The following is a 57,671-nucleotide window of genomic DNA, read 5'->3' on the forward strand; positions in this document are numbered from 1 at the left end:
GGCACCGGCCTGCCCACGCAGGGCAACGTGCACGAGATCGCGCGGGAGGAGCGGCCCGGCGCGCGGGTCGCGTACGTCGACAACGATCCGATGGTGACGGTGCACGCGCGGGCGCTGGTCGCCACGGACGAGCTGACCACGATCGTCCAGGCCGACATGCGCGAACCGGACACGGTGCTGGACGATCCGCAGGTGCACGCGCTGCTCGACTTCCGGCGTCCGGTGTGCGTGCTGTTCGTCGCCGTCCTGCACTTCCTCCACGACGAGGAGGATCCTGCGGCGCTCGTCCGGCGCTTCACCGGCGCCCTCCCCGCGGGCAGCCACGTGATCCTTTCGCACGCGGCGCTGGAGGAGCAGCGCAACGTGCGGGTCGGGGAGACGTACCGGTCGCAGGCGGCGAGCGCGAGCCTGGTGGCCCGGACGCGTGACCAGGTGGCGGCCCTGCTCGACGGCCTCACCATCGTCGACCCGGGCGTCGTCCGCCTGCACGAATGGCGCCCCTACGGCGGCGAGTACATCACCGACGCCGGCTGGACGGCCGTGGCCCGCAAGGACGGCTAGCTAGCCGTCGCCCGTGCTCGCGGCGGTGAGGTCGGCCTCGATCCCGTAATGGTCGGACAGGACCGTCGAACGCCCGCCGGGGAGCCGGACCCTCTCCTTGAAGACCAGGCGCGCCGTCGCCTCAAGGCCCGGCCCGACCAGGAGCTGGTCGATGGCACCGATATTGGCGTATTCGGGACGGAACGTCGGTTCCGTGTCGCCGCCGAAAACGTCCCGCAAGCCGGTACTCGAAACGAACTCCGCAAGGTACGGGGAGTCGCGGGGGACGTTGAAATCGCCCATCGCCACCAGCGGTTCCGTTTTCGGGATCTGGTTGACGGCCGCCGCCAGCCGATGCAGTTCGGCCTTCTCGACCTGCGCGTAGACGTTGGACGGGGACCAGTCCATGTCCAGGTTCGCCGAGAGGTGGGTGTTGACGACGGTCAGGTGGCCGCCGGGGAGGCGGATCCGGGTGAACAGGGCGCCCTTGCCCAGCAGCCACTCGGGACGCACCGGCCGGGCGGGGGCGTACGCCCGGAAACGGCGGCGGGTCACCGGATGGCGGGAAAGGGTCACCAGTCCGCCGCGCACGAGCGGGAACATCGGCATGTAGGCGACGTGGGGATACGAGGTCGCGACGCGGCGCAGCAGGCCCAGGATCCGCCAGGAGACGACTTCCTGAAGGCAGACGACGTCGTAGTCCGACCGCTCGATCGTCTCGGCCAGGACGCTCATGCGGGCCCGGGCCTCTCCCTTGAAAAGCGTGTTGAGCGTGAGGACGCGCGCCTGCATGGCGGCCACTCTATGTCCCACGTTGCCCATCGTGGTGACGCCTTCCGATACTGGGCCCAACGACCGGACCGGCGATATCGGACGCGCTGGACAGGAAAGGTTCTGCATGGGATTCCAACTCGGCCTGTTCTCCCCCAACACCGAATCGGGGCTGGCCATCACCACCGCACCGGAGCGATGGCACGCCACCTGGGACGACAACCTCCGGCTCGCCCGGATCGCGGACGAGGTCGGCATCGACTTCCTCCTGCCGGTCGCGCGCTGGACGGACTGGGGGCCGGACACCGACTTCCACCGCAGCGCCCTCGATCCGCTGGTGTGGGCGTCCGGGCTGCTCGCCCAGACGAGCCGGCTCCGCGTGTTCACCACCGTCCACACCGCGTTCCACCATCCCGTCGTCGCGGCCAAGCAGCTCGCGACCGCCGACCACCTCAGCAAGGGGCGGGTCGGGCTGAACATCGTGGCCGGGTGGCACGCCCCCGAATACGAGATGTTCGGCCTCTCGCTGCCCGGCGACCACGACACGCGGTACGACCTGGCGCAGGAATGGTGGGACGTCGTCAGGCGCGTCTGGTCGTCCGACGAGCCGTTCGACCACGAGGGGCGGTTCTTCCAGCTCAAGCACGTCGTGGGCCGGCCCAAGCCGCACAACGGGCACAGCCTGCCCGTCATCAACGCGGGGTCGTCCAAGCAGGGACGCTCGTTCGCCGCGCGCAACGCCGACCGGGCGTTCACCGTCGTCGGCGGCCCGCAGGACGGGGCCGAGATCGTGAAGGCCGTCCGCGCCGAGGCCGCCTCCCACGGCCGGACGGTGGGCGTCTTCACGCTCGGCCACGTGGTGTGCCGGCCGACGAGGAAGGAGGCGGAGGACTTCCTGCACTACTACGCCGACGAGCGCGCCGACTGGCCCGCCGTCGACGAGGTGATGCGGCTGCAGGGGCTGCACGCGCAGTCGTTCACGCCGGAGATGCTCCAGATGTACCGCGGCAGGTTCGCGGCCGGCCACGGCAGCTGCCCGCTGGTCGGCGACCCCGACGACGTCGCGGACGGCCTGGCGGATTTCGCTCATGCGGGATTCGACGGTATCGCTCTGTCGTTCCTCAATTACGCTGACGAGTTGGGCTACTTCGCCGCCGAGGTCATGCCGCGGCTGCGCGCCCGAGGTGTTCTGTCCGTCGACCTTGAGGAAACGGCTCTCCCGCCAGGACGATGACTTCTTCCGAGACCAGGCCGCCCCTGTCCGCCCACCGTCGCGTCCTCAGCAAGGACATGGGAGTCCTGCACGACACGGTCGAGCCGTTCGCCGTCGGCCACGACCTCCAGGCGCTCGAACCGGGCGTGCCGATGGACGGCCTGGTCAACGCCCTCGGCGTGGGCTCGGTCAACCTCGTCTGGGTGCGGTACGGGGGCGGCGGCGTCATCGTGGACACGCCGCCCACGGAAGGACATTTCGCCATGTGCGCCCCGATGGCGCCCATGGGCGTGGAGTACCGGACCTCCAAGCGCCGGACGACCGGTGGGGGAAGCCTCGTCCTGTCGCACGACGAGGCGATGCGGATGACGCCGCATCCGACGGAGGGCTGCCTGGTCATCGCGACGAGCACCGGGCGGCTCGCCGACCATCTCGGCGCCCATCTCGGGCGCGACCACGTCACGCCGCTGCGTTTCCACGACGTCGGGGAGGAGGGCCTCGTGCCGTCCTCGATCGTCGAGCGCACCTGGCGCTACGTGTGCGACGTCCTCGACGACGCGGCGGCGCAGGGCGGCCTCCACCCGCTGGCGGAGCGCAGCCTGGAGGAGTCGCTGCTGACGGCGATCCTCCTCGGCCTGCCCCACACGGGCACGCCGAGCCTCGCCGAGCCCGCCGACCGGGTGCCCCACCATCTGAGCGGGATCATCCGGGAGTGGGTCGAGGCGCACCACCAGCGCCCGATCGGGGTCACCGACATCGCGGCGGCGGTGGGGCTCGGCGTGCGGCAGCTCCAGGTCGTCTGCCAGACCGAGTGGGGCATGACGCCCACGCAGCTCCTGCGCGGCGTGCGGCTCGACCGCGCCCGCGCCGCGCTCACCGTCGCCCGGCCCGGCCCCGGCGCGATCACCGACGTCGCCGGGGCGGCCGGGTACTTCCACATGAGCCGTTTCGCCGCCCACTACCGGCAGCGCTTCGGCGAGACGCCCTCGCAGACCCTGATGCGGGCCTGAGTCAGCCCCGCGGCCGCTCCATGCCCGACCGGAGGCGGTCCCCGGCGCGGCGCCCGACGCGGGCCAGGGCCCTGTTCGCGGTGGGCGACACGCGCGACAGCGCGCGGCCGAAGCGCGCCTCGGCGGTGACGAGCACCACCGGCCTGTCCTGCCGGACGGCCCGCAAGATGGCCCGCGCGACCTTCTCCGGGGAGAACCCCCGGCGCTCGGACGCCTGCGCTATCCGCCGCCGCAGCTCGGTCTCCGCGCCGGGCGGCAGGCCGACGAATCGGGTGCTGCCGGCGATGGGAGTGTCGATCACCCCCGGGCAGACGGCGGAGACACCGATCCCGTAGCGGTCGAGGTCGAGACGGAGGCTCTCGGTCATCTGCAGCACGGCGGCCTTGGTGGCGCCGTACGCGGGCATCTCCGCGCTGGGCAGGTAGGCGGCCATCGACGAGAGGTTGACGATGTGGCCCCACTCGCCGCGTTCCACCATCTGGCGTCCGAACAGGCGCGAACCGCGGTACATCCCGTCCAGGTTGATGGAGCGGATGCGGTTCCACTCCTCCTCGGACGTCTCAAGCAGCGACCCCGCGACGGCGATGCCCGCGTTGTTCACGACGACGTCGGGGACGCCGAACGTGTCGCGGACGTCGTCGGCGAACCGCTCCATCGCCTCGGCGTCGGCCACGTCCACCCCGTAGACGTGGGCTTCGCCGTCGGCCGCCTGTATCTCATCCACCGTGCGTTTGGCGGCGGCCTCGTCGATGTCGGCCACGACGACGCGGGCCCCCGCGGCGGCGAAGGCATGGGCGGTGGCGCGTCCGATGCCGCTGCCCGCCCCGGTGATGACGACGAGGTCGCCCCCGAAGTCCTTGCCGGGAAGTCCTGCCGCGCGCGCGTGGGCGATCGCGGGCGTCTCCGGCCCGCCCTCGACGTGCTCCACGAACTCGCTGATCCAGCGGGCGACGAGGTCGGGGTGGCTACGCGCCACCCAGTGCCCCGCCGGTGCGCGCCGCACGTACAGGCGCTCCACGGGTCCGCGCGCGGACAGCAGAAGCGACTGCGAGCCGTAGCGGTCCTTGACGGGGACGATGAGCTGGACGGGGACGTCCGTCCGTCCGTCGCCGAGCGTGCCCGCGCCCCGGTCCGCGCCGGCAGGGCGGCCCATGTCGGCACGGCCGCCCATATTGGCGCGGCGGCCCAGGTTGGCGCGGCGGCCCAGGTTGGCGCGGTACAGGCCGAGCCCGTGGCGGGCGTCCGCGGGCAGCGTGTCGGCCGGGTGCCCGGAGCGCGGGCCGGCCCCCTCGCGCAGCCGCATCACCCGTCCGAACCCGGCGGCGAGCACGCGCGCCGCGGCCTCGCCGGCCCAGGGCGTCAACAGGACCGGCATGTAGACGCTGCGCCGCGCCTGCCCGAGCACCTCCGCGACGCCCCGCGGCCCGGACCGGACGGCGTCGCGCGCCCAGCGGGCCATGTGCCGCCGGTCCGGTCCGGAGATCGAGGTGAACGAGGCGAAGCGGCCGCGCAGCCGTCCCCCGGTGACGGCCTCCCAGCCCTGCACCGAGCCCCAGTCGTGCCCCACCAGGTGGACGGGCTCGTCGGCGCCCACACCGTCCAGGACGGCCTCCAGGTCGCCCATGAGCGCGTCCAGCCGGTAGTCCAGCGGGTCGGCCGGGACACCGGACGCCCCGGCCCCGCGCACGTCGTAGACGACGACGCGGAACCGCTCGGCGAGCCGTCCGGCGACCTCGTCCCACATCGCGCCCGTGTCGGGGTAGCCGTGGACGAGAACGACCGTCGGCCGCCTGTCCACGCCCCGCACCCGCACGGCCAGCTCGATCTCGCCCGACCTCACCCACTGGTCACGCATCGGCACGCCCGCCTGTCCCTAGGAGCTCGTTTCCCGTGAAACTACGCCTCTGGGGCGGCGTGTCCACAGTTCCCCAACGGATCGGCTGACGAAGGATCGTGCGTATTCTGGCCGGGTCCTCCTCCCGGGGATCGGACAGGTAGACCTCGTGGTGCAGGCCGTTCGACACGAGGCCTTCGACCCTCATCAGCGACGCCGTGCGCGCGAGGGACGCGGGCACGTCGGAGCACGGCCCGCGGTGCAACACCGGCACGCACCTGCCCAACGGGCGTGTGCCCGTAGTAGCCGGACCACGCGAGCACGCTCAGGACGGGCGCGCGCTCAGACCGGTGCACGAACGCAGGCCGTTCCACCGCTTGACCTCCGCCTTGGCGGCCGCGCCCTTCATCGGCACGGGGATGCCGCCGGAGATGAGCGCGGGGTTCCACTTGTCCTTGGTGACCTTGCCGTTCTCCACCTTGAGGAAGAGCACGCCGGACTTCGCCGTCTGGCCTTGCGCGGAGGAGAACACGAAGTTGCCCATGCCGTAGTGGACGTACGCGCCGTTCATGTAGCCGCCGCCCAGCGGGATGTGCGCGTGCCCACCGACCACGACATCGGCGCCCGCCGCGACGAGCGCCTTGGCGAGTTCCTGCTGCCGGGGCAGCGGGCACCCCTTCAGCTCCGCGCCCCAGTGCAGGTGCACGATGACGACGTCCGAGCCCTGGCGCGCCTCCTTCACCGCCTGCACCATGCGCGGGATGTCCTTGGCCGACGCGAGACCGCCCTTGGAGTCGGTGGCCGTCCACGCCTGGATCAGGTGGTCGTCCAGCACCTGCGTGGCGCCGACGATGGCGATCTTGTTGCCCTTCACCGTGACGCGGTAGGGGCGGTAGGCGGCGTCCGCGTTCTTGCCGATGCCGACCACCGGGAACCCGCTGCGCTTGATGGCGGCCAGGGAGTCGCGCAGGCCGCCTTCCATGTAGTCCATGCCGTGGTTGTTGGCCATGGAGGTCACGTCGACGCCCGCCGCCTTCAGCGCCGTGAAGGCGGTCGCCGGGGCACGGAAGGTGAACTGCTTGCCGGGCGCGGGCGTCCCCCCGGTCGTGATGGCCGTCTCCAGGTTCACCATGGCGAGGTCCGCGGCGCGCAACTGCTTGGCGACCGGGCCCAGCGCCGTGGACGGTTGGGCCAGCCGCCCGCGCAGCGACCCCTCGAAGTGCGTGTCGCCGCCGAAGGCGAGCAGGATCGGCTGCTTGGCGGCCTTCGTCGGCCGCGTCCCGCCCTGCTGCCCGCCGGACGGCGACGCCGGGGGCGTCGCGCCCTCCGCCTCCGGCTTGTCCGAGCCGCCGCACGCCGCCGCGGCAAGCGCCACCCCGGCCATGACCAGGGCCGTCACCCCCCGCACGCCCGTCTTCCCCCGCATGGCCATCGCCTCGCCTCCGTCCGGCCCCCCATGGACCTCTGGGTCGGATCGGCCCAGCATGCCACGAGCGCGCCGCACCCCGACAAAGACGCACGACTCTTTCTCTTGAGCCGTTCTTGTTCACGGGGATGGGTTGCCCCGCATGACCGCACCCCGGGCGCCGGGGCCACGCACCCGATGACGGTGGCGAGCCCCGCCCGGGAGCGGCCCGGCGACCTCCTGCCCGGCCGCTCCTCCTCCGTCCCGTTTCGTGCGTTAACGTGCACCTTCATGTCCCTGCGTTTCGACCAGACCGGCTGGCAGCAGCTCCAACCCGGCGCCTTCCGCAACGCCGACGGCGACACCGTCGCCCTCTACGGCTTCGACCTCCCGCCCGACCTGCCGGCCCCTCTGGAGCAGCTCGACCACCTCCGCCGCGGCACCGCCGCCAAGACCGCCGAATCCGGCGGCGGGCTGATCGAACTGGACGTGCTCACGCTGGACGGGCTCCCGGCCGTCCGGCAGATCGTCAAGCTGCCGCTGCCCGACCGTCCGTCCGGCGTGGCCTACATCGCCTCCTTCACCGTGCCGCGCGCGGACCGCAGCCTCGTCCTGAAGATCCAGTGCCTGGAGCAGGGCGTCACGGGGATGCGCGACAGCACCGCGCTCAACCACTACCTGACCGAGTACGGGCAGGGCCGCGACCTCCAGGACATGATGCGCTGGTGGGCGCAGCACGCCTACGCCCCGGAGATCCAGGGCGGCCTGCCCCGCAACCTCTCCGAGGACCCCGGCTGGGACCCGCACTTCCCCCAGCACCCCCTGTCCCGCGCCCGCCGCATCCTCACCGCCCTGGCCCCCGGCATCGAACTCCACCCCACCTTCAGAACCGCCCCGCCCTTCGCCGCCTGACACGCCCACCCGCGGACGGGAACGCCGATGCGGCGTGCTGAATGTGGCTTTGTGGCGACGTGACTCCGAAGTGCCTTTTTGGGCCATGCCCCGGCCATGGCGCCGTCAGGGGCGGGCGGCCATGATAGAGAGACGGTCCCGTTCACAAGGAGTGTCTCGATGGGCGACCGCACGGCCTTCCGTACCTGCCCCCTCTGCGAAGCCCTGTGCGGGCTCGAACTGACCCTCGACGAGGCCGGGGCGGTCACGCGCGTCCGCGGCGACGAGAAGGACCCGTTCAGCAAGGGCTACATCTGCCCCAAGGGCGCGACGCTCGGGAGCCTCGACGGCGACCCCGACCGGCTGGCGGAGCCGCTCGTGGCGGGCGAGGTCTCCGGCTGGGACGAGGCGTTCGAGACGGTGGGCCGGAGGCTGGCGGAGGTCGTCGCGCGGCACGGGCGCGACGCCGTCGCCGTCTACATCGGCAACCCGACGGCCCACTCGATCGCCGGACCGCTGTACGGGTCCGCGATCGTCAAGGCCCTCGGCACCCGCAACCTCTACACGGCGAGCACCGCCGACCAGATGCCGAAGCACGTGGCGTGCGGGCACATGTTCGGCGACCCCCTGGCGATCCCCGTGCCCGACCTCGACCGGACCGGGCACCTGCTCATGCTCGGGGCGAACCCGCTGGAGTCCAACGGCAGCCTCGCGTCCGCGCCCGACTTCCCGGGACGGCTCAAGGCGATCCGGGCGCGCGGCGGGAAGATCACGGTCGTCGACCCGCGCCGCACGCGGACGGCCGCCCTCGCCGACGAGCACCTGTTCATCCGTCCGGGGACGGACGCGTTCTTCCTGATGGCGCTCGTCCACACCCTGTTCGCCGAGGACCTGGTCACCTCCGCCGAGCACCTGGCCGGCCGCGTCAACGGCCTGGACGACCTGCGCGCCCTCGCCGTCGACTTCGCCCCCGAGGACGTCGCGTCCGTCACCGGCGTCGGGGCCGCGACGATCCGCAGGACCGCGCGCGAGCTGGCCGCCGCCGAGCGCGCCGCCGTCTACGGCCGGATCGGGACGTGCACGCAGGCCTACGGGACGCTGAACAGCTGGCTCGTGGACGTCCTGAACACCCTCACCGGGAACCTCGACCGCGCGGGCGGGGCGATGTTCCCGCGGCCCGCCCACGCCCCGGTGTACCGGCGCAAGAGGCCGTTCACGACCGGGCGGTGGCGCAGCCGCGTCCGCGGGCTGCCCGAGGTCAACGGCGAGCTGCCCGTCGCGACGCTCGCCGACGAGATCGAGACGCCCGGGGAGGGCCGGGTCAGGGCGCTGATCACGATCGGCGGGAACCCGGCCCTGTCGGCGCCGAACGCCGCCCGGCTCGACCGCGCGCTCGCCGGCCTGGAGTTCATGGTCAGCGTCGACCCCTACCTGAACGAGACGACCCGGCACGCGCACGTGGTCCTGCCGCCGCCGCGCCCCGCGCAGACCCCGCACTACGACATCGCGCTGACCGGGCTCGCCGTCCGCGACTACGCGCGCTACTCGCCGCCGGCCGTCCCGCTGCCGGAGGGGCGGCCCAGCGAGGCCGACATCCTCGCGCGGCTCGCCGTGACCGCCTCCGGGACCGGCGCCGACCCCGCCCGGCTCGACGAGATGATCATCAGGGCGACGCTGGAGAAGGCCGTCGCGCTCCCCGGTTCCCCGGTGCTCGGCCGCGAGCCCGACGAGCTGCGCAAGATGCTCGACACCGGCACCCTCACCGAGCAGCGGCTCGACATGATGCTCCGCCTCGGCCCCTACGGCGACGCCTTCGGCGGCGAGCCCGCCCTCCGCGAGGAGCCCGGCGGCGCCTCGGGCGTCACCGGTCTCACGCTGACGCGGCTGCGCACCGAGTATCCGCACGGGCTCGATCTCGGCGCCCTCAAGCCGCGGCTGGACGAGGTCCTGTGCACCACGTCCGGCCGGATCGAGCTGTGCCCGTCCACGTGCGCCGCCGACGTCGACCGGCTGCGCTCGGCCCTGCGCGATCCGGGGACGTCCGGCGGCATGGTGCTGATCGGGCGCCGCCACCTCCGGTCCAACAACAGCTGGCTGCACAACGTCCCCGAGCTGGTGCGCGGCTCGAACACCTGCACCCTCCAGCTCAACCCGGCCGACGCCGACCGCCTCGGCGTCGCGGCGGGCGACACCGTCCGCGTCACATCCCGGGCGGGCGCTCTGGAGGCCGTCGCCGAGCCCACCGACACGATCATGGCCGGGGTGGTCAGCCTGCCGCACGGCTGGGGCCACGACCGCCCCGGGACCAGGACGCGGGTCGCCAGCCGGCACGCCGGAGTGAACGCCAACGCGGTCACCGACGAGCAGGAGATCGACCCGCTTTCGGGCAACGCCGTCCTCAACGGGGTCCCCGTCACCCTGGAGGCGGCGCGCTGACCCGTTGTTTAGCCCCTCCCGGCACCAGGTAGGTATGACTGGCCGCGGGCGAACGCGGGAGACTAGGGTCGCAACAGGCGTCCCATAGGACCGCGGAGGAGGGGCATGAACCGACGGGTCAACATCTTCCGGCGCGGGGAGAGCCCCCAGGCGACCGCGCGACTGGCCGACGCGACCGAGGGGCTGGAGCACGCCAGCGGCCTGGACCGTCCCATCAGGGTGCTGTCCGGGGCCGTCCGGCGGGTGCTGCGTCCAGGGCCGGTCAAGGACGCCCTGCACGGCGTCCCGGTCGGCCATCCGGCCCACCCGCCGCTCACCGACCTGCCCATCGGCCTGTGGATGTCGGCCGCCGTCCTGGACCTCGTCCCCGGCACGCGCCGCGCCTCGCAGGTCCTGGTCGCCGCCGGGCTCGCCGGCGCCGTCCCGACCGTCCTCACCGGCATCGCCGACTGGTCGGCCCTGCACCGCGAGCAGCAGCGCGTCGGGCTCGTCCACGCCGCCGGGACGGCCACCGCGAGCATGCTGTACTCGGCGTCCTTCGTGGCCCGCCACCAGGGCCGCGACGCCGCAGGGCGCGCGTTCGGCTTCGCGGGCCTCAGCGCGCTCGTCGCGGGCGCCTACCTCGGCGGGCACCTGGCGTTCCGGCAGGCCGCCGGCGCCAGCCACGCCGACCAGCTCGCCCACCTGGTCCCGCTCGGCTGGCACGACCTGTGCTCCGTCGAGGACCTCCCGGACGGCTGGCCCGTCTCACGGCGCCTCGGCTACATCGACCTGTTCGTCCTGCGGCAGGGCGAGGAGGTGCACGTCCTCGCCGACCGCTGCAGCCACCTCGCCGGACCGCTCCACCAGGGCCGCGTCCTGACCGACGACGGCGCCGACACCTGCGTCGTCTGCCCCTGGCACGGCAGCACGTTCCGCGTCGCCGACGGCTCCGTCGTCCACGGCCCGGCCACGGCCCGCCAGCCGTCCTTCGAGACCCGTGTGACCGAGGAGGGCACCCTCCAGGTCCGCCCGGTCTGATGTCTCCGGTCTGATGTCTCCGGTCTGAGGGCTCCGTTCCGAGGGCTCCGTTCTGAGGCGCTCGCGCATCCGCGCGGGCGCCTTCCCGCATGCCGCCGTCCTTCGTGATGGCGCCGGTATGGCCCGGAGACCGGGGAGATCTTCGGGTTTTCACTTATTGACCCCTTTTAAAGGGGGCTGGATGTCCATTATGGGCCTTTCGTCGGCGGTATGGAGATTGCCATTGGCCGATTCACGACAAAGCCTTCACGGTGCACACTGATCACTATTCCCAATGTTTGCGACCTGGACGACATGCGCGGAATTCCCCACGGGAAGCGTGATCAAGGAAACGATGCCGGACACCTCCGGCATCGAAGATCATTTCGTTGGGGGAAGTATGAGGACAAGCGCGCGAACCGGCATGGCACTCGCCGTGGCCGGTGCGGCGGGCGGGCTGTCGCTGCTGTCCGGCGGCGCCGTCGCCGTGGCGGCGACCGGCGCGGACCACGCCGAGGCGGCGACCACCGCCCGCCAGGCGGCGGTCTGCCGGTACGAGGTCACCGCACGGTCCGGCCTGGCGGTCCGCACGGGTCCCGGCGTCCGGTTCAGGCGGATCGGCACGCTGCCGTACCGCAAGCACATCAGCGCCGACTGCAAGAACAGCGGCTGGACCCAGCTGCGCGGCAGCGTCCCGGCGGCCTGGATCGGCAAGTGGGTCTCGCGGACCTACCTCAAGCCGATCACGCCCATCCGCGTCTGCCGGTACGAGGTCACCGCACGGTCCGGCCTGGCGGTCCGCAACGGTCCCGGCACCAGGTTCAAGCAGGTCGGCACGCTGCCCCACGGCAAGCACATCGGCGCCGACTGCAAGAACAGCGGCTGGACCCAGCTGCGCCAGAGCGTCCCGCAGGCATGGATCGGCAAGTGGGTCTTCCGGACCTACCTCAAGCCGATCCGGCCGAGCGGGGGCGTCAGCGCCGGTGGCGGCGGCACCTCGATGTCGAGCTTCCCGATGCTGGCCGGCGCCGGTCTCGGGGTTCTCGCCCTGGGCGGCGGCATCGCCGTCGTGGCCCGTCGCCGTCAGGTGAAGGGCGTTTCCTGAGCCCATGGACAGGAGAAGGCGCGGCGGCCGGTCAAGCCGTTTCTGGTATCGGCCGGCCGCCGCGCTCATCGCGACGGGGACCGCGATGTTCGTCGTCGGACTGGTGCGCGACCACACCGATCCGCCGCCGCAACCGCCGTCCTCGGACCTCGTGCGACCGGCTCCCAGAAGTGCGGAGCCCCGACCGGACAACGCACTCCGGCCCTCCGTTCCCGAACGCGTCAGAATACCGTCCATCAAGGTCGACGCTCCGATCCGTCGCGTCACCACGGAACGGGACGGGACGCTCGGCGTCCCGCCGCTCACCCGGGTCCGGGAGGTCGGCTGGTGGGAGGACGGCCCGACGCCGGGCGAGAACGGCGGCAGCGTGCTCGTCGGCCACGTCGACTCCACGTCGGGCCCCGGCGCCTTCTACCGGCTCGGCGCGCTCCGTCCGGGCCGCCGGATCGAGGTCGTCCGCGCGGACGGCACGGTGCCGGCCTTCCGCATCGACCGGATCAAGCGCGTCGCCAAGGACGAGTTCCCGACCGACAGCGTCTACGGGCAGCCGGGCCGGCCGGAACTGCGCCTGGTCACCTGCGGCGGCAGATTCGACCGAAAGCGAGGGCACTACGTGGACAACGTCATCGTCTACGCGTCCCTGATCTCCGAGGCCCGGAACGCCGCTCCGGGGACCCACCGCAAGTCCTGACCGCCGGACGGGCCGGGCCGGACGGGCCGGGCCGGGCCCGCCGGGACCGTCTCGCGGCGCTCAGCCGGGCGGTTCGTGGCCGTCGGAGGCCACAGGGTGCTCCACCAGCGCCAGGACACGGCTCGCCATGAAGCGGGCCGTGCGGACGGGCGTGCCCGTCCGGGTGACCTCGCTGACCTCCACGACGCCGCGCCGCGTCGCGATCTCCACGCGGCGGCCCGCCCGGCTCGCCGCGACCTCGTACGTCCGCGTCCCCTCGCCCCCGGCGTCGATCACGATCTCGACCCTGTCGCCCTTCATCCGCGCGAACCTCCGGTAGTCGAACGTATATTCGACTCATACCCCGAACGTCCGGCTCGCAATCCTCCCAAAAGGTGCGAAAGCCCTGGTCAGGCCAGAAGATTGACGATCGCGACGACGCCCACGACGACGATGACGGCGCGCAGCGCCAGCGGCGGGATCCGGCGGCCGACCTTGGCGCCGATCGCGCCCCCGCAGGTGGAGCCCGCGGCGATGAGCAGCACGACCCACCAGTCGATCTCGGCGTCGGCGAACAGCCACATGAGCGTGAACAGGATCGCGGCGGTGCCGTTCACGACGGCCGACAGGACGTTCTTGCCCGCGTTCAGGCGCTGCAGGTCGTCGTCCAGCATGATGCCGAGCAGGGCGATGAGGATGATGCCCTGGGCGGCGCCGAAGTAGCCGCCGTACATGCCCGCGAGCAGCACCCCGACCCACAGCGCCGGGCCGCCGTGCTGCGGGCGGTGCTCGCCCTCCCGGCGGCGCAGCATCCACTTCTGCAGGCGGGGCTGCACGATCACGAGGACCAGCGCGATGATGATCAGCGCGACGACGATGACGTCGAACGCCTCGGCGGGCAGGCCGAGCAACAGCAGGCCGCCGATCACGGCCCCGACGAAGGAGCCGGAGGCCAGCCGCGTCAGCCGGCCGCGCTGCCCCTTCAGCTCGTGGCGGTAGCCGTAGGCGCCCGTCACGCCGCCCGGGACGAGCCCGATGTTGTTGGAGATGTTCGCGACCACGGGCGGGTAGCCGAGCGCCACCAGGGTCGGGAAGGTGATCAGGGAGCCGGACCCGACGACGGTGTTGATGCCTCCGGCGGCCACCCCGGCCGCGAAGACGGCGGCCGCCTCCAGCAGATTCACGTCCGTCCCATCCCTGCGCTAGACGTTCCCGACGGCGCACACATCGTAGGGACCCCGCCGCGCGCCCCCGTCGCGCGGGGTCGCTTTGTGGCGTCCCGCCCGGTTCAGCGGGCGGAGCGGGCGTACCAGCGGCCGTTCTGGCGGTCGATCGCCAGCGGGAGCCCGAACGCCTCCGACAGGTGCTCCCGGGTGAAGACCTCGTCCACCTTGCCCTGGGCGACGACCCCCCCGCCGCGCAGCAGCAGTGCGTGGGTGAAGCCCTCCGGGACCTCCTCCACGTGGTGGCTGACCATCGCGATCGCGGGCGCGGCCGGGTCGTCGGCGAGTGCGGCGAGGCGGGCGAGCAGGTCTTCGCGCCCGCCGAGGTCGAGACCGGCGGCGGGCTCGTCGAGCAGCAGCAGCTCGGGGTCGGGCATCAGGGCGCGGGCGATCTGGACGCGCTTGCGCTCGCCCTCCGACAGGGTGCTGAACGTCCGGCGGATCAGGTCGGCGGCGCCGAGGGCCTCCAGCAGCGCGACGGCGCGGTCGAGGTCGGTCGAGTCGTACTCCTCCTGCCAGCGCCCGAGGATCGCGTACGAGGCGGTCAGCACCAGGTCGATGACCGTCTCACCGGACGGGACCTTCTCCGCGACGGACGAGCTCGCGAGCCCGATCCGCGGCCGGAGCTCGAACACGTCGGTACGGCCGAGCTCCTCCTCCAGGATCTCGACGCTGCCCTCGGTCGGATGCAGCATGGCGGCGGCGATCTGCAGCAACGTGGTCTTGCCCGCGCCGTTCGGGCCGACGATGACCCACCGGTCGCCCTCGTTCACCGTCCATGTGACGTCGCGCAGCAGGGTGGCCCCGCCGCGCCTGACCCCGACTCCGCGGAGTTGAAGCACCTCGCCTGCCATCGCGCGCCTTCGTCCCCAATCCGGTGGTCCGTGCTCCCGCTTGCAGGAAAGAACCTATGCGATCCGGGGCGGCCGTGGCCCCCCGGGATCGCACCTGGGGAACGGCCGGGAACGCTTCCGCGCCGCGAGAGGTGCCTTACGTCCGGTGGCACCGGCGATCGGAGCGCTTATCGTGGATCGCATGCCCATTGCGGAACGCACGAGACCGAGAATGAGCACGGACGTATGAGCAGGGCCGTCGCGATCGCCCTCGTCGCCTGGGGCAACGCCTGGCTGACGGGGCACGTCGGCCTGGACGAGGCCGTCGACGAGATCGAGAAGAGCGCGGGCCCGCAGATCCTCGGCGGTGAGCCCGCCGAGGTGACGCTGCGGCGCGGCCTCGGCGACCTGCGCGTCGGCGGGCTGGCGGCGCTGCGGCTGGCGCTGCCGGAGCCGGGCGACCCGCTCGGACTGACCGGGCCGCCGTCCTTCAACGCCGCGGCGATCGATGCGGGCGCCGCGGCCGTCGCCGTGCTCGACGGGCGGGCGATGGGGCTCGTCCCGTCGGAGGACCGGCGCGGCTCGTCCTACGTCGGCGTCCGCTGGACGACGCACGACGCGTCGGCGGCGCCGCCCGACGTCCCGTCCCTCGCGGAGGCCGACCGGCGTCTCACGCTCGCCATGCGGGACGCCACCGAGGCGCTGCTGACCGTCGACGACTTCGTCGGCGTGCCGCCCGAGATCGGTGACGCGCTGGTCGACCTGCGCGATCCCGACCGCGGCGACCATCCGCTCTCCCCCGGCTACCCGCCCCGCGCCCACCGCGTCGCCGCCCTGGCCGGACGCCTCTCCTTCGTCGTCGACCTCGCCCGCCAGATGGACGACCGCGGCCTCGGCGCCGACCAGATGAGGCGCCGCGGCGAGGCCCTCCGCCTCCTGGACGCCGCCGTACGCCGCGCCCTGGTGGCGGCTTGCAACAGTGCGTTCGACCCGGTCCACGGACCGGAGCGCTAGCGGAGTGGTCGTGGCTTGACAGCGAAAGCGGGGCGTCCCGGGTCGGGGCGCCCCGCTGTCGTGGGTCGTGGGTCAGGCGCGGACCACGATGGTGTTGCAGATCTTGTCGGCGAATGTCTGCTTGCGCTCGTCCCACAGCGGCCAGAGGAAGCCGATGTAGCACAGGAAGCTGTCGGCGACGTGCGCGATCTTGCGGACGAAGGCCATGCCGAAGCCGATGGGCTGGCCGGTCTGCGCGCTGACGAGGCGGATGCCCATCTGCCGCTTGCCGATGGACTGGCCGGTGGTGCCCTCCTGGTAGCAGATCCACAGGCCGCCCGCGATGGAGATGGCCGCGCCGATCAGCATGAGCAGGACGCCGAACAGCGCCGCGCCCGAGCTGCCGGAGCTGGAGAGGATGATCATCAGGATGTACAGCACGAACACCGGGCCACCGAAGATCAGGTAGTCGATGATGTAGCCGCCGGCGCGCGAGCCCCACTCGGCGAGCTGGCCGCCCGAGCCGTAGTGGTGGTGGTGCACCTCGTAGCCCGGCTGGGAGGGCGCCGAGGGCGCGCCGTAGCCGGGCTGGGCGGGGGGCTGCTGGCCGTAACCGGGCTGCGCCGGAGGCTGGCCGTAGCCCGGCTGCGCCGGGGGCTGGCCGTAACCGGGCTGCGCCGGAGGCTGGCCGTAGCCGGGCTGCCCGCCGGGCTGGCCGTAGCCGGGCTGGGCCGGGGGCTGCTGGCCGTACCCGGGCTGTTGCTGCCCGTAGCCCGGCTGCTGACCGTACGGGTCGTAGGGGTTGCCCACACTTGCTCCTTATTGATTGACCCTGTGGTTGTGTGACGCCCGCCGGACCCGGTGGGCTCCGCAAGTCTGACCGAGGACCGACCGCGGCTCAAACCCGCAGAACACCGAACCGGACGAGCTGCCACAGCTCCGACCCGACGAGGGCGGTGCCGAGCATCCAGGCGCGGGTCTTCGGCTGGAGTGCCCACCACCGTTCACCCAGTCCGAGCGGTGCGGCGGCGACGGCGACGGCGCCGGTGAGCGCGACCGGGTTCGCGAGGACGGCCTGGCCGGGACGGCCCGAGCCGAACTCGATGAACACGGTCGTGCCCCCGCACAGGGGACACGGGATTCCGGTGAGCGCCCGCAGGGGACAGAGCACGCCGGGGTCGTTCACGCGATGGATCCATGACGCGCCGATGGCCGCGACGGCCATCGCCGCGACACGCAGCACCGCACCCTGGGGTCCGTGCCGCGCCGCGGTGAGGGTCCGGCCGACGATCCCCCCGAGCGCACCTCGCGGTGCACCGGCGGACGCCGTCCCGGGCGCTCCCCCCAACGAATCCTCCGCCTCGATGACATACAGGTGAGTGACCCGTATATCGGGTGCACCCCGAGGCGGGTCAAGTCCGGGCAACGATCCGCTGCTAGACCGTTACTCAGTGCTCCGCGACACCACCTCTCGGGCAAGAGTAGGACAAATCACCTGCTACATGGGCACTCTTTCTCGTTACGAGTATGAATGAATCGTCCAGTTCGGGGCGTGCGGCGAACGGGACGTGCGCGCGAACCGGGCGAGGCCGGGGATGCGCCGGAGACGAGGGGGAGACGAGGAGGAGACGAGGAGAACGGCGCGACGCCCTGGCGCGCGGCGTGTCGCGGAGGCGGACGGCCGGCGCCATCGCGTCCGGCCCGGGGCATGCAGGCCCGAGGGAGCGGCCGGCCCGGGGAGCGTCGGGCCGGATCCGGCGTCCGGCCCGGGGTGGCGGGGCCGGGCGGGGCGTCAGGCCTGGGCGGCGGCGCCGACGATGACGGGCTCGTCGGAGCCGGAGATGTGCTCGGCCTCGACGACGTCGGCGATGACGGCGGTGATGTTGTCCGGACCGCCGTTGTCGCGGGCCATCTCGATCAGCCGGTCGACGGCGCGCTGCGGGTCGGCCTCGGCCGACAGCACCTCGTAGATCTTCTGCGCGTCGACCGGGCCGCTCAGGCCGTCCGAGCACAGCAGGTACCGGTCGCCGAGACGGGCCTCGCGCAGCCGCAGGTCGGGCTCGCGGTCCTCGCGCCCGTCCAGCACGCGGTAGAGCACGTGCGAGAGCCGGGACGTCTCGGCGGGATCGGCCTGCTGGCCGGCCTGCTCGGCCTCCGCCTTGAGCAGCTCGTCCATGGTGTGGTCCTGCGTCATCTGGAAGAGCTCGCCGTCGCGCAGCAGATAGCCGCGCGAGTCACCGACGTGCGCCAGCGCGACGGACTCGCCGGACCAGAGCATGGCGGTGAGCGTGGTGCCCATCCGGCTCAGGTCGGGGCGTTCCTCCCGGACGATGCGCAACTTCTCGTTGGCCTCGGCCACGGCGCGGCCCAGCATGTCGACAAGATCGTCTTTATGGGCATCGGTGTCCAGCGAGCGCAGTGAACCGATCACGGTCGAGCTCGCGACCTCGCCGCCCGCATACCCGCCCATGCCGTCCGCGACCGCGATCAACCGCGCACCGGCGTACCCGGAGTCCTCGTTGTTCTCCCGGTTGCACCCGATGTCGCTGCCTGCTGCGTACCTGATTGCTACGTTCATACCAATTTCGATGACGATCCTGTCAGAGGAGTTGTATCAGCCGCGGGCGGTGGTCTTCCCGGTTTCCCCGGCGGCACTCGTGTTTCCCACACCATGCCGGACCGCGTACAGCGCCGCCTGCGTCCGATCCTGGACTCCCAGTTTCATGAGCAGATTACTGACGTGCGTCTTGACCGTCTTCTCGGACACCACGAGGGCGCGGGCGATCTCCCGGTTCGACCTGCCCCGCGCTATGTGCACGAGCACCTCCCGTTCCCGTTCGGTCAGCGCGGCGAGGCCGCGGTCGGCCCGCCCCGCGTCACCCGCCGTCCCGTTCCGCAGCATCGCCTCGGCCGCGTCGGGCGCGAACAGGACGTGCCCGTCGTTGACCGCCCGGATCGCCTGGACCAGCGCCTGCGGGTCGACGTCCTTGTACAGGTACCCGGCCGCCCCGGCCTGGACCGCCGGCAGCACGTGCCCGCGTTCCGTCATGCTGGTCAGGACGAGGACCCGTGCCGTCACCCCGCGAGCCCGCAGCTCCGCCAGCGCGGTCAGGCCGTCGGCGCCCGGCATCTTCAGGTCCATGAGCACGATATCGGGCTTCAGGGATTCGGCCAGTGTCACAGCCGACGTGCCGTCCTCGGCCTCGCCGACGACCTCGATGTCGTCCTGGATGCCGAGGAAGGTCCGCAGGCCCTGCCGGACGACCGGATGGTCGTCGGCGATCAGGACCCGGATCGGCTCCCGCGCGGCGTTCACAGCGGCACCTCCAGCCGTACGGTCGTGCCTTCGCCGGGCGCGGCGTCGATCGCGAGGTCGCCGCCGATCGAGTACGCCCTCTCGCGCATGGAGGTGAGGCCGAGCCCGCCCTGGGGCTCCACCTCGGACGCGTCGAAACCGGCACCGTCGTCGGAGACCTCCAGCACGGCCCGCCGGTCCTCCGTGCGGAGCCGCACCTGCACGGTGCTCGCCCCGGCGTGGCGCAGCGCGTTGTAGAGCGCCTCCTGGGTGATGCGGAAGGCGACGGCCTCGTGCGCCTCCGGCAGGACGATCGCTTCGTCCGCGCTGAGGCGCACGGTGGACTCGTGCGCGCGGTCGAGCACCTCGACGTGCTTTCGCAGCGACGCCACGAGGCCGTCCGCCAGATCGGTGGGACGCAGCTCGAAGATGACGGCGCGCAGCTCGGCGAGAGCCTCGGCGGCGAGCCGCTCCACCTGCTCCAGTTCCCGGACGGTCCGGACCGGGTCTCGCTCGGCCAGCGCGGACGCGGTTCGGGCCGTCAGCCGCAGCGAGAACAGCTTCTGTGCGACGGCGTCGTGCAGCTCGCGGGCGAGGCGGTTGCGTTCGGCGACCACCGTCAGCTCGCGGTTGTGCTCGTACAGGCGGGCGTTCGCCATCGCGATCGCGGCGTGCGCTGCGAACAGGGTGAGCAGGTCTTCGTCGTCCTGGGTGAAGCCGCCGGGCCGGCGCTTGTTGGCCAGGAAGACAATGCCGAGGACGTCCTCGCCGTCGCGGATCGGCACGCCGAGGAAGTCCTTCAGGACGGGGTGCGCGACCGGCCAGCCCTCGAACTCGGCCTCCTTGCGGATGTCGCCGAGCCGCTTCGGCGCGTCGCCCTTCAGCATCGCGGCCAGCATGCCGTGCTGGCGGGGCAGCGGGCCGATCCGCTCCCACTCCTCCTCCGAGACGCCCTCGACGACGAACTCGGCGAACGAGCCGTCGTCGTCGGGCACGCCGAGGGCCGCGTACCGGGCGTCCAGCAGCTGCGCGGCCGCCCGGACGATCACCTGGAGCACCTCGTGCACGGACAGGTGGCGGGTCACCGCGAGCACGGCGGAGCTGACGGCGTGCAGGGTCGCGCCCTGGTCGCCGCGGCAGCCCTCGTCCGTCACCATTGCGGCCTCTCGCCCTCCCCCCGGCGAGCGCCCTTCGCGCCCGCATGTGAAGACCGTACTCTCTAGGCGGGTCTTCTCGAATCAGCCGGCGGGAGTACGCGCCGCGCCGTCCCTCCCCGGTGCCCGGGACGCCGGTCCTAGGACCATCTGACGACGGTCCGGGGGACCCGTCGGCCGATGCCGCCGGACGCGCCGGTTCCTAGCGTCGAGGGCATGAAGACGGCACTGATCACCGGGGCCTCCCGGGGCCTCGGCCGGGCGCTCGCCCGCACCCTCGCCGGGGACGGCTGGAACCTCGTCATCGACGCGCGCGACGCCGCCGCGCTGTCCGCGGTCGCGGACGAGACCGGCGCGACGGCGATCACCGGGGACGTCGCCGATCCCGCGCACCGGGCCGCCCTCGCCCGCGCGGTCGAAAGCGGGCTCGACCTGCTCGTCAACAACGCGAGCACGCTCGGCCCGACGCCGATGCCCCGGCTCGCCTCGCTCCCCGAGGGCTCCCTGGCGAACACGTTCGCCACGAACGTCCTGGCGCCGCTCGCGCTGATCCAGGCGTTCCTGCCCGGCCTGCGGGAGCGGCGCGGCGCGATCCTCAACATCACGTCGGACGCGGCCGTGGAGGGCTACGAGACGTGGGGCGGCTACGGGGCGTCCAAGGCGGCTCTGGAGCAGCTGTCGAACGTCCTCGCGGCGGAGGAGCCGGATGTGGCCGTGTGGTGGGCGGACCCGGGCGAGATGAACACCGGCATGCTCCGCGCGGCGGGCGAGGACGCGGACGCGGCCCCGCCACCCGAGGAGGCCGCCGCCGCGCTCCACCGGCTCGTCTCCGGCCGCCTTCCGAGCGGGCGGTACCGGGCGGCGGACCTGGCGGCCGCGCGGTGACCGCCGTCCTTGATCATGAACGGGTGACAACAAAGCAGGGCATATTGGGCGCGGGATTCCGGGCCGCGACATTCGGGATAGTCCTGGTCGTGACGCTGCTGGCATTCGAGAGCATGGCCGTCGGCACCGTCATGCCGGTGGTCGCGGGCGACCTGGACGGCCTGTCCCTGTACGCGTGGGGCTTCAGCGCGACCCTGATCACGAGCCTGCTGGCCACGGTGCTCGCGGGCGGCTGGGTCGACCGGTCGGGACCGACCCGGCCGTTCCTGGTCGGGCTCGGCGTGTTCGTCGCCGGGCTGCTGGTCGCGGGCGCGGCGCCGTCCATGTGGGTGTTCGTCGCCGGGCGCGCCGTGCAGGGCCTCGGCACGGGCGTTCCGCTCGTCGCCCTGTACGTGGTGATCGCCCGCGTCTACCCGGAGGAGCTGCGGTCCCGGGTGTTCGCCGCGCTGTCGGCCGCCTGGGTGCTGCCGTCGCTGATCGGCCCGGCGGCCGGCGGCGCCCTGGCCGAGCACGCCGGCTGGCGGTGGGTGTTCCTCGGGCTCGTCCCGCTGGTGATCCCGCCGGCGCTGCTGCTGCTCCCCGTGCTGCGCGGCATCGCGCCCTCCGGCGCCGCCAAGGTTCCGGGCCGCTCGCGGTACCCGGCCGCCCTCTGCGTCGCCGCCGGCACCGGCGTCCTCCTCTACGGCCTCGACGGGAAGGGCTGGACGATGCTGCCGGCCGTGCTCGCCGGCCTCGCCGGCCTGGCGTTCGGGCTGCCCCGCCTGGTGCCCGCCGGAACGCTCCGGCTCCGTCGGGGGCTGCCGAGCGTCATCCTCGTCCGGGGCCTGCTGTCGGGGGCCTTCTTCGGCACCGACGTCTTCATCCCGCTGGCGCTGACGCGGCTGCACGACTTCAGCGCCACGCAGGCCGGGATCGTCCTGACGGTCGGCGCGCTCGGCTGGTCGGCGGCGTCCCAGATCCAGGGCCGCTCCGAGCGCCCCCGCGAGTTCTACGCCCTCCTCGGCGCCGTCCTCGTCACGGCAGGCATCGTCCTCGCCACCGTCGCCCTGCAGTTCTCCGGCTGGCTCGCCGCCCCGGCATGGGTCGTCGGCGGCGCCGGGATGGGCTTCTCGATCGGCAGCCTCTCCGTCCTGCTGCTCGACCTGTCGGCCGAGGACGAGCAGGGCGTCAACTCCTCCGCGCTGCAGATCAGCGACACCCTCGGCTCGTCCCTCGTGGTCGGGGTCGCGGGCGCGCTGGTCACCGGCTTCGGCGCCGCCCGGCTGGACGCCGGGCTCGCCGTCGCCGGGGCGCTGTTCGCCGCGATCGCCGCGTTCGGCGCGATCGCCGCTCTCCGCCTGGAGGTCCGGACATGACCGTCGACTTCACCCTCCCCGCCGCGCTGGAGGCGCACGAGCCGCCCGAGGCGCGCGGCCGGACCCGCGACGGCGTCCGGCTCCTGGTCTCCCGGCGCGCCGCCGGCGAGGTCTCCCACCACGCGTTCCGCGACCTGCCCGGCCTGCTCGACCCGGGCGACCTGCTCGTCGTCAACACCTCGGCCACGCTGCCCGCCGCCGTCCGGCTCGACCGGATCAGCGTGCACTTCTCCACCCCGGTGCCCGGCGCCGACGACCGGCTGTGGCTCGTCGAGCTGCGCCGCCTCGCCGGCAAGACCAGCCGCCCGTACGCGGGAGGCTCCCCCGGCGAGTGGATCCCAATGCCCGGCGGCGCCACCCTCACCCTCGTCGGACGGCACGGGCACCGCGCCCGCGGGGAGTCCGACCGGCTCTGGCAGGCCCGGCTGAGCACCGACGTCGGCCCCTACCTGCGGCGCCACGGCACCCCCATTCGGTACGGGTACGTTCACCGCGACTGGCCCGCCTCCGCCTACCAGACCGTCTTCGCCCACGACCGCTCGTCCGGCGGCGCCGAGATGCCGAGCGCCGCCCGCCCCTTCACGCCCGAACTGGTGACGCGGCTGGTGTCGCGCGGCGTCCTGATCGCCCCGATCACCCTCCACACGGGCGTCGCGTCCCCCGAGGCCCACGAACCGCCCTACGCCGAGCGCTACACCGTCCCCGAACCGACCGCGGCGCTCGTCGGGCACGTCCGGGCGCAGGGCCGCCGGGTGATCGCCGTCGGCACCACCGCCGTGCGCGCCCTGGAGACGGCCGTGGACGCCGCGGGAGGCGTCCGGGCGTCCTCCGGCTGGACCGAGCACGTCGTGACCCCCGAGGGCGGCGTCCGAGCCGTGGACGGCCTCCTCACCGGCCTGCACGAGCCCAGGTCGTCCCACCTGATGATGCTGACCGCCATCGCGGGCCGCGACCTGCTCACCGCCACCTACGAAGCCGCCCTCGCCGAGCGCTACCTGTGGCACGAATTCGGCGATCTGAACCTGATCCTTCCCGGATAGCGTCTCGCATGCCGGACCTGACGGGCGGGACGCCCGGCGCGGCCGGTACCGTTGTGGACAGCTATGGACGGGTCAGCAGAGCGCACGCTGCTCATCACACTCACCGGCCGCGACCGCCCCGGCGTCACGTCGCGCCTCTTCCGCACACTCTCGCAGTTCCCACTGACGGTGGCGGACGTGGAGCAGGTCGTGATCCGCGGCCGCCTCGTCCTCGGAGTCCTGCTCGCCTACACCGAGGGCGCCGACATCGGACGGGTGTGGAACGCCGCCGAACGCGTCGCGAACGACCTCGACATGGAGATCGAGCTGTCCACCGGGCGCAACAAGCGGATGCCCAAGCGGAGCGGGCGCCTGCACGTCACCGTCCTCGGCAACCCGCTGATGCCCGCCGCCATGGCGGGCATCGCCGGGCGGATCTCCGCGCACGGCGCCAACATCGACCGCATCGAGCGCCTCGCCCAGAACCCCGTGACCTGCATCGAGATGGACGTCTCCGGCGCCGACCCGGACGGGCTGCGCGCCGCGCTCACCGCCGAGGCCGTCGAGCAGCGGGTCGACGTCGCCGTCCAGCACAGCGGCCTGCACCGGCGCGCCAAGCGGCTCGTCGTCATGGACGTCGACTCCACCCTCATCCAGGGCGAGGTCATCGAGCTGCTCGCCGAGCACGCCGGCTGCCTCGACGAGGTCGCCAAGGTCACCGAGGCCGCCATGCGCGGCGAGCTCGACTTCGAGGGATCCCTGCGCGAGCGGGTCGCGCTCCTCGCCGGGCTGGACGCGGCCGCCATCGACGACGTCCGCGACCGGCTCCGCCTCGCCGCCGGCGCCCGCACCATGGTCCGCACCCTCAAGCGCCTCGACTACAAGTTCGCGATCGTCAGCGGCGGCTTCACCCAGGTCACCGACGCCCTCGTCGAGGACCTCGGCATCGACTACTCCGCGGCCAACACCCTGGAGATCAAGAACGGCAAGCTCACCGGACGCGTCACCGGCCAGGTCATCGACCGCGCCGGGAAGGCCGCCGCCCTGGAGCGCTTCGCCCGCGAGGCCGGCATCCCGGTCAGCCAGACCGTCGCGATCGGCGACGGCGCCAACGACCTCGACATGCTCCAGGCCGCCGGCCTCGGCATCGCCTACAACGCCAAACCGGTCGTCCGCCAGGCCGCCGACACCGCCGTCAACGTCCCCTACCTGGACACCATCGTCTTCCTCCTGGGCATCTCCCGCGAAGAGGTGGAGGCCGCCGACGCTGAGGATTCCCAGGACCAGGACGGCCCCTAGCCGAACGCGGGTCGGGTGGCAGGAAGGCGCTCTGAGCGCCTGGAGGTCGCACGCCCCGTCGAGCCGGGCGACCGCAGCGACACGACGAAGACCCGCACGGGCACAGAAAACCCGGACCGTGGCGTGAGGATCGCCCGGCTCGCGACGGGGGTTCCAGGGGTCGTCCCCCTGGGCAACAGGGAAGATACTCCCCATGCTTCAGCGGGCGCGGGGGGCTTATGCCCAGGTGCATGGGCAGGCCGCGCCCTTCTACGGGTTGGCCGCCGCGGTCGCGGTCTCCGTCCCACTGCTCGTGGGGGCGCTGACCGGGCGCGCCGCGCAGGGGTCGATGATCGCGCTCGGGGCGTACCTCGTCGGGCTGCGGGCTCCGGAGGGCCCGTACGGGGCGCGGGCGCGCAACCTCACCGTCGGCGTGCTGATCGTCGCGGTCGGGTCCGGGATGGGCGGGCTGCTCAGCGGGCATCCGTGGCCTGCCGTGATCGTGGTGCCGCCGCTCGTCGCCCTCGGCGTGGCGGTACCGCGGATCGGTTCGACGGCGGGACTCGCGGTGCTGCTCAGCGCCGTCCGGCCACCGTCCGCGGACGTGGTGGACATCGGGCTGCTGGAGCTGGTGGGCGGGCTGCTCACCGCCGGGCTGCTGCTGGCGCCGTGGCCCGCGCGGCGGCTGCGGCCGCTGCGGGAGGCGCTGAGCGAGTCCGCGGACGCGGTCGCCGAGGCGCTGGACGCCGTGGCGCAGGACGTGGGCGCCCACGACGCGGGGCCCCTCGACGCCGTCGAGCTGACGAACCCCGACCTGCTGGCGGTCGCCCGCATCCCCGACTGGGAGGCCAAGCGGCGGGCGGCGTCGGAGTCGCTGACGGCGGCGCGCGCCACCTACGGGCTGTACCGGTCGGGACGGGCGGGCAACAAGCCCACGAGGCCGGAGCGGATGATCGACGCGCTGGGGCGCATCCTGCACGAGACGGTGACGCTCCAGGCCGTCCTGGAGGCGGCGAAGAACTACCCGCCGGACCGTGAGTGGCGGCTGGAGACGCAGACGGCGATCTCGGCGCTCGCGGCGCGGCTGCGGCTGCTGGCGGGGGCGATCGCGACGGCGGGCGAGGCGCCGCTCGGCCGCGAGGAGTCCGCCGCCGTCCGGCGGATGGTCCGCGCCGCCGAGCAGATCAGGCGCGCCGGCCTCGCCGGCGACGAGGACCTGGTCGCGGTCGCGCTGATCGGCCAGGTGCGCCGCTCCGTCGACCGCATCGCCGGCGAGGTCGCCTCCACGCGCCGCCTCGTCGCGGGCGGCCTGCGCATCGGGTTCGCGGCGCCGCGGATGCCGGGCACGCTCGACCCGATGCCGGTCTGGGACCGGGTGCGCCGCGCCGTCCGCACGCGTTCCCCCACGTTCCGGCAGGTGTCGCGGGTGTACGTGACGGCCGTCGTGTCGATGGCCCTCACCGCCGTGCTGGGGATCTCGCACGGCCACTGGCTGACGATCACCGCGATGCTGAGCCTGCGCGCCACCTACGGCGAGACCGTGGACCGGCTCGTCCAGCGCGTCGGGGGAACCGCGGCCGGGGCCGCCGTCGCCGCGGTCATCCTGACGCTCGCGCCCGGGAAGCCCACCGTCGCGGTGATCGCGTTCTGCTTCGCGGGGGCCGGGTTCGCGATGCGGTCGGTGAACTTCTCCTACTGGGCCCTGTTCGGGACGCCCCTGGCGATGATGCTGCTGGACTTCTCCGCGCCCGCCGACTGGCGCACCGCCGGCGAGCGGATCGGCCTCACGCTCGCCGGGTCGCTGACGGCCTACCTCGCCGTCCTGCTGCTGTGGCCCGCCGGGCACCTCGAACGGCTGCCCGGCCAGCTCGAACGGCTCCTGCGGACGCACGCCGGGCTCGTCCGGACGGCGGCGGACGTCCTCGCCGGGGAGCGGACCCGGCTCCCGCACGACACGATCGTGACGGCGGAGCGCGCGGCGGAGGCGGTCGCCGAGAACCGGACCCGGCTCGGCCACGAGCGGGTGCCCGACCTCGAACTGATCGACCGGCTGCGCAGGACCGTGGCCGCCGCGCACCGCGCCCGCGACCACCTCATCGCGGTCGCCAAGCTGTCCCGGGAGCGGGCCGTGGACACCGGTCCGATCCCCGAGATCCTCGACCGCCTCGCCGACCAGCTGGAGGAGGCGGCGGACCTGCTGGAGGAGCCGGGGGAGCGCGACCCGGAGGCCGGCACGCCCGCGGAGGAGCTCGGCCGGGAACTCGCCGAGCTCGACTCCTACCTGTCCACGCTGACCCGGCGGCGCCGCGCCGAGATCAAGGAGGGCGTCGGCCCCGACGAGCCCACCCCGCTCCGGCACGCCCTGCTCCAGGTCTCCGGGACCCGGTACACGATCGGGGAACTGCGCGGGGACGTGAACCAGGTCATCGCGTCGTCCCTGCAGGCCGCCGGAACGCGCCGGTGAACCGTCAGTCCTTGGGCGTGTGGACGGTGCGCAGCGTCCCGAGGCCGGGCCGGACGTCCGTCCACGCGCCGGGAGGAAGGTCGATCACGGCGAAAGCGCAGGTGGGGAAGGCGTCGGGGGCCTGGCCGGCCAGGTCGTGGACGAGGTGGTGCACGGACGGGTTGTGCCCGACCAGCAGGAGCGTGCCGGTCTCGTCCGGCGTCTCGGAGACGAGGGCGAGGAGCCCCTCGGGGTCGTTGTCGTAGATGCCGGGCTCGAAGGCGGCCTCCGCGTCCAGCGCCAGGCGGGCGAGCGTCTCCCGGGTCCGCGCGGCGGGCGAGCACAGGACCCGCCCGGGAACGAGGTCGTTCGCGCGCAGCCAGTCCCCGGCCGCGGTCGCGTCCCGGCGCCCGCGATCGGTGAGCTTGCGGTCGGTGTCGGGTATGCCGAGGCCGGCTTCGGCCTTGGCGTGGCGGAGCACGATGAGCGTGGGCATGGCCGCCACATTAGGGGGCCGCGAGGGCCGCCAGGGTCCAGAGCACGAGCATGATGCCGAGCATTCCGCCGATCACGATCGCGAAGCCCTTGGGCCCCGACATCGCCCGCTTGCCGCCGCCGCTCGCCACGGCCGCCTCCCGATATCGATCCGCTTGGTCGGGGACGGGACCGTCCCTGCCCTCCCGTACAGCGTACGACCGGGCCCGGGGTGGTCGGACGGGACCCCTGGGAACGCGTGAGGGGCCGGTGGCGCGCCGCCACCGGCCCCTTACGCGTTCAGTCGGTCAGGACTTGCCGGCGGACGACTCCTCGGCGTCCGGCTCGGCCTCGGCTCCCGCCGCGTCGGCGCCTACGGCGCTGTTCGCGGGAGGACCGGCGCCTTCGGCCGGAGCGCCCTTGTCGAGCGCGCCCGCGGCCCCGCCGCTCTTCGCGGCGTCCGGCCCCGACTCGCCGCCCTCGACGGCGGGACCGGCGGACGGCCCGCCGATCGGGTCGGCGCGCCGCTTGGAGATCACGATAGCCGCGACGACGACCGCGACGGACAGCACGGTGACGCCGACGCGCAGCGCGGTGTTGCCCGCGTAGGTCACCACCGCGTCCGCGATCAGCAGCGCGACCAGGTTCATCACCTTGATGAGCGGGTTGATCGCGGGGCCGGCGGTGTCCTTGAAGGGGTCGCCGACCGTGTCGCCGATGATCGTGGCCTCGTGCGCCTCGCTGCCCTTGCCGCCGAGGTGGCCCTCCTCGACGAGCTTCTTGGCGTTGTCCCAGGCGCCGCCGGCGTTGGCGAGGAACACCGCCATCAGCACGCCCGCCGCGATGGCGCCGCCGAGGAAGGCGCCGAGGGGCGCGTACCCGAGGGCGAAGCCGACCGCGATCGGCGTCAGGATGGCCAGCAGGCCCGGGGTGGCGAGCTCGCGCTGCGCGTCCCGGGTGCAGATGTCCACGACCCGGTCGTAGTCGGGCTTCTCGGTGTAGTCCATGATCCCGGGCTTGGTGCGGAACTGCTCGCGCACCTCGACCACGACCCGGCCGGCCGCGCGGCCCACCGCCATGATCGCCAGGCCGGAGAACATGAACACCACGGCCGCGCCGATGATCAGCCCGATCAGCACGTTCGGGCTCGCGATGGACAGGTTGAAGCTCAGGAACTCGTCGCCGATCGCGTCCTTGGCGCCCTGCGAGGCATCGGCGAGCGCCGCGATCACCGTCGTGCGGAACGAGCCGAACAGCGCGGTCGCGGCGAGCACCGCCGTCGCGATCGCGATGCCCTTGGTGATGGCCTTGGTGGTGTTGCCCACCGCGTCCAGCCGCTCCAGCACCGAGGCGGCCTCACCCTGGACGTCCCCGGACATCTCGGCGATGCCCTGGGCGTTGTCGGAGACGGGCCCGAAGGTGTCCATCGAGACGATCACGCCGACGGTGGTGAGCAGCCCGGTGCCGGCCATCGCCACCGCGAACAGCGCGACGGTGGTGTTGCCGAAGCCGAGCAGGAACGCGCCGTACACGGCGGCGCCGATCACCAGCGCGGTGTAGACGGCCGACTCCAGGCCGAGCGAGATGCCCGACAGGATGACGGTGGCGGGACCCGTCCGGGCGCTGTCGGTGACCTCCCTGACCGGCTTGCGGTTGGTCTCGGTGAAGTAGCCGGTGAGCAGCTGGATCGCGCTGGCGAGCACGATGCCGATCAGGACGGAGCCGAGCGCGACCCAGCGCGGGTCGGCGTCCAGGCCGGCGATGGCCTTGTCGCGGACGCCGTCCAGGTCCGCGAAGGACGAGGGCAGGTACACGAACGTGGCGACCGCGACGAGCACCGCCGAGATCGCCGCCGAGATGAAGAAGCCCCGGTTGATCGCGGTCATCCCGGACCGGTCGCCGGAGCGGGGCGCCACCGCGAAGATGCCGATCACCGCGGTGATCACGCCGATCATCGGCACGATCAGCGGGAAGACCAGGCCCTGGTTGCCGAACGCCGCGGTGCCGAGGATCAGCGCCGCGACGAGCATGACCGCGTACGACTCGAACAGGTCGGCGGCCATGCCAGCGCAGTCGCCGACGTTGTCGCCCACGTTGTCGGCGATCGTCGCCGCGTTGCGCGGGTCGTCCTCGGGGATGCCCTGCTCGACCTTGCCGACCAGGTCGGCGCCGACGTCGGCGGCCTTGGTGAAGATGCCACCGCCGACCCGCATGAACATGGCGAGCAGCGCGGCGCCGAAGCCGAAGCCCTCCAGCACCTTCGGCGCGTCGCCCTGGTAGGCCAGGACCACGACGGCGGCGCCGAACAGGCCGAGGCCGACGGTGAACATGCCGGCGACGCCGCCGGTGCGGAAGGCGATCCGCATCGCGGTCTTCTCGCCGCCCTCCTCGCGGGCGGCCGCGGCGACCCGGACGTTGCCCCGGACGGCCAGCCACATGCCGGTGAACCCGGTGACGGCGGAGAAGACCGCGCCGATGACGAAGAACACGGACCGGCCGATCCGCTCGCTGGTGGAGTCGGCGGGCAGGAGCAGCAGGACGAGCGGGATCAGGACCACGAAGATCGCGACCGTGCGGAACTGGCGTTTCAGGTAGGCGCTCGCGCCCACCTGGACGGCGCGCGCGATCTCTTGCATCTTCGCGGTGCCCTGGCCGGCGGCCAGGACGTCGCGTACGAGACCAGCGGCGACGGCCAGTGCGAGCAGTGCGACCACGGCGACGACGACGACCAGGGAAAGGTCGCCGCCGCCGAGATCCACTTCAGCGCTGGCCGGGCTTGACAGGGAAAACCCGGGCATCCGTCCTCCTCGACAGGGGCCTTGCGATCGCGACCGACATAAAAGCGATCTTTACCGCGTACCCCACGAGTCACGATTTCGAACGCCTCGCACGGCAACGCGGGTGCCGGGAGTCTACGCACGCGTAAGTCGAATGTTAAGGCCGCGACGCCCTTCATGAAGATGTCGCCGAAATGAAACATGAGATACGCCGGAAATTGACCCATTGGCCCGATCAGGCAGCATCACCGCAGGTCAGACCGGCCCAGGCATTCATTGCCCCGTCGATGCCCTGACAGGCACAGGGCATGACCGGCGTTCGGCACGGCCACCGGCGTCCGCATTCAAGCTAGGCATTAACACGGAATATGTCTAGACCCAAATCGGATCAGCACCCCGATGATCACAAGAGAATCTCACACCCCCCACACCACCAGCCCCACAGGCCCCACCCCGGCCCCCACCCGCGCTCACACACGGTTACCCTCCCGCCCCCACCGCGGCCCGACACACCACAGCCCGCCCCCGCCCCCCGGCAACAGGCGCGGCGAGGCAGGGCCACGGCCAAGCCAGGCGATGAGGATCAGGTGCGAACGCCCGGGCGCAGCCACGCCCAGCACGCCCCACCGGACGTACCCCGCCGATCACCGCGGGACACGCCAACCTCAGCCACCGCCGCGACCCCGCGACCACCCCGACACCCGCGATCGCGTCCGAAGGCAGGTTCGAGCTTGCGAGAACCTGATCGCGCAGCGAGCCGCCAGGCGAGCCGGAGCGATGCCAGCGATCGCCCGCGTTTATCGACGATGGAGGGCCGCCAGGCCCGAAGGAGGAGAAAAACGCAATAAATACAGAAGGCCCCGCCGGTGGCGGGGCCTTCGGTCGCGGTGGCGCGGGCGCGTCTAGATGGTCGCCTCGGCTTCGGCCGGCCAGCTCATCCGTATCTGGACCCCCTTCGGCGTGTTGGCGATCTCCACGTCGTCGGCGAGCCCGGCGATGACGGCCAGACCCAGTTCAGCGGTGCCCTCACCCAGGCCGTACCCGAACTCGTCCTCTTCCTCGTCCGCAGCGGCTGCGGGGAGCCCCTCCGGCGGGAGGTCGCCGGGGACGGTGTCGCTGACGATCACCTCGAAGCGGCCCTTCTCGCCGCGCAGTTCGAGGCGGACGGGTTCGTCCGGGCAGTGTCGGCGGTGCGCCTCCACGGCCCGGGAGCACGCCTCGGCGACCGCGAGCCGGACCTCGTCGAGCAGAGGTTCGGCGACGCCGCTGCGACGGGCGACGGCGGTCACGATCAGCCGGGCGGTCCGGACATGGACGGGCAGTGCGCTGAAGGACAGTTCAACAGTCGACATCTCAGCCGCGGGCCGCCTACTTGGCGCCCTTGCGCTTCTCCTCGGCCTCGGCGATCGAGTCGTGGATGCCGAAGACCTTGGTCAACCCCGTGATCCGGAAGATCTTGAGGATGCGTTCCTGGGTGCACACGAGTTCCAGCGAGCCGTCGTGGGCGCGCACCCTCTTCAGCCCGCCCACGAGGACGCCGAGCCCGGTCGAGTCGAGGAACTCCACCTTCTCCATGTCCACGAGCAGGTGAAACTTGCCCTTGTTGACCAGGTCGATGAGCTTCTCGCGAAGCTTCGGCGCCGTGTAGACGTCGATCTCGCCCTCCACGTTGATGACGGTGAGGCCATCGTCGGTGGTGTAGTCGTTAACCTTCAGATCCACAGATCCTCCACGCGCCGTGCAGCACTATCCGATCCCGCCGCCGGCCCCGTGGGTAGGGCGCCGGCCGCCGAGACTTCGCCGTGATTCAACCACGCTCCGGCGTCGCGTACGCGCGTAATCGCCCACACGGGCGAAAGTTCGCGCCATCCCGTCTGACCTGCTGATCTCAGGGTCAGAGCAGGGGGAACGGGCCCTCCGGCGCCGGGGCGTTCCCGTTGTTTTGCCCCGGCTGGCACACTGAAAACCTGATGGGCGCCCAAAGATCCTCAACTCCCCTGGACCGGCTGCTCGCCGACCCCGCACGGCGCGAACGCATCACCCATGTGGAGAGCGTTCCCGCACGTCAGGGACGCCGGGCCGCGTGGCCCTCCTGGTCACCGCCGCTGCTGGTGGAGCGGCTGGCCGCCGCCGGCATCGCGTCCCCGTGGGAGCACCAGTCCGCCGCCGCCGAGCACGCTCGCGCCGGACGCTCTGTGATCATCGCCACAGGGACGGCGTCGGGCAAGTCGCTCGCCTACCTGCTGCCCTGCGTCGAGGCGATCTACGCGGGCGACGAGAATCCTCGCCACGAGGGGACGGTCCTCTATCTCTCGCCGACCAAGGCTCTGGCCGCCGACCAGCTCCGCGCGCTCCGCTCCCTGCGCCTCACGCGGGTGCGCGCGGCGACCTATGACGGCGACACGCCCCAGGACGAGCGGACGTGGGTCCGGCAGCACGCCAACTATGTGCTGACCAATCCGGACATGCTGCACAGGTCGCTCCTTCCCGGGCATGCCCGTTGGTCGTCCTTTCTGCGCCGGCTCCGCTATGTCGTCATCGACGAGGCCCATGGATACCGCGGCGTCTTCGGGTCGCATGTCGCGCAGGTTCTGCGGCGCCTGCGCCGGGTGTGCGAGCGGTACCACGCGTCCCCCACGTTCATCCTCGCTTCGGCCACCGCGTCGGAACCCGCTGCGGCCGCGTCCCGTCTCACCGGCCTCGATGTGGTGGCCGTGGACGACGATGCCTCTCCGCGCGGGCCCGCCACCTTCGCCCTGTGGGAGCCGCCACTGACGGACCTGCGCGGCGAGCAGGGCGCACCCGTTCGCCGCACGGCCACCGCTGAGGCCGGGGACCTCCTGGCGGACCTTGTTGCGGACGGCGTCCAGACGCTCGCCTTCGTCCGGTCCCGGCGCGGTGCAGAGTCGGTGGCGCTCAGCGCCAAGCGCGCTCTGCACGAGGTCTCCCCCGGCTTGGCCGACCAGGTCGCCGCCTACCGTGCCGGTTATCTGCCTGAGGAGCGGCGCGCCCTGGAGGCCGCCCTGCGCTCGCGCTCGATCATCGGCCTGGCGAGCACGAACGCCCTGGAGCTCGGCGTGGACGTCTCCGGGCTCGACGCGGTCCTGGTCTGCGGATGGCCGGGCACCCGCGCGTCCCTCTGGCAGCAGGCGGGACGTGCCGGACGTTCCGGGCAGGCGGCCCTGTCCGTCCTGGTGGCCCGCGACGACCCGCTCGACACGTTCCTCGTCCACCACCCCGAGGCGATCTTCGGGACGCCGGTCGAGGCCACCGTGCTCGACCCCGACAACCCCTACGTCCTCGAACCGCACCTGTGCGCGGCGGCGTCCGAGATGCCGCTCACCGAGGACGACCTTCCGCTCTTCGGGCCCGCGACCGCCGACCTGCTGCCGGACCTGGTGCGGCGAGGTCTCCTGCGCCGCCGCCCCGCCGGCTGGTACTGGACGCGCCGCGAGAGGGCCTGCGACCTGGCCGACATCCGGGGCGCGGGCGGTGCCCCCGTCCAGGTCGTCGAGGCTTCCACCGGCCGGCTCCTCGGCACCGTGGACGAGCCGTCCGCGCACACCACCGTCCACGAGGGGGCCGTCTACATCCACCAGGGCGAGTCGTTCATCGTCCAGACCCTCGACCTGGACGACTCCGTCGCGCTGGTCGAGGCGGCCGACCCCGACTACTCGACCACCGCCCGCGACGTCACCGACATCAGCATCGTGGAGCGGCTCCGCTCGGTCTCCTGGGGCGAGGCCACCCTCAGCTTCGGAACCGTCGAGGTCACCCGTCAGGTGGTCGCGTACCAGATGCGCCGCCTACAGACAGGGGAGATGCTCGGCGAGAAGCCTCTGGACCTGCCGCCACGGACCCTCCGTACACGCGCCGTATGGTGGACGCTCTCCGAAGCCCAGATCTCGCGTCTGGACGACCTCGACCTAGCAGGCGCCGCCCACGCCGCCGAACACGCCTCGATCGGTCTGCTCCCCTTGTTCGCCACGTGCGACCGCTGGGACATCGGCGGCGTCTCTACGGCCGTCCACCCCGATACCGGGCTGCTCACCGTCTTCGTCTACGACGGCCACGAAGGCGGCGCGGGATTCGCCGAGCGCGGTTACGGCGACGCCGCGTCCTGGCTACGCGCCACCCGCGACGCCATCGCGTCCTGCGAGTGCGATTCGGGCTGCCCGTCCTGCATCCAGTCTCCCAAGTGCGGTAACGGCAACGATCCCCTGGACAAGCGCGGGGCCCTCGACCTTCTGGCCGTCCTCCTGCACGAGGCCCCGCAGTAGCGGGGTCAGTTGGGCGCGACGCGCTGGGCGGGGACGGAGGCCGGGTCGTCCATTCCGCGCCGGGCCTGGGCCAGCGCCTGCTGGAGCCTGCGCCGCTCCATCTCCAGCGTCTGCAGGGACTCCTCGTGCTCATCCCGCAGGTCCCGCAGCTCGCGCCGCATGCTCATCGCGCGCCGGAACCCCAGCGACGCGACCATCACCCCCGCCATGAACACGATGGCGACGACGGCGCCGGCCATGAAGACCTGCCACTGCGAGGTGATCCCCGGAACCTCGTCGCCGAACAGGGTCAGCCGGGCCGCGCCCGGGTTGTCCAGCGCCACGGCGACGCCGACCGCGCCGGCGGCGAGCGCGACGAGCAGTCCCAGGAAGATCATGCGGATGGTCCCCTCTCCATCGGGCCCCTGTGCAGGACGGGACCGAGGTCTCGGACGACGGACCGCATTGCCGGACAAGCCAGACGATCCGACTGGCAAGGCAGCCTAGACCGTGCTCAGGGTGCCCGCCAGCCCCACGACCGACGCCCGTCCCCGGGAGACCGGCGAACGGGCCGGCCCGCGTCACGCGAGCACGGGTTCCGCCGGGTGCGTCGGACGGATGTTCTGGTTGAGCCGGAACACGTTGGCGGGGTCGTAGGTGTCCTTGAGCGCGACCAGCCGCGCGTACTTCTCCTCGCCGTAGGCGTCCCGGACGCGGTTCCCCTCCGCCGTGAAGTTGAGGTAGGACGCCCCTGTGCCGAACGGCCGCATGGCCGACGCGAAGGCGCGGGTCGCGGCGATCATCGTTTCGTCGTCGGACGGGTCCGACCACACCGAGATCGGATGGAACAGGTACCGGGCGTCCCGGTGGGAGAACGCGGTCGCCTCGTCCGGCACCCTTGCGACGCCCTGGCCGATCCGGAAGACGACCATCTGGGACAGCGGGGCGCCGCGTCCGGCCAGGCCGCCCGCGTGGGAGAGGAACGCCTCGACGGCGTCGTCGCCCAGCTCGCGCATGTACTCGCCCCGCCAGTAGCCCCGGAAGCCGGGCGGGGTGATCGGGTCGATGATCGCCTGGAAGTCGAGGTAGGGCATCGGCGCGAGGAGATCGACGACCGGCCCGAGGTCGCGGAGCGGGCGCAGCGCCTCCTCGCCGAGCTCCGGGGCGCCGACGTACATCGCGAGCACGCCGAACACGGGCCTGCCCTGCAGCTCCGGCGGGACGAACGGCTCCGGCGGCCCGGTCATGACGGCGCACGCGGTGGACACCTCGTCGGGCGCGGTGTCCGCCCAGTCGCGCCAGCCCCGCATGGTCTCCGCGGCGCGCTCCATCGGGAAGAGGGCCAGCCCGGCGAAGACGGTCGGGCCGAGGGCGTCCAGCCGGAACTCGAACTCGGTGACGACGCCGAAGTTGCCGCCGCCGCCCCGGATCCCCCAGAACAGTTCGGGGTTCTCGTGCTCGCTCGCCCGCACGATGCTCCCGTCCGCCAGCACCACCTCGGCCGAGACGAGGCCGTCGCAGGCCAGACCGTACTTGGACGACGTCCAGCCGTAGCCGCCGCCGGTGGTGAACCCGCCGATGCCGGTGGTGGTCACGCGCCCGCCGGGGCTGTGCATACCGAACTCCTGGGTCACCGCGTCGTACTCGCCCCACAGGACGCCGCCGCCCGCCGTCGCCGTCCCCGCCGCGAGGTCCACGCTGATCGACTTGAGGCCGCCCAGGTCGATCAGCATGCCGTCGTCGCAGGTGCCGAGCCCCGCGATGCTGTGGCCGCCGCAGCGGACCGCCACGATGAGATCGTGCTCGCGGGCGGTGTCGACGGCCATCGCGACGTCGGCCGCGCCGGCGCACCGGGCGATCGCCGCCGGACGGCGGTCGATCATCGCGTTGAAGACGCGGCGCCCCTCCTCGTAACCGGGCTCGCCGGGCAGCAGAACCGTGCCGGAGAGCGCGCCGCGCAGGGCGTTCACCGGGTCGATCGTGGCCATGGCTCCTCCTCGGATCGTCAGATGGCACGATCCTGGCGAAGGTCGCGTTCCGCGAGCGTTCCGCGCACCCGCTCCTCGAACGCCCGCTGCCCCTGGCGGCGCGCCGCCGCGAGGGCCCGCCGCAGCTCCGCGTCCACCTCCCCGCCCGGTGCGCCGAGCGCGGCCAGGAACGTCGCGCGCAGGCGCCGGGTCTCGGCCTCCCACAGCCGCGCGCCGCGTCCCATGCCGAGCGCCTCGTCCGCCAGGGCCAGCCCTGCCGCCGGCTCCGCCGCCAGCGCGTACCCCTCCAGCAGCAGCCGCGTCGCGACGCCCGGCAGGCCCGGCGCGGGCGCCTCCCCGTGCACGACCTGGTCGCGGAAGCGGCGCAGGCGCGCCAGGCCCGGGCCCGTCCGTCCGGCGAGGAGGTCGAGGTAGCCGCCGAGCAGCTCCATGGGAACGCGGACCTGGCGCGGAGCGTCCTCGGCCAGGTCCGCCTCCAGGCCGCGCACGTGCCGGCGGAACTGCGCGTCGTCCCGGCGGTCCACCGCGTCGACCGCCGCCCACAGCCAGGTGACCGCCCGGCTGTAGGCGTGGGTGGACCCCTGCGCGACCGCCAGGGCCGCGTCGCGCTCTCGGTCGGCCTCGGCGCCGCGGCCGAGCAGCCACAGCGCGTGCGACAGGCGCAGCCGGACGATCAGCTCCGTGTCCTGCCCGTAGCGCAGCACGTGCGCGGCGCGCCGCGCGGGCCGGAACCGCCGCATCGCCGCCGTGAAGTGGCGGCGGGCGCCCTCCAGGTCGCCCGACCAGTAGGCCGCGATCCCGCGGACGTGGTCGGCCTCGGTCCGCAGGACCTGGTCCCCGTCGCGCTCGGCGCGGTCCCGCAGCCGCTCGCCGAAGTCGTGCGCCGCCGCCCACTCGCCGCGCGTGAGCGCGGCCAGCGCGAGCGACCACACCAGCGGCGGCTCCGGCTCGGCGCCGAGCCGGTCGGCGAGCCGCAGCGCCCGCGCGTGCACCCGCGCCATCCGCTCCGACCCGTACCCCTCGCACGCCACGAGCGGCGCCGGCAGCGCCGTCAGCAACCGCAGCTGGGTTTCGGCGGTGCCGGGGCCCGGCGGCAGGCCCTCCGACAGGGCCAGCGCCCGCTCCAGCTCCCCTACCGCGTCGTCGTGCGCGTGCAGCCACTGCGCGTCCCCGGCCGCCCGCTCGTGCCATCGGACGGCGTCCGCGACCGCGCCGGCCTTCTCGTAGTGCGAGGCGAGCGCCGCCGCCGCGGCGCCGCACTCCTCCAGCGCGCGGGCGACCGCGAGGTGGACCCGGCGCTGCCGGGGCGGGCCCAGCGCGGCGTAGGCGGCGTCCCGAATCCGGCCGTGGCTGAAGTCGTAGGCGCCGGCGCCGTGCGCGCGGACGATCCCGCGGCGCCACAGCTCGTCCAGCGCGGCGACGAACGTCCGCTCGTCGAAGCCGCTCACCCTCGCCGGGACGTCCGCGGGGAAGGCGCGTCCCACCGCCGCGGCGATGCCCGCCAGCTCCGCGGCCGGCCGCGACAGCCGCTCCAGCCGTCCCGCGATCACCGCCTGCACCTTCGCGGTGTCCGCCGGCGCGTCCGCCCGCACGGCCTCCACCACGAACAGCGGGTTGCCCTCGCTGTAGCCGTGGAGGCGGTGGAGCCGCCCGGCGTCGAGCGGGCCTCCCGCGACGCGCTCGGCCAGCAGCGCCGTCTCCGCCGGGCCGAGCCGACCGAGCCGGATCTCGGTGAACCGGTCGAGCGACTGGAGCGACCCGATCAGCGCGCCGAGCGGGTGACCGGCGTCGAAATCCTCGCGGCGGGCGGTCGCGGCGACGAGCAGCCGCGCGGACGGCGCCGCCCGGACCAGGTAGTGGATCAACCGCAGCGACTGCGCGTCCGCCCACTGCGCGTCGTCCACGACCAGGAGCAGGGGCGCCCCGGCGTTGAGCAGCGCACGGCCGACGGCACGCGGCAGCCGCCGCCGCAGCTCCGCCTCGGAGACCGGCGCGGGCGGCGCCACGTCGCCGTCCAGCTCGGGCAGCAGCCGGGAAAGCTCGGTCAGCCCCGCGCGGTCGAGCCTCGCCAGCCGCGCGGACACCGGACGGGAGCGCAGCCATGCCGACACCACGCCGTAGGCGACCGTCCCCTCCGCCGGGTAGGCGCGCGCCTCGACGGCGATCGCGTTCACGTGCACGCGCAACTCGTCCACCAGCCGGGTCTTGCCGACACCCGCCTCCCCGCTGACCAGCACGAACTGAGCGCCTCCGCCGGCGGCGGCCCGCCACACGCCCGCCAGCCGGTCCCATTCCTCCGCGCGCCCGACGAACGGCGACGTCGCATGCCGGACGTCTGCGGCGGGGGCCGTCTCCGCCAGCAGCTCTTCGTACATCGCCCGCGTCTCCGGGGACGGCTCGACGCCGAGCTCCCGCTCCAGAGTCGCGGCGCACACGTGGTAGGTGCGCAGCGCCCGAACCCGGTCGCCGCATTCGCCGGCAAGCCGGATCAGCAGGCGATGGCCTTCCTCCCGCAGGGGATCGCACCCCACCAGTTGCTCGGCGCGGCGAATGGCCGCGGGCCAGTCGCGCTCCAGCTCGTGCCGGCGTGCCAGCTCCCCGAGCGCCTCCATGTGCAGCTCCGCGAGCCGCTCGCGCTCGTCCGCGATCCACTCGTCGTAGTCGCCCTCCAGCAGCTCGCCGCCGTAGACGCGCGCGGCGTCCTCCAGCCGCCCGTCGGCGAGCGCCTGCTCGAACTGCTCGACGTCCAGCCACAACGGCGCGTCCTCGCGCCACCGCAGTGTCCGCGCGCCGATGTCGATGAAGCGGTCGGTCTCCGGCAGGCAGCGGCGCAGATTGTGCAGGACCTTGCGCAGATTGGTGCGCGCCTGGGCGTCCGTGGAATCCGGCCACAGCAGGAACGCCAGCCGCTGCCGCAACTGCGGCGCGTCCCGGTGGAGCAGCAGATAGGCGAGCAGCGACTCCACTCTTGCGGACTCCAGCGGCGGGAGCGGCTCACCGTCGAGCCGCAACTCCACGCCCCCGAGCAACCGAGCCCGCAGACCGGCCATCCCTCAGCCCGCCCCCGGCGGCGCCCGGAGCGCGGGCGCCGGGCATCCGGGTGCCGCCCCCCGCAGCACCGACCGTCCTGGAAAGTGGCGATGCCCCCGCTCGCGCATAAACCCACGGTACGTCGCCCTGACACCACCCGCCACGGCCATGACCTCGGCCGATCTCCACGCGTGCGGCGAACTCGCCGCGGCCCGGCGGTTGAAGAGGCAGGGCGGCTCGCTGGGCGGGCCGCCCGGCCGCCAGAGGTCCGGGCTCGACACCGGGTGCCAGCGGGTCGGGCGCTGGCCGTCTTCCCGCCCGGCTCGACGGCCGACCGGAAGCCCTGCTCAGCGGGATCGGCCGCGGAGCATGATCGCAGTGAGCACGGCACCGGTGAGGGCGGTCGCCGCGCCCAGCGGGAAGAGCCGGCCGAGATCGGCATGGGACGGAGCGCCCGATCCCAGCACGGCCCCGTAGACGGCGATCCCGACCGAGATGCCGACCTGGAGGACGGTGTTGTTGACGCCCGAGGCCATGCCGAGATGCCGCTCGTCGGGGATCTCGACGGCCAGGCCGCCCAGGACGGGCAGCGCGACGCCGCAGGCGAACCCGGCCACGATCAGGCCCGCGGTCACGCCCCGGCCTGACGGCCCGCTTCGAACGAGGCCTGACCGGCATCCTCGCCGGCCTGGCCCAAGACCACTCGCCGCCCTAGCGCTCCACACCACCCCAACAAGAGCCGACTACGACTGCCCCAACCGGCCACAGGACCCGATGGGCTGACAGTCAAGGGCTTCGGCACACCATCCGCCATACGGGCACACCGGCCCAGGGGGGCGCCTTTGAGCGTTACCGGCCCAGCCCGTCAGACTCAGCCGCAGGTGGCCTGCGTTCCACTCGGCTACCGGGCGCACCAGGAAAACCACCGGTGGCGACCAGCGCTGAGCTTTGCCTTCACCTGAGCTGGCGACGCGGACGTCTTGCCGGCACCACCGCGCGGCGGCTGGGCGACAGGTGCGCGGCCAGTTCACCCGTATGTGGCTTGGGCTCCACTCGGGCGGGGCTTCAAAAGATCACTTGCGGCGGCGGCCGCGCTTCGGCTTCGCGCCGGGGTTGCCGAGGCGGACGTTCACTCCGCTGGAGGGCTTGCCCAGGGTCGCGGGACGGCGGCCGGTCTTCGGCTTCGAGTCGAGGACGGCCGTTGCGGTGGCGCGCTTGGACGAGCGGGCCCCCCTGGCTCCGGCCGCGGCGACCGGGGCGGTCTTGGCGAGGGCCTCAGCGCGCGCGATCTGCTGGCGCGACTTGCTCACCCGCTTGCGTCCGCTGCCGCCGCGTGCGATGCGGGCCGCCATGCCGTTGCTGCTCGTGCCCGCCTGGGCGACGCGCAGGTGGCGCGTCCAGGTCCCGAGGTGCGCGGCGACGATCAGCAGGACCAGCGCGATGCCGACGCTCTTGCCCCACTGGAGCCGGTCGGTCGCCGCGATGTTCTGAGCCCTGGGCGAGTCGGTGGCGATCTGCGGCGCGGGGTAGGTGAACCCGGGCGTGGCCCCGTCCGGCTGGACGGACGGGAGGGTGACCGGCGACTCGTTGTTGAACGGTGTCAGCGGCGTCCCGGCGCTGGGGACCCCGGAGCCGCCGGAGGGCAGGGACGGAACCGAGCCGCCGCCGGGGGCGGAACCGGTCCCGCCTCCGAGCGAGGCGGTCACCGAGGCGGTGCCCGAGTAGAGCGATCCACCCGTGCCCGTGGACCGGATCGCCTTGACGCCCACGGAGGCCGCGCCGCTGGACCTGGTCAGCGACAGGGTGGTGGAGCAACTCGTTCCGGAGCAGAGGGATTTGAGCGAGCCGGCCTTGGACTTCACGCCCGACCCGGCGAGCGTGTAGCCGGTGAGGTCGTCTTCCAGGCCGCGGTTCCACTTCACCGCGAGCTTGCCGCCGGACGCGTCGGCGGAGACGCCGGTGGGGGCCGCCGGCGCGATGCGCACGGTGAAGGTGTTGGAGTCGTAGACGTGGTTCGTCTGCTTGCCGAGCAGGTAGACCTTGTAGCGACCATTCCGACTGATCGAGAAGGTTCCGGACATATCGCCCGAGAGGCCCTTCTCCTGAAGGAACGTGTCGCCCATCCCGGGGCCGTCCACCCGCAGCTGCATCGTGATGGCGAAGTCGAAGTGGGCCTTCGCGGTCACCTGGGACCCGCTGCTGATCACGGCGCCGTTCGCCGGAGTGACGACGGTGGTCGAGGCCGCCTGCGCAGGCAGCGCGGCGAGTACCGGGAAGCTCATCGCAAGGGGTGCCGCGAGCGCGATCGCACCGATCCTGCGAATGATGGTCACGGCCTCAATCCCTTCGACAGCTCGCGCCGGTCTTCCGCTGGACGCACCGCGCCCGGCGATAACTATGGGCCTACGGCAGCGTAACGTACCACCGGGTAGCAAAAGTCACAGAGGGATGACGAAGAGGAACGTGTTTTCATTCTCCGCGCCCTCCCCGCCTCTATTGACAATCAGTGCAACGAGGCATGTGGCGCCAGGGTACGCCGTCCCGCCCCACAGGACCAGCCCTCGCCCGAGAAACGATCCGCCGTCCCCTCAGCCCCATGAGCATCGGGACTTCGACGGCCACCGAGACGTCGACGACCTCTCCCCGCACCCGGCATCGCACCATCCGCGCCCCCGACCCGGCCGCGATCTCCCTGGCCCTCGCACAGGCCGCCCCGCCCCCTTCGGCGACCCGCGCCGCCCCCGCCAGCGCCGCCATGTCCGCCGCCGCCTCCCCCCGATGCCGCGCACCCCGAACCCCGCCGACCAGGATCGCCGCCACCCCCACCACCCAGATGAGGACCGCGAACCCCACCACCCAGACCGACCCCGACCCGCGATCCCCACCCCCCGCCCCCACCCCCCCCCCCCCCCTCCCCCCCCCCCCCCCCCCCCCCCCCCCCCCCCCCCCCCCCCCCCCCCCCCCCCCACCGGCAGTCCGCCTCCAAGCGGTCGCCGCGCCCCCGCCGCTCACACCACCGGTAGTCCGCCTCCGAGCGGTCGCCGCGGTGGCGTACTGACCTTGCTGTGGCAGCTCCTCCCTCTGCCGGGTCACCGCCGCCCCTGGACGGCAGGCAAAGGGCCCAGCGCTTTGCGACCACACCAGGCTTCGCTCGGGGAAGGGAACGCGGGCTTGCATCGGCTCTCCGATCCGATGAATGGCGAGTCGTCTCCACGGGTCGTCTTCATCCCGTGAGGAGCCGGGAGAGGTGCTCACGGTCATCGCGACGTCCAAGGCCTCGACCGCTGAGCTCTCGGGCGGCGGGTGCGGGTCACGGGGTGGCGGGCGGGAGGCCGGGTTCTGTTTCGGCGGCCGCGTGGGCATGGACGATGAGGGCCGGTAGACCGATCGCGGCGGCGGGTGCTACGGGGGCCGAGATGTCGACGCTGACGGTGGCCTCGTCGCGGTGGACCTGAATGGTCGCCTCCTTCGGGACGGCCCTCTCCACCAGTCCGCGGACGGCGGTGAGGGACTCGCCTCTGGCCGCCGCCCGAGCGCCGCTCCGGGCCGCGTCGGTACAGGCGAGCTGGATGGACGCCGCCCGCACACCCCACAGGGCGATCGCGGTGACCAGCACCAGGGAGGGGAGGGCCACGGCGATCTCCGCCGTGGCCATCCCGCGATCTTTCAGCCGGCCAGGTTGAGGGCCTTCTCGATGATCCGTAAGAGCATCGTCTTCACCTGGGGACTGGTCACGATCTTGAACAGCAGGCCGGCGAAGGCCGCCGCGGCGATGGTGCCGACCGCGTACTCGGCCGTGGACATCCCGCGGTCCCTGCACGTTCCGGACCATCGCCGCACCACCGTCTTCCATGCCCTCATCGGGGCTCCTTTCGCTCGTGGTCGGTTCCAGGCTGCTGGGCCGGGAAGCCGGACGACGCGCGAACCGCGTTCTGTGGATAACCCGTTCACCAGGGCAGGAGGATCGTCGAGGCGATCCCGGCGATGGCCGGGACGACGCCGAGGAGGACGAAGGCGGGCAGGAAGCACAGGCCGAGCGGCGCGAGCGCCCGGATGCCCGCCGCCCGCGCCCTGGCGGCGGCGGCCGAACGGGCCACACGACGCTGGTCACGGGCGAGGCGGCTGAGGGACGGGGCCAGCGCCGCGCCCGTCGACGCCGCCCGGGCCGCCGCACGCGCCAGGGGGGCGAGCATCGGCTCCTCCAAGGCCGGCCAGGCCTCCGCCGGGTCGGCCCCCAGGCGGATCTGGACGGACACGGCCCGCAGTTCCTCGCCGAGCGGGCCTCCCACCGCGCCCGCGACCGCTTCGACCGCCTCGTGCCAGGGCGCGCCGCCGCGCAGGCAGGCGGCGAGGAGGTCGACCGCGACGGGGAGATCGGCGATGAGCCGCGCCCGTCTGCGGCGGCGCTCCCCATTGCCGAGGCGGCTGAAGGACAGCCAGACGGCCGCGGCGACCGGCACGCCGATCACTCCACCGGCCAGGCCGCCCAGCGTCACCACGCACAGCGCTCCCGCCACTCCCGCAGCCACCCGCCGAAGGATGACGTCACGGCGCCCGGACGCCCCGGAAGGCCCGTCCCGCTCCTTCACCTCCAAGGCTTGGACGGACGGCCCCCGTAGGCGAGCGCGGTCTCTCGCCCATGGGGGCCGCCGTTTGTTCGCCGCGTGCTTCGGCGGAGGCCCTCCGAACTGACCGATCAGCCTCCGCGTGGAGGTACGGATCCCCCTGGGAAGGAGAAACCCCGATGCCGCTGCGCAGAGCATGACCAAGAGCGTCGTCATTACTTCACCTGCTCCCTGCTCGACTCGACCGGCCACGCCTTGCGCGGCCCCGTAAGCGCGCCGCGTCCCAACCGACTCCAAGCCCGCTGACGTTCCGGCCGTCAGTAGTTGGCGCCAGCCCGAGCCGGCCGTACGCCCCTGGACAGCTCCGCCAAGCCCGGCGCCTTGAGCTCGACGTGCGGCTTCAGGGGGCTTCTAGGTGGGGGCGTTGAGGGGCGGCTGGAGGTCGCGGAGCCGAAGTCTCGGGGTGTGCATGGCGGCCCTCCATCGGGTGGGTGTCGACTAGTGGGGAGATTCGGCGGATTTGGCCAGGTGGCGGGTCCAGTAGAGGCCGGTGATGTTGAGGGCTGTTCCTGTGATCAGACAGGCGAGGCCAGGGAGGGTGGTGCAGAGGAAGGGGATGGGGCGGGCGCCCAGGGCGGCCGCCATGGCCAGGCCCAGGAGGGGGAGGGCGGCCAGGAGGCGGGCCGTGGCTCGGGGGCCGGCCAGTTGGACGGATACGTCCTGGCGTTGGGCCTCCTCGTCGCGGAGGGCGCTTGCCAGGCCGTCCAGGACGGTGGCCAGGGTGCCCCCGCGTTCGGAGCCGATGCGCCAGCAGGCCGCCAGGAGGCGCAGGCCCTCCGCGCCGGGCTGCGTGGCCAGCTCGTCCAGGTGATCGGGGGGCGGGCGGGGCAGGCCGAGCAGTTCCTTGGAGACGTGTGGGTCGAGTAAGGCGGCGGCCGCGGTGAAGGCCTCGTCAGGAGTCCGCCCGGCGGACAGTTCGGCGGCCATGGCGTCGCAGAGTTCGATGATCGAGCTTCGGCGGCGTTGCGGCCGCGTCCGGCGCTCCCTGAAGGCCGCCAGTCTGGCGCGCAGCGGCCGCATCGGGTCGCCTGGTGGAGGCGCGCCCAGGCGGTCCAGACGATGGCTCGCTGGGGTGGGCGCCAGGTAGGTCCACGCGGCGGCGGCCGCGCAGAGCACGGCTAAGACGATCAACACGAGACGCCTCGCAGATGGCTCAGGCGATGGCCCGCAGGGGCGGGCGCGAGGTGAATCCACACAGCGACGGCCGCGCAGAGGACAGGAAAGGCACTCAGCACCAGGCACCTTGCGAGCGGTCTGGACGGTGGGGTGCTGGCGCAGGTGTCAGGTGGGGCCACACGGCGGCGGCGCAGGGGATGGTTGTGGCCATCGCTAGGTGACTCTCAGGCGGGTGGTCAGTGCGTCTGCGCCTGCGGCGGGGATGGTTTCACCGGAGGCGGTGAAGGAGACCGCGGGGACGACGCCGACCAGGCCGGTCGGGTCTCGCTGGAGGAGGCAGATCTCGGCTACCCGGCGCCGGCCTCCGCCCGGGTCTCGGACCAGGTGGACGATGATGTCCAGCGCAGCGGCCAGTTGGCTGTGGACCGCCTCTCGGGTGAGGCCCGCCGCGCAGGCCAGGGCTTCAAGGCGGGCGGGGACGTCGGCTGCCGTGTTCGCGTGGAGGGTGCCGCAGCCTCCCTCGTGGCCCGTGTTCAGAGCCTGCAGGAGAACCACTACCTCGGGACCTCTGACCTCACCCACCACCAGGCGGTCGGGGCGCATGCGGAGGGCCTGGCGGACCAGGTCGTTCAGGGTCACACCGCCGGCGCCCTCGGTGTTGGGCGGACGGGCCTCCAGCCTGACGACGTGGGGGTGGGTGGGCTTCAGCTCGGCCGAGTCCTCGACCAGGAGGAGGCGCTCGGATGTGTTCGCCAGGGACAGCAAGCTGCTCAAAAGTGTCGTCTTGCCCGTGCCGGTGCCGCCGGTGATCAGGAAGGCCGCTCGGGACTCGATCAGGGCGGCCAGGAGGCCGGCGCCCCCGGGTGGGACGGTGTGGGCCGTGACCAGTTCGGTAAGCGTGAAGGCGCGGCGGCAGGGGAGGCGCAGGGACAGGCAGGTGCCGGTCGCGGCCACCGGCGGGAGGACGGCGTGCAGGCGGACGCCGCCGGGGAGGCGGGCGTCGGCGTAGGGGGAGGCGTCGTCGAGGCGGCGGCCGGCGGCGGCGGTGAGGCGCTGGGCCAGGCGGCGGAGGGTCGCCTCGTCCGGGAAGCGGACCGCGGTGCGGACCAGGCCGGAGCCGGTGTCGATCCAGACCTCGTCGGGGCCGTTCACCAGGACGTCGGTGACGTCCGGGGAGCGGAGGAGCGGCTCCAGGGGGCCGGCGCCGACGAACTCGGCGCGTAACTCGTCGGCCAGGGCCAGTACTTCACGGTCGCCCAGCAGGCGTTCCTCGGCGCGGAGCGCGGCGGCGACGCGACCGGTGGTTGCTTCGCCGCCCGTGTTGGCGAGCCGGTCGCGGACGGCGCTGGAGAGGCCGGTCATGCCGCCTCCCGGTAGGCGTAGGGCTGGAGGGCGAGGTCGGCCAGGGCGGTGGCGCAGAAGTCGGCGAGGGGGCCGCGGCGGCAGGCGCGTTCGAGGTCGCCGGAGTCGATGGCGGCGGGGAGGCGGCGGTCGCGGTCGAAGGACCCGGCGAACGGAAGGCCGAGGACACCCGCGACCGCGTGGGGGGTGATGCCGCCCGGGGCGGGGCCCTGGACGACCAGGCGCAGGTCGGCGGTGTCGCGGCGGAGGGCGGTGGCGAGGCCGTCGGCCGCCACGGTGGCGCGGACCTCGGCCGGGACGAGCAGCAACGTGACGGCGGCGGCGCGCAGGGCCGCGCGGCCGATGTCGCCGGGATGACGGGGAACGTCCGCGACGACCAGGTCGAACCCGCGGGCGGCGGCGTCGAGCAGGGAACCGACGGCCTCCTCGGAGACCGGGACGGGCTCGCCGCGCCGCCACGACAGCACGGACAGGTCGCCCGTGCCGGGCAGGGTCTCGCGGAGGGTCGCGGTGCTGAGGCGGCCGCGGCGTTCGGCGAGGTCGTGCCAGCGGACGCCCTCGTGCGACTCCAGCCCGAGGACGAGGTCGATGCCGCCGCCGAACGGGTCGGCGTCGACGAGGAGGGTGCGCAGGCCCTGGCCCGCCGCGCAGAGGCCGAGCGCGGTCGCGAGGACGCTCGCCCCGGCGCCGCCGCGGGCGCCGACGACGCAGACGGCGGTGGCCCAGCCGCCCTCGGGTTCGCAGGCGGCGGCGAAGGCGTCGATCAGCCAGTCCTCGTGGTCGGGGAGGGCGACGACGTCCTGGGCGCCGGCCTCCACTGCCAGGCGGTAGGCGTCGGGGGTGGCGCCGGCGGTGACGAGGACGACGCCCGGGCGGCGCTGGAGGCCCGCGGCGGCGACGTCCTCGGCGATGTCGGCGCCCACGAGGATGAGGGAGGGCCAGGTCCAGGCGGGTCTCGCCTCATCGGCGCCGTAGGCGACCTCGGCGTGGGCGTCCGCGGCGGCGGCGAGGCGGAGGAGGCCGTCGGCGAGCGCGGGGTCGCCGGTGACGATCAGTGCCGTGAGGTTCATCGGATGCTCCTTCGACGTTCGGAGACATCCACCATGCGATGCGCGGCGTGGGTGGCGAGCGGGTTCCGTCGACTGTGGATAACTTCGCCCGGCGCGGCGGGCGGGCGGTGGCGCGGGATCGTTACCCGGGGCCACCGCCCGGCCGCCTCACGACAGGGCGACCCCCGCCGGGGGGGAGAGCGGGGGTCGCCGGCGGTCCGGCTCCGGGGGGGTGGAGCCGGCCCGCTTTCCCAGAATGGTCCAGGGAGTTCGGGCTAAGTCGTGTGCAAGTCCGCTCTATGAAGAAGCAAACTCACCGACTCAAGTCTAGGCGGATACAACATATGCTGCCCGATCGTCGAGAGTTCCGTCGAGCGGCGAACTCGCCCGGCACGTAACGTTTTTCGCACCTGACGACGACGATCCGCCGGAACGGCCGGCGCAGGGCGCCGTCCGGCCTCGGCTGGGCCCCGTTCCGCACACGAAGTGCAACGGGACGGGAGTGGGATCGTACAGGAGAACTAAAGATTTTTCCTGCGTCTTCGCGCGATCGGCGACAAAGGGAAATGGTTACCCTGAGTGATCAATTTCGCGATCCGAACGCCCGTTTACGGAAGTCCGGAATATGCCTCCATGGTCGCAGGGGGCACCGAGGCCCCCTCCGGCACCGCCGCCGCCACCCGCCGGCCGTTTGTCGAATGGGGCTTGTCAACTGGGCAAATCAGGCGTACACAGGTCATACGGACCGAGTGTCCGGGCACGGCAGCCGGGTACCCACGCGCGACCAGCCGCGGGAGGCGCGTCGAGACGGGCTTGACCCGATCCGACGGATATGAGGTGCACGCCTGGTAACCCGGTGTGACGTGTCCAGCGGCGGCGTCCCGGTAAGGGACGCCGTTTCGCTTGCGCCGCACCCCTGCTGGGCCGCGTTACTCGCGGACGTCCAAGCCCAGCGCCGTCGCCAGGACGACCGCCTGGTACGGATCGATCACCGCGCGCCTCAGTGCGACGGTGAACGCAGTCGGTGAAGACGGCGCCGGTGCCACTGGCCTCGGTCATGTCCACGTCCACGAACAGGACGCCGTCGTGCCGCTCACCCGTCAGGTCGCGCGAATCCCAGTCCGCCGACGAGATCGTGGTCTCCGTCGGCGCCGAAGGGCGCCCGTGCATGCGATCGGCCATGACACCAACATGTCCCTGCCGGGTGACGGTCTCAGCCGCGCATGAACGCTTCGCAGATGGCCTGCGAGTCCCGTGCGGCGGCCGCGATGGCCGAGGAGCAGTGGACGATCCACCGCGCGACGCCCTCCGGCGTACCGGACGTGTAGCCGCGAAGGGCCTCGGCGTACTCGCCGGAGAGTTCGAGGTGCCCGACCTCAGGCGCGACCAGCGATTTCGGATCGAGCCCACGGGCGACCAGGGTGAGCCGCTGCGCGGCGCGGGCGACGATCCCGTCTCCCCAGCCGAACGGACGCAGAGCCATGAGTTCGCCGTGCACGATCGACGAGACCACGAGAGCCGGCGCCTTGGTGGGTTCGGTCAGCAGCCCGCTGAGCGCGTCCAGGCGAGCTGCCACCTCGGCCGGCGAAGGCGGCTCCCCCAGTCCGAAAACGTCCTTCACGACACTCTCGCCGGAGCGGGGACGTCCCAGATCGGCCTTGTCGACCGCGTCCGCCGCAGCGAGGACGTGCAGGCGCGCCAACGCCTGCCGCGGCGCCTTGCGCCAGACCTCGGTCAGCGTCCCGAACTCGGCCGACACACGCAGCGCCCCCTGCACGAGGGGGTCGGACGGGTGGTCGGTGGTGCGCAGCTCGTCCAGCGTGACCGAGGCGCCGTCGAGGACGGCGGAGGCCCGGGCGCCGCGCAGCGCCGACTCCGTGGACACCTCGGCGCTCCGCCGCCGCAGGATGCGGTGGCCCAGCAACCGGTCCACGGCCCTGCGCGCCTCGTCGACGGCGTCGACGACACCGGGAAGCTTCGCAACATCAGCTAGAGCATCGGTCACGGCCTGACTTTATGCCGTCGTCCGGAGCGCTCGCGCAGCGGCCCACTAGGGCGTGGACGGAGGCGGTTCTCGGGGGCGGGACGTGGGAAGGCCGTCGTGTCGGGCATACGAAGCAGCCGTGAGCGCCGATCGCGTCCCTCCCCCCGACACCCGGGATCGCGGCCTTGTGGGGACCGGGACCTACCTGGTGAAGTGGGGATACCGGGCGACCCCCGCTTCAGCTAGCAAGGAGTTCGCGTTGAGCCAGAGCCAAGAGACACTGTCGAACCTTCTGCAGGAGACGCGTCGTTTCCCCCCGCCCGCGGAACTCGCCGCCTCGGCGAACGTCAAGGCCGACGCCTACGAGCGCGCCGCCGAGGACCGCCTGGGCTTCTGGGCGGAGCAGGCGGACCGGCTTGCCTGGACGAAGCGCTGGGACGACGTCCTGGACTGGAGCAACCCGCCGTTCGCGAAGTGGTTCGTGGGCGGCGAGCTGAACGTCGCCTACAACTGCGTCGACCGGCATGTGGAGGCCGGGCGCGGCGAGAAGGTCGCGTTCCACTGGGAGGGCGAACCGGGTGACTCCCGCACCCTCACCTATGCCGACCTCCAGGGCGAGGTGAACAGGGCCGCCAACGCCCTGCTCGAACTCGGTGTCCGCAAGGGCGACCGGGTCGCGATCTACCTGCCGATGATCCCGGAGCTGCCGATCTCGATGCTGGCGTGCGCCCGCATCGGCGCGACCCACTCGGTGGTGTTCGGCGGCTTCTCCGCGGAGGCCCTCCGGACCCGCATCGACGACGCGCAGGCCAAGCTGGTCATCACCGCGGACGGCGGCTTCCGGCGCGGCAAGCCGTCCGACCTCAAGGGCATCGTGGACGAGGCCGTCGCGCGGACGCCGACGATCGAGCACGTGCTCGTGGTGCGCCGCACCGGCGAGCAGGTGGCCGAGAACGAGCGCGACCTGTGGTGGCACGACGTCGTCGAGCGGCAGAGCGACGAGCACACCGCCGAGCCCATGGACGCCGAGCACCCGCTGTACATCCTGTACACGTCGGGGACGACGGGTAAGCCGAAGGGCATCCTGCACACCACCGGCGGCTACCTGACCCAGTGCGCGTACACGCACTGGGCGGTCTTCGACCTGAAGCCGGAGACGGACGTCTACTGGTGCTCGGCCGACATCGGGTGGGTGACGGGCCACTCCTACATCGTGTACGGGCCGCTCGCCAACGGCTCGACCAGCGTCATCTACGAGGGGACGCCCGACACCCCCGACAAGGGCCGCTGGTGGGACGTCATCCAGAAGTACAAGGTGTCCATCTTCTACACCGCGCCCACGGCGATCCGCACGTTCATGAAGTGGGGCGACGACATCCCGGCCCGGTACGACCTGTCGTCCCTGCGCGTGCTGGGGTCGGTCGGCGAGCCGATCAACCCCGAGGCCTACGTCTGGTACCGCAAGAACATCGGCGCCGACCGGACCCCGGTGGTCGACACGTGGTGGCAGACCGAGACCGGCGCCATCATGATCAGCCCGCTGCCGGGGATCACCGAGGGCAAGCCGGGCGCGGCGATGCGCCCGCTGCCCGGCATCGCCGCGGACGTCGTGGACGACCAGGGCCGCTCGGTGCCGGACGGCGGCGGCGGGTTCATGGTGGTCCGGGAGCCGTGGCCGGGGATGCTCCGCACGATCTGGGGCGACGACGAGCGGTACGTCAAGACGTACTGGTCGCGTTTCGAGGGCCTGTACTTCGCCGGTGACGGCGCCAAGAAGGACGCGGACGGCGACATGTGGCTGCTCGGCCGCGTGGACGACGTGATGCTCGTGTCCGGGCACAACATCTCCACGACGGAGGTGGAGTCGGCGCTGGTCTCGCACCCGAAGGTCGCCGAGTCGGCGGTGGTGGGCGCGACGGACCCGGTCACCGGGCAGGCCATCGTGGCGTTCGTGATCCCGCGCGGCGACGCCGGCGACGTCGAGGGCGAGGACTTCCTGCGGGAGCTGCGCGACCACGTCGCCAAGGCTCTCGGCCCGATCGCCAAGCCCCGCCAAATCATGATCGTTCCGGAGCTGCCGAAGACCCGCTCCGGCAAGATCATGCGGCGGCTGCTGCGGGACGTCGCGGAGAACCGCGGCATCGGCGACGTCACGACGCTCGCGGACAGCACGGTGATGGACCTCATCTCCGAGAAGCTGCCGAGCGCCAAGTCGGACGACTGACCCGCACGGGACACGCCGCGTCCGGAACGGCCCGCGTCTGGCACACCTGCCGGGTGCGGGCCGTTCCGGCGTCCGAGCCGGGAGCACCGGGTTCCGCACTGAACGGGCCAGGTAAAATGTTCCCAGGTGCGCCGGGAAGTCTGGTCGGCAGGAACGTCCCGTAGTGATCGTGCGGGCCGTGGCCTCGTCCAGCCGTCCGCCACTTTCCAGGGGTTCTCTGTATGGCGCGCCCGCCAGTGAAACGCCGCGTTGCAGCAACGTGGCCGTTCCGTCCGACCATCCGCTACAGCGTCCAGGTCGCCAGTGCGCTCCGCACCGAGACGATCGGCGGCGTGGTGATGCTGCTCGCGGCGGTCGCGGCGCTGGTGTGGGCCAACACGCCGTGGGACGGCGCCTACGAGAGCCTTCAGACGTTCGAGATCAGCCCGCACTGGCTGCATCTCGGCCACATGGACGTGCAGCACTGGGCGTCCAGCGGGCTGCTGGCGGTCTTCTTCTTCGTCGCCGGGCTGGAGCTGCGCGAGGAACTGACGCACGGCGAACTGCGCAACCCGCGGGACGCGGCGCTGCCGGTGATCGCGGCGGTGGCCGGGATGGCGGTACCGGCGCTGGTCTTCCTGGCGGTGAGCGCGGGCGCGCCGGGCGCGGCCAGCGGATGGGCGGTGCCGACGGCGACGGACATCGCGTTCGCGCTGGCGGTGCTCGCCGTGACGTTCACCTCATGCCCGGCGCCTCTGCGCGCGTTCCTGCTGACGCTGGCGGTGGTCGACGACCTGATGGCCATCACCATCATCGCGCTCTTCTACACCGACACCCTTCACTGGACGCCGCTGCTCCTCAGTGCGGTGCTGATCGGGGTGTACGGAGCGCTCCAGCACCGGGGCGTCCGTTCCCCGTGGGTGTACGTGCCTCTCGCCGTCCTGGCCTGGTACTTCCTCCAGCGGAGCGGGATCCACGCGACCGTCGCGGGCATCGCGCTGGGGATGCTCACCAGCCCGAAGGAGACACCGGACGGGCGGCCGACGAACGCCGAGCGCGCCGACTACGCGCTGCGGCCGTTCTCGGCGGGCGTGGCCGTGCCGGTGTTCGCGTTCGTGTCGGCCGGCGTCGGCCTCGGCGCGGCGCAACTGGGCGCGGTGTTCACCGACCGGGTGGCCCTCGGCGTGATCGCCGGACTCCTGGTCGGTAAGTTCGTGGGGGTTCTCGGCGGGGCCTGGACGGCCGTGCGGCTCGGTCTCGCGACCCTCGGGGAGGACCTGCACTGGCACGAGATCGCGGGAGTCGCGCTTCTGGCCGGGGTGGGTTTCACCGTTTCGCTGCTGATCGGCGGTTTGGCCTATACCGACCCGTCACAATTCGAGAGAGTGACGACTGCGGTCCTGATCGCGAGCGTTCTCGCCTCGGCGGCCGCGGCCGTCGTCTTCCGGAGAAGGGCGCGTCTGCGCGCGCGCCCGGACTAAGGAGAAAAGCCATATGTCCGAGGCACAACCGGGCGAGCGCGTCGAGGACAAGTCCCTCGGCGAGCTGGTCGCCCTGGCGTCGAGCAGCGTCTCCGACCTGATCAGGGCCGAAATGGACCTGGCCAAGCTGGAACTGAAGGCCGACGCCAAGAAGGCCGCGCTTGGCAGCGTGATGTTCACGATCGCCGCGCTGATCGGCGGGTTGATCGTCATCCTGCTGTCGATCGCGTTCGCCTACGGGCTGGTGGCCGCCGGCATCTGGCACTGGGCGGCCTTCCTGATCGTGGCCGGGGTGTACCTGCTCCTCGCCCTGGTCCTGCTCGCCATCGGGTACTTCCGCATCCGCAAGATCGAAGGGGCCAAACGGACCCGCAAGACGCTGAAGGACGACTTCACCGCGCTGCGCCACCGCGGCGACTCCGGCAATCCCGAGCTGACGGGCTGACCGGCGCCGTGCCCGGGCACGAGGCGTCGCTGGTCGAGGTCGACGGTCCGTGGACGCACCGGCAGGTCAGCGCCGGCGGGACGCGCTTCCACGTCGCCGAGGCCGGCGAGGGGCCGCTCGTCCTGCTGCTGCACGGGTTTCCCGAGTTCTGGTGGTCGTGGCACCACCAGCTCGTCTCGCTGCCCGCCGCGGGCTACCGGGCGGCGGCCGTCGACCTGCGCGGTTACGGCGGCAGCGACAAGCCGCCGCGCGGATACGACCTGGTCACGCTGGCCGGGGACGCCGCCGGGCTCGTCCGCGCGCTGGGCGAGGCGAACGCGACCGTCGTCGGGCACGACTGGGGCGGGCTGCTCGCCTGGACGATGGCCGTCTACCACCCGAAGATCGTCCAACGGCTGGCGGTGGTGGGCGCCCCGCATCCGCTGCGGCTACGGAAGGCCGTCGCCGGCGACCCGCGCGGGCAGGGCTGGGCGGCGCGCCACACGTTCGGTTTCCAGGTGCCGCTGTGGCCCGAACGGCGCCTTGTCCGCGACGACGCGGCCCTGGTCGGGAAACTCCTGCACGACTGGTCGGGGCCGAACTGGCCGGACGAGCGCACTGAGCGGCTCGTGCGGAAAGCCGTGCAGATCCCTGGGGTCGCCCATAGCGCGCTGGAGTACCACCGCTGGCTCATCCGCTCCCAGGCCCGCCCGGACGGCATCCGCTACGCGCACCGCATGCGCGCCCCCATCCACGCCGCCACGCTCCAAGTTCATGGCGCGCTCGACACGTGCACCCTCCCGGCCAGCGCGCAGGGCTCCGGACGCTACGTGAAGGCCCCCTACCGTTGGACGCTCATAGAGGGCGCAGGTCACTTCCCCCACCAGGAGCTTCCGCAGGAGTTCGACGCCCAACTCCTCGACTGGCTGACCGACCCGGGGCCGGAACGCTGAACCCGCGTACCTTGGAGGCATGCGGGATCGGGACGGGTCGGGACGCCCACGCAACGCACGCCCACGGGACGCTTACGGACGTCCACTGCCGCACGGCGCGACCGGCATACCCACGATGCCGGACGACCTCGACATGCCACCGGCGCAAGCCCTGGCCGAGGCGCAGCGCCTGCTGGACGCCGACCGTCCGTTCCACGCCCACGAGGTACTGGAAGCGGTCTGGAAGGCCGCCCCGGAGTCCGAACGGGAGCTCTGGAGGGGCCTCGCACAGGTCGCCGTAGGGATAACCCACCTCCGCCGTGGAAACGCACGCGGCGCCGAGGCTCTCCTCAGCCGCGCCGCCGACCGGATCGTCCCGTACGAGGACGCCCCTCCATACGGCATCGACGTCCGAGGGATCGTGCAGCAGGTTCGGGATCTGACCAGGAAACCCCAGGACGGCCCGATCGCCCTCCGCCTCAGCACGAACTAGCCGGAGCAGCCCTCGGTTAGTCGGAGCAGCCCTCGGTTAGTCGGAGCAGCCCTCGGTTAGTCGGAGCAGCCCTCGGTTAGTCGGAGCAGCCCTCGGTTAGTCGGAGCAGCCCTCGGTTAGTCGGAGCAGCCCTCGGTTAGTCGGAGCAGCCCTCGGTTAGTCGGAGCAGCCCTCGGTTAGTCGGAGCAGCTCTGCGTCGAGACCGGCTTCGTGGCGTTGGCCCCCGCGCGCGCGTCGGGCGTGACCTCTCCCGCGGTGAGGGCGTAGCCGGTGGACGGCGTGTCCAAGGCGGCGGCGAAGATGACGCCGTACACGCGGCCGTCGGTGGACAGCAGCGGCCCGCCGGAGTTGCCCGGCTCGACCTTGCCGCGGATGGCGTAGATCTCGCGGCTGACCTGGCCGGAGTGGTAGATGTCGGGCCCGCGCGCCGTCTGCCGGGCGCGGATCCGGGCCGCCCCGGGCGTGAACGGCTGGTTCTTCGGGAACCCGGCGATGATCGCGTCGTCGCGGACGCGGGCCTCCTTGGCGAACTCCAGCGCCGGCGCCTTCAGCCCCGGCACGTACAGGACGGCGACGTCGCGCTTCGGGTCGTACAGCACGACCCGCCCGCGGTTGGTGTCGCCGTTGATCGTCGCCACCACCGAGGAGCCGCGCGCGCCCGCGACGACGTGCGCGTTGGTCATGATGTGCTGCGGCGCGAACACGAACCCGGTGCCCTCGATGCGGCGCTGGCACTGCGGCGCCGTGCTGACCACCTTCACGATGCTGTTCTTGGCGGCCCTCAGGCCCCGGGTGCTCAGGACGGACTCGTCCGGCGGCGGCACCTGCACCACCGACTCGCCGCCGAGGCCGTTGAAGACCTGCGGGAACTCGCTGCTCTTGACGAACCCCTGGAACGAGGCGAACCACGTCTGCGCCTGCGAGGGCATCACGTCGTTGATGCCGTTGATGATCGAGGAGCCCTTGACCTGCGTTCGGACGGGCTTGAACTCGGAGTTGGCGACCAGGCTGCCGAAGAACCAGGCGACGACCAGCAGCGACAGCGCGCTGACGAACGTGCCGCCGACCGCGTCGGCGGTGCGGGCGTTCATCCCGGTCACCCGGTTGCGCAGGACGGCGCCGACGGACGAGGCGACGAGCTGCCCGAGGGTGGCGGACAGGAACGCGACCACGATGGCGAGCAGCGCCTGCTGCGCGGCGCCGTCCACCGCGGCCTCGGCGATCGGCGGCGCGATCAGGACCCCGATGACGCCGCCGCCGACGAAGCCGACGAAACTCAGCAGGCTCACGATGAAGCCCTGCCGGTAGCCCGAGACTCCGAACAGCACGACGAGCACGAGCAGGATCAGATCGAGAATGTGGTCGTGCAGCACCGCTTCACCGTATAGGTCCGCGCCGCTGCTTCACGTCCCCTCGATGGACCAGTTTGAGGCGCGCCGGATAGCCGCCGGGGGTGACACGTGACCGTGACGACGGCCGTACCCACCGCGAACGCCCGCCTGACCTGCGGCCGAGCGGCCGCCAGGCGGACCGGGCGATTTCGTGGGAAACGACGAGACGCCTCAGCCGCGTGCGGCGAGGCTCACCCGCTCAGTCGCGCGCGGCGACGTCCACCTCTCGATCGCCCACTCCTCGATCGCGGGCGGCGAGGCTCACGACGTCCTCCGGCAGGTCCTCGACGCGGGAGGTGTCCCACGGCCGGTCCCAGCCGCCCGCACCCAGCACCTGGGTCAGCAGCGCGGCCGTGAACCCCCACACGAGCATGTCCCGGACGTGGAACGCGGGACCGACCCGGATCCCGGACGGGTGCCTCACCATCACCCGGTTCGCCGGGTCGACCAGCTCGCTGACCGGGACCCGCGCGACCGTCGCGACCTCCCCGGGATGGCCGGGCGCGACATCCGACGGCGCGCGCCACCAGCCGGCGACGGGCGTGACCCGGTGCTCGCTGTGCGACAGGTACAGCTCCGGCAGCGTGCACAGCACGTCCACGCCGGACGGCTCGACGCCGGTCTCCTCCCATGCCTCGCGCAGCGCCGCCGCGACCGGGCCGTCGTCGCCGGGGTCGATGCGGCCGCCGGGGAAGGCGGGCTGCCCGGCGTGCTTGTTGAGGGTGGCGGCG

50 protein-coding genes (2 of these 50 running past the window's edge) are annotated in these 57,671 nt (G+C 72.8%); 20 read left to right on the top strand and 30 right to left on the bottom strand.

Annotated elements, in window-relative coordinates:
• Positions 1-561, top strand: partial view of an SAM-dependent methyltransferase gene (locus CHC11_RS06185; protein ID WP_245918801.1) — the 3' portion only. The gene continues 213 nt to the left of window position 1, outside the view; only the last 561 of its 774 coding nucleotides appear in the window; its start codon lies off the left edge, out of view; it ends in the stop codon at positions 559-561.
• Here CHC11_RS06185 and CHC11_RS06190 read toward each other — a convergent pair whose 3' ends face one another.
• The gene (locus CHC11_RS06190; protein WP_179278711.1) at positions 562-1,353 is read right to left on the bottom strand and encodes an endonuclease/exonuclease/phosphatase family protein; all 792 of its coding nucleotides are present in this window, start codon (positions 1,351-1,353) and stop codon (positions 562-564) included.
• Positions 1,354-1,438: 85 nt separating this feature from the next.
• Between CHC11_RS06190 and CHC11_RS06195 the strand changes: the two genes are divergently transcribed.
• On the top strand, positions 1,439-2,545 hold the full coding sequence (locus CHC11_RS06195) for an LLM class flavin-dependent oxidoreductase (protein ID WP_089311052.1): 1,107 nt from the start codon (positions 1,439-1,441) through the stop codon (positions 2,543-2,545).
• Entirely contained in the window at positions 2,542-3,534 is a 993-nt protein-coding gene (locus CHC11_RS06200) for an AraC family transcriptional regulator (RefSeq protein WP_089310615.1), read from the top strand. The genes CHC11_RS06195 and CHC11_RS06200 overlap by 4 nt, the downstream gene beginning before the upstream one ends.
• A gap of 1 nt (position 3,535) precedes the next feature.
• Here the strand turns inward: CHC11_RS06200 and CHC11_RS06205 are convergent, their stop codons facing one another.
• Complete coding sequence (locus CHC11_RS06205; RefSeq protein WP_089310616.1) at positions 3,536-5,389, bottom strand: SDR family oxidoreductase; 1,854 nt, start codon at positions 5,387-5,389, stop codon at positions 3,536-3,538.
• Between the two features lie 304 nt (positions 5,390-5,693).
• Positions 5,694-6,800 (bottom strand): CapA family protein, encoded by a 1,107-nt coding sequence (locus CHC11_RS06215; RefSeq protein ID WP_245918802.1) that lies wholly within the window; start codon positions 6,798-6,800, stop codon positions 5,694-5,696.
• Positions 6,801-7,064: 264 nt separating this feature from the next.
• On the opposite strand from CHC11_RS06215, the gene CHC11_RS06220 reads away from it, so the two are divergent.
• The 5 genes from CHC11_RS06220 (at position 7,065) to CHC11_RS06240 (ending at position 12,895) form a co-directional block, all read left to right on the top strand.
• Entirely contained in the window at positions 7,065-7,685 is a 621-nt protein-coding gene (locus CHC11_RS06220; RefSeq protein ID WP_218825952.1) for a hypothetical protein, read from the top strand.
• 159 nt (positions 7,686-7,844) lie between these two features.
• Positions 7,845-10,100 carry a molybdopterin oxidoreductase family protein gene (locus CHC11_RS06225; protein WP_089310618.1) on the top strand — a complete coding sequence of 752 codons (2,256 nt, stop codon included), beginning with the start codon at positions 7,845-7,847 and terminating at the stop codon, positions 10,098-10,100.
• A 105-nt stretch (positions 10,101-10,205) separates the two neighbouring features.
• A complete protein-coding gene (locus CHC11_RS06230; protein WP_089310619.1) occupies positions 10,206-11,120 on the top strand; it encodes a Rieske (2Fe-2S) protein in 915 nt (304 codons plus the stop codon).
• A 403-nt stretch (positions 11,121-11,523) separates the two neighbouring features.
• A complete protein-coding gene (locus tag CHC11_RS06235; RefSeq protein ID WP_089310620.1) occupies positions 11,524-12,204 on the top strand; it encodes an SH3 domain-containing protein in 681 nt (226 codons plus the stop codon).
• A gap of 4 nt (positions 12,205-12,208) precedes the next feature.
• A complete protein-coding gene (locus CHC11_RS06240) occupies positions 12,209-12,895 on the top strand; it encodes a class F sortase (RefSeq protein ID WP_089310621.1) in 687 nt (228 codons plus the stop codon).
• A gap of 60 nt (positions 12,896-12,955) precedes the next feature.
• Here CHC11_RS06240 and CHC11_RS06245 read toward each other — a convergent pair whose 3' ends face one another.
• The 3 genes from CHC11_RS06245 to CHC11_RS06255 all read right to left on the bottom strand — a co-directional run bounded on the left by CHC11_RS06245 (position 12,956) and on the right by CHC11_RS06255 (position 14,951).
• Positions 12,956-13,195 carry a hypothetical protein gene (locus CHC11_RS06245; protein ID WP_089310622.1) on the bottom strand — a complete coding sequence of 80 codons (240 nt, stop codon included), beginning with the start codon at positions 13,193-13,195 and terminating at the stop codon, positions 12,956-12,958.
• An 89-nt stretch (positions 13,196-13,284) separates the two neighbouring features.
• A complete protein-coding gene (locus tag CHC11_RS06250) occupies positions 13,285-14,058 on the bottom strand; it encodes a sulfite exporter TauE/SafE family protein (protein WP_089310623.1) in 774 nt (257 codons plus the stop codon).
• 104 nt (positions 14,059-14,162) lie between these two features.
• A complete protein-coding gene (locus CHC11_RS06255; protein ID WP_089310624.1) occupies positions 14,163-14,951 on the bottom strand; it encodes an ABC transporter ATP-binding protein in 789 nt (262 codons plus the stop codon).
• Positions 14,952-15,176: 225 nt separating this feature from the next.
• Between CHC11_RS06255 and CHC11_RS06260 the strand changes: the two genes are divergently transcribed.
• Positions 15,177-15,944, top strand: coding sequence for a hypothetical protein (locus CHC11_RS06260; protein ID WP_089310625.1), 768 nt, complete (start codon positions 15,177-15,179; stop codon positions 15,942-15,944).
• 72 nt (positions 15,945-16,016) lie between these two features.
• On the opposite strand, the gene CHC11_RS06265 is transcribed toward CHC11_RS06260, so the two are convergent.
• The 5 genes from CHC11_RS06265 to CHC11_RS06285 form a co-directional block, all read right to left on the bottom strand.
• A complete protein-coding gene (locus tag CHC11_RS06265) occupies positions 16,017-16,733 on the bottom strand; it encodes an RDD family protein (protein ID WP_089310626.1) in 717 nt (238 codons plus the stop codon).
• Between the two features lie 88 nt (positions 16,734-16,821).
• Positions 16,822-17,166, bottom strand: a complete 345-nt coding sequence (locus CHC11_RS06270; protein ID WP_229810045.1) for a DUF2752 domain-containing protein — start codon at positions 17,164-17,166, stop codon at positions 16,822-16,824.
• A 549-nt stretch (positions 17,167-17,715) separates the two neighbouring features.
• Positions 17,716-18,501 (bottom strand): PP2C family protein-serine/threonine phosphatase, encoded by a 786-nt coding sequence (locus CHC11_RS06275; protein ID WP_089310627.1) that lies wholly within the window; start codon positions 18,499-18,501, stop codon positions 17,716-17,718.
• Positions 18,502-18,537: 36 nt separating this feature from the next.
• Positions 18,538-19,239, bottom strand: a complete 702-nt coding sequence (locus tag CHC11_RS06280) for a response regulator (RefSeq protein ID WP_179278713.1) — start codon at positions 19,237-19,239, stop codon at positions 18,538-18,540.
• Positions 19,236-20,375 (bottom strand): GAF domain-containing sensor histidine kinase, encoded by a 1,140-nt coding sequence (locus tag CHC11_RS06285; RefSeq protein WP_089310628.1) that lies wholly within the window; start codon positions 20,373-20,375, stop codon positions 19,236-19,238. Before CHC11_RS06285 ends, CHC11_RS06280 begins: the two co-directional genes overlap by 4 nt.
• A gap of 213 nt (positions 20,376-20,588) precedes the next feature.
• Between CHC11_RS06285 and CHC11_RS06290 the strand changes: the two genes are divergently transcribed.
• The 5 genes from CHC11_RS06290 to CHC11_RS06310 all read left to right on the top strand — a co-directional run bounded on the left by CHC11_RS06290 (position 20,589) and on the right by CHC11_RS06310 (position 27,373).
• Entirely contained in the window at positions 20,589-21,257 is a 669-nt protein-coding gene (locus CHC11_RS06290) for an SDR family NAD(P)-dependent oxidoreductase (RefSeq protein ID WP_089310629.1), read from the top strand.
• 89 nt (positions 21,258-21,346) lie between these two features.
• A complete protein-coding gene (locus tag CHC11_RS06295; RefSeq protein WP_245918804.1) occupies positions 21,347-22,612 on the top strand; it encodes an MFS transporter in 1,266 nt (421 codons plus the stop codon).
• Entirely contained in the window at positions 22,609-23,652 is a 1,044-nt protein-coding gene (locus CHC11_RS06300; protein ID WP_089310630.1) for an S-adenosylmethionine:tRNA ribosyltransferase-isomerase, read from the top strand. The genes CHC11_RS06295 and CHC11_RS06300 overlap by 4 nt, the downstream gene beginning before the upstream one ends.
• 63 nt (positions 23,653-23,715) lie before the next feature.
• The gene (serB, locus tag CHC11_RS06305; protein WP_089310631.1) at positions 23,716-24,930 is read left to right on the top strand and encodes a phosphoserine phosphatase SerB; all 1,215 of its coding nucleotides are present in this window, start codon (positions 23,716-23,718) and stop codon (positions 24,928-24,930) included.
• A gap of 193 nt (positions 24,931-25,123) precedes the next feature.
• On the top strand, positions 25,124-27,373 hold the full coding sequence (locus CHC11_RS06310; RefSeq protein ID WP_089310632.1) for an FUSC family protein: 2,250 nt from the start codon (positions 25,124-25,126) through the stop codon (positions 27,371-27,373).
• Between the two features lie 4 nt (positions 27,374-27,377).
• Here CHC11_RS06310 and CHC11_RS06315 read toward each other — a convergent pair whose 3' ends face one another.
• The 4 genes from CHC11_RS06315 to CHC11_RS06330 form a co-directional block, all read right to left on the bottom strand.
• Positions 27,378-27,848 (bottom strand): SixA phosphatase family protein, encoded by a 471-nt coding sequence (locus tag CHC11_RS06315; RefSeq protein ID WP_089311058.1) that lies wholly within the window; start codon positions 27,846-27,848, stop codon positions 27,378-27,380.
• Between the two features lie 286 nt (positions 27,849-28,134).
• Positions 28,135-30,624, bottom strand: a complete 2,490-nt coding sequence (locus CHC11_RS06320; RefSeq protein WP_089310633.1) for a sodium-translocating pyrophosphatase — start codon at positions 30,622-30,624, stop codon at positions 28,135-28,137.
• Positions 30,625-31,505: 881 nt separating this feature from the next.
• The gene (locus CHC11_RS06325; RefSeq protein ID WP_089310634.1) at positions 31,506-31,955 is read right to left on the bottom strand and encodes an ATP-binding protein; all 450 of its coding nucleotides are present in this window, start codon (positions 31,953-31,955) and stop codon (positions 31,506-31,508) included.
• A 16-nt stretch (positions 31,956-31,971) separates the two neighbouring features.
• A complete protein-coding gene (locus CHC11_RS06330; RefSeq protein WP_021597910.1) occupies positions 31,972-32,325 on the bottom strand; it encodes an STAS domain-containing protein in 354 nt (117 codons plus the stop codon).
• Positions 32,326-32,573: 248 nt separating this feature from the next.
• Between CHC11_RS06330 and CHC11_RS06335 the strand changes: the two genes are divergently transcribed.
• Positions 32,574-34,883 carry a DEAD/DEAH box helicase gene (locus tag CHC11_RS06335; protein WP_089310635.1) on the top strand — a complete coding sequence of 770 codons (2,310 nt, stop codon included), beginning with the start codon at positions 32,574-32,576 and terminating at the stop codon, positions 34,881-34,883.
• Between the two features lie 5 nt (positions 34,884-34,888).
• Here CHC11_RS06335 and CHC11_RS06340 read toward each other — a convergent pair whose 3' ends face one another.
• The 13 genes from CHC11_RS06340 to CHC11_RS06400 form a co-directional block, all read right to left on the bottom strand.
• A complete protein-coding gene (locus tag CHC11_RS06340; protein WP_089310636.1) occupies positions 34,889-35,260 on the bottom strand; it encodes a hypothetical protein in 372 nt (123 codons plus the stop codon).
• 183 nt (positions 35,261-35,443) lie between these two features.
• Complete coding sequence (locus tag CHC11_RS06345) at positions 35,444-36,850, bottom strand: FAD-binding oxidoreductase (RefSeq protein ID WP_089310637.1); 1,407 nt, start codon at positions 36,848-36,850, stop codon at positions 35,444-35,446.
• A 17-nt stretch (positions 36,851-36,867) separates the two neighbouring features.
• Positions 36,868-39,867, bottom strand: coding sequence for an ATP-binding protein (locus CHC11_RS06350; RefSeq protein ID WP_179278714.1), 3,000 nt, complete (start codon positions 39,865-39,867; stop codon positions 36,868-36,870).
• Between the two features lie 360 nt (positions 39,868-40,227).
• On the bottom strand, positions 40,228-40,515 hold the full coding sequence (locus CHC11_RS06355) for an MFS transporter (RefSeq protein WP_089310639.1): 288 nt from the start codon (positions 40,513-40,515) through the stop codon (positions 40,228-40,230).
• A gap of 438 nt (positions 40,516-40,953) precedes the next feature.
• Entirely contained in the window at positions 40,954-42,213 is a 1,260-nt protein-coding gene (locus CHC11_RS06360) for a hypothetical protein (protein WP_143226950.1), read from the bottom strand.
• A 160-nt stretch (positions 42,214-42,373) separates the two neighbouring features.
• Positions 42,374-43,243 carry an Rv3654c family TadE-like protein gene (locus CHC11_RS43775; protein ID WP_089310641.1) on the bottom strand — a complete coding sequence of 290 codons (870 nt, stop codon included), beginning with the start codon at positions 43,241-43,243 and terminating at the stop codon, positions 42,374-42,376.
• Complete coding sequence (locus CHC11_RS06370; protein ID WP_089310642.1) at positions 43,191-43,535, bottom strand: TadE family type IV pilus minor pilin; 345 nt, start codon at positions 43,533-43,535, stop codon at positions 43,191-43,193. Before CHC11_RS06370 ends, CHC11_RS43775 begins: the two co-directional genes overlap by 53 nt.
• Positions 43,536-43,546: 11 nt before the next feature.
• Positions 43,547-43,741 (bottom strand): DUF4244 domain-containing protein, encoded by a 195-nt coding sequence (locus CHC11_RS06375; protein WP_089310643.1) that lies wholly within the window; start codon positions 43,739-43,741, stop codon positions 43,547-43,549.
• 86 nt (positions 43,742-43,827) lie between these two features.
• Positions 43,828-44,409: a type II secretion system F family protein gene (locus tag CHC11_RS06380; protein WP_245918806.1), complete on the bottom strand. Its 582-nt coding sequence runs from the start codon at positions 44,407-44,409 to the stop codon at positions 43,828-43,830.
• A 534-nt stretch (positions 44,410-44,943) separates the two neighbouring features.
• On the bottom strand, positions 44,944-45,639 hold the full coding sequence (locus CHC11_RS43305; RefSeq protein WP_281258282.1) for a type II secretion system F family protein: 696 nt from the start codon (positions 45,637-45,639) through the stop codon (positions 44,944-44,946).
• Between the two features lie 195 nt (positions 45,640-45,834).
• Positions 45,835-46,983 carry a TadA family conjugal transfer-associated ATPase gene (locus CHC11_RS06390; RefSeq protein WP_089310645.1) on the bottom strand — a complete coding sequence of 383 codons (1,149 nt, stop codon included), beginning with the start codon at positions 46,981-46,983 and terminating at the stop codon, positions 45,835-45,837.
• Positions 46,980-48,053: a septum site-determining protein Ssd gene (gene ssd / locus CHC11_RS06395; RefSeq protein ID WP_089310646.1), complete on the bottom strand. Its 1,074-nt coding sequence runs from the start codon at positions 48,051-48,053 to the stop codon at positions 46,980-46,982. Before ssd ends, CHC11_RS06390 begins: the two co-directional genes overlap by 4 nt.
• 1,192 nt (positions 48,054-49,245) lie before the next feature.
• Positions 49,246-50,037 carry a Fic family protein gene (locus CHC11_RS06400; RefSeq protein ID WP_089310647.1) on the bottom strand — a complete coding sequence of 264 codons (792 nt, stop codon included), beginning with the start codon at positions 50,035-50,037 and terminating at the stop codon, positions 49,246-49,248.
• Between the two features lie 238 nt (positions 50,038-50,275).
• Here CHC11_RS06400 and acs point away from each other — a divergent pair, with 238 nt between their 5' ends.
• The 5 genes from acs to CHC11_RS06425 all read left to right on the top strand — a co-directional run bounded on the left by acs (position 50,276) and on the right by CHC11_RS06425 (position 55,549).
• Positions 50,276-52,240: an acetate--CoA ligase gene (gene acs / locus CHC11_RS06405; RefSeq protein WP_089310648.1), complete on the top strand. Its 1,965-nt coding sequence runs from the start codon at positions 50,276-50,278 to the stop codon at positions 52,238-52,240.
• 236 nt (positions 52,241-52,476) lie between these two features.
• Positions 52,477-53,700, top strand: coding sequence for a Na+/H+ antiporter NhaA (gene nhaA, locus CHC11_RS06410; RefSeq protein ID WP_089310649.1), 1,224 nt, complete (start codon positions 52,477-52,479; stop codon positions 53,698-53,700).
• Between the two features lie 13 nt (positions 53,701-53,713).
• Positions 53,714-54,145, top strand: a complete 432-nt coding sequence (locus tag CHC11_RS06415) for a phage holin family protein (protein ID WP_089310650.1) — start codon at positions 53,714-53,716, stop codon at positions 54,143-54,145.
• A gap of 8 nt (positions 54,146-54,153) precedes the next feature.
• Complete coding sequence (locus CHC11_RS06420) at positions 54,154-55,077, top strand: alpha/beta fold hydrolase (protein ID WP_089310651.1); 924 nt, start codon at positions 54,154-54,156, stop codon at positions 55,075-55,077.
• 115 nt (positions 55,078-55,192) lie between these two features.
• The gene (locus tag CHC11_RS06425) at positions 55,193-55,549 is read left to right on the top strand and encodes a DUF309 domain-containing protein (protein ID WP_245918809.1); all 357 of its coding nucleotides are present in this window, start codon (positions 55,193-55,195) and stop codon (positions 55,547-55,549) included.
• A 176-nt stretch (positions 55,550-55,725) separates the two neighbouring features.
• Here CHC11_RS06425 and CHC11_RS06430 read toward each other — a convergent pair whose 3' ends face one another.
• On the bottom strand, positions 55,726-56,922 hold the full coding sequence (locus tag CHC11_RS06430) for a MarP family serine protease (RefSeq protein ID WP_179278716.1): 1,197 nt from the start codon (positions 56,920-56,922) through the stop codon (positions 55,726-55,728).
• Positions 56,923-57,139: 217 nt separating this feature from the next.
• Positions 57,140-57,671, bottom strand: partial view of an NUDIX hydrolase gene (locus CHC11_RS06435; protein ID WP_179278717.1) — the 3' portion only. It continues 170 nt past the right edge of the window; only the last 532 of its 702 coding nucleotides appear in the window; the start codon falls outside the window, past its right edge; the stop codon is at positions 57,140-57,142.

The sequence above is a fragment of the Actinomadura mexicana genome, from assembly GCF_900188105.1.
GTDB classification, from domain to species: Bacteria; Actinomycetota; Actinomycetes; order Streptosporangiales; family Streptosporangiaceae; genus Spirillospora; species Spirillospora mexicana.

Bases quoted from the DNA above. Each gene is read 5' to 3' on its own strand.
- CHC11_RS06195 (WP_089311052.1), top strand. From the start codon at position 1,439: ATGGGATTCCAACTCGGCCTGTTCTCCCCCAACACCGAATCGGGGCTG.
- CHC11_RS06200 (WP_089310615.1), top strand. From the start codon at position 2,542: ATGACTTCTTCCGAGACCAGGCCGCCCCTGTCCGCCCACCGTCGCGTC.
- CHC11_RS06205 (WP_089310616.1), bottom strand. From the start codon at position 5,389: ATGCGTGACCAGTGGGTGAGGTCGGGCGAGATCGAGCTGGCCGTGCGG.
- CHC11_RS06215 (WP_245918802.1), bottom strand. From the start codon at position 6,800: ATGGCCATGCGGGGGAAGACGGGCGTGCGGGGGGTGACGGCCCTGGTC.
- CHC11_RS06220 (WP_218825952.1), top strand. From the start codon at position 7,065: ATGTCCCTGCGTTTCGACCAGACCGGCTGGCAGCAGCTCCAACCCGGC.
- CHC11_RS06225 (WP_089310618.1), top strand. From the start codon at position 7,845: ATGGGCGACCGCACGGCCTTCCGTACCTGCCCCCTCTGCGAAGCCCTG.
- CHC11_RS06230 (WP_089310619.1), top strand. From the start codon at position 10,206: ATGAACCGACGGGTCAACATCTTCCGGCGCGGGGAGAGCCCCCAGGCG.
- CHC11_RS06235 (WP_089310620.1), top strand. From the start codon at position 11,524: ATGGCACTCGCCGTGGCCGGTGCGGCGGGCGGGCTGTCGCTGCTGTCC.
- CHC11_RS06240 (WP_089310621.1), top strand. From the start codon at position 12,209: ATGGACAGGAGAAGGCGCGGCGGCCGGTCAAGCCGTTTCTGGTATCGG.
- CHC11_RS06245 (WP_089310622.1), bottom strand. From the start codon at position 13,195: ATGAAGGGCGACAGGGTCGAGATCGTGATCGACGCCGGGGGCGAGGGG.
- CHC11_RS06255 (WP_089310624.1), bottom strand. From the start codon at position 14,951: ATGGCAGGCGAGGTGCTTCAACTCCGCGGAGTCGGGGTCAGGCGCGGC.
- CHC11_RS06260 (WP_089310625.1), top strand. From the start codon at position 15,177: ATGAGCAGGGCCGTCGCGATCGCCCTCGTCGCCTGGGGCAACGCCTGG.
- CHC11_RS06275 (WP_089310627.1), bottom strand. From the start codon at position 18,501: ATGAACGTAGCAATCAGGTACGCAGCAGGCAGCGACATCGGGTGCAAC.
- CHC11_RS06285 (WP_089310628.1), bottom strand. From the start codon at position 20,375: ATGGTGACGGACGAGGGCTGCCGCGGCGACCAGGGCGCGACCCTGCAC.
- CHC11_RS06290 (WP_089310629.1), top strand. From the start codon at position 20,589: ATGAAGACGGCACTGATCACCGGGGCCTCCCGGGGCCTCGGCCGGGCG.
- CHC11_RS06300 (WP_089310630.1), top strand. From the start codon at position 22,609: ATGACCGTCGACTTCACCCTCCCCGCCGCGCTGGAGGCGCACGAGCCG.
- serB (WP_089310631.1), top strand. From the start codon at position 23,716: ATGGACGGGTCAGCAGAGCGCACGCTGCTCATCACACTCACCGGCCGC.
- CHC11_RS06310 (WP_089310632.1), top strand. From the start codon at position 25,124: ATGCTTCAGCGGGCGCGGGGGGCTTATGCCCAGGTGCATGGGCAGGCC.
- CHC11_RS06315 (WP_089311058.1), bottom strand. From the start codon at position 27,848: ATGCCCACGCTCATCGTGCTCCGCCACGCCAAGGCCGAAGCCGGCCTC.
- CHC11_RS06320 (WP_089310633.1), bottom strand. From the start codon at position 30,624: ATGCCCGGGTTTTCCCTGTCAAGCCCGGCCAGCGCTGAAGTGGATCTC.
- CHC11_RS06325 (WP_089310634.1), bottom strand. From the start codon at position 31,955: ATGTCGACTGTTGAACTGTCCTTCAGCGCACTGCCCGTCCATGTCCGG.
- CHC11_RS06335 (WP_089310635.1), top strand. From the start codon at position 32,574: ATGGGCGCCCAAAGATCCTCAACTCCCCTGGACCGGCTGCTCGCCGAC.
- CHC11_RS06340 (WP_089310636.1), bottom strand. From the start codon at position 35,260: ATGATCTTCCTGGGACTGCTCGTCGCGCTCGCCGCCGGCGCGGTCGGC.
- CHC11_RS06345 (WP_089310637.1), bottom strand. From the start codon at position 36,850: ATGGCCACGATCGACCCGGTGAACGCCCTGCGCGGCGCGCTCTCCGGC.
- CHC11_RS43775 (WP_089310641.1), bottom strand. From the start codon at position 43,243: ATGCCCACGCGGCCGCCGAAACAGAACCCGGCCTCCCGCCCGCCACCC.
- CHC11_RS06370 (WP_089310642.1), bottom strand. From the start codon at position 43,535: ATGGCCACGGCGGAGATCGCCGTGGCCCTCCCCTCCCTGGTGCTGGTC.
- CHC11_RS06375 (WP_089310643.1), bottom strand. From the start codon at position 43,741: ATGAGGGCATGGAAGACGGTGGTGCGGCGATGGTCCGGAACGTGCAGG.
- CHC11_RS06390 (WP_089310645.1), bottom strand. From the start codon at position 46,983: ATGACCGGCCTCTCCAGCGCCGTCCGCGACCGGCTCGCCAACACGGGC.
- ssd (WP_089310646.1), bottom strand. From the start codon at position 48,053: ATGAACCTCACGGCACTGATCGTCACCGGCGACCCCGCGCTCGCCGAC.
- CHC11_RS06415 (WP_089310650.1), top strand. From the start codon at position 53,714: ATGTCCGAGGCACAACCGGGCGAGCGCGTCGAGGACAAGTCCCTCGGC.
- CHC11_RS06425 (WP_245918809.1), top strand. From the start codon at position 55,193: ATGCCGGACGACCTCGACATGCCACCGGCGCAAGCCCTGGCCGAGGCG.